General features: G+C 69.4%; 53 protein-coding genes and 2 pseudogenes (1 of these 55 cut by a window edge). 19 read left to right on the forward strand and 36 right to left on the reverse strand.

The genetic code is table 11. The annotated features are described in order from the left end of the window. Window positions 1-45: 45 nt before the first annotated feature. From ACRAWB_RS10795 to ACRAWB_RS10815, 5 genes are all read right to left on the reverse strand, one after another. Window positions 46-1059: a cyclase family protein gene (locus ACRAWB_RS10795; RefSeq protein ID WP_431353326.1), complete on the reverse strand. Its 1014-nt coding sequence runs from the start codon at window positions 1057-1059 to the stop codon at window positions 46-48. Then, window positions 1056-2021 carry a fumarylacetoacetate hydrolase family protein gene (locus tag ACRAWB_RS10800; protein ID WP_431353327.1) on the reverse strand — a complete coding sequence of 322 codons (966 nt, stop codon included), beginning with the start codon at window positions 2019-2021 and terminating at the stop codon, window positions 1056-1058. The genes ACRAWB_RS10795 and ACRAWB_RS10800 overlap by 4 nt, the downstream gene beginning before the upstream one ends. Before the next feature lie 84 nt (window positions 2022-2105). Further along, entirely contained in the window at window positions 2106-3122 is a 1017-nt protein-coding gene (locus tag ACRAWB_RS10805) for a VOC family protein (protein ID WP_431353328.1), read from the reverse strand. 65 nt (window positions 3123-3187) lie between these two features. Continuing rightward, window positions 3188-3976, reverse strand: a complete 789-nt coding sequence (locus tag ACRAWB_RS10810) for a hypothetical protein (protein ID WP_431353329.1) — start codon at window positions 3974-3976, stop codon at window positions 3188-3190. Continuing rightward, the gene (locus ACRAWB_RS10815; protein ID WP_431353330.1) at window positions 3973-5016 is read right to left on the reverse strand and encodes a Gfo/Idh/MocA family protein; all 1044 of its coding nucleotides are present in this window, start codon (window positions 5014-5016) and stop codon (window positions 3973-3975) included. Before ACRAWB_RS10815 ends, ACRAWB_RS10810 begins: the two co-directional genes overlap by 4 nt. A gap of 97 nt (window positions 5017-5113) precedes the next feature. Between ACRAWB_RS10815 and ACRAWB_RS10820 the strand changes: the two genes are divergently transcribed. Genes ACRAWB_RS10820 through ACRAWB_RS10830 form a run of 3 tightly spaced genes read left to right on the forward strand, consistent with a single transcriptional unit; the run spans window position 5114 to window position 7811 of the window. Next, complete coding sequence (locus tag ACRAWB_RS10820; RefSeq protein WP_431353331.1) at window positions 5114-6379, forward strand: ROK family protein; 1266 nt, start codon at window positions 5114-5116, stop codon at window positions 6377-6379. A gap of 44 nt (window positions 6380-6423) precedes the next feature. After that, window positions 6424-6798: a hypothetical protein gene (locus ACRAWB_RS10825; protein WP_431353332.1), complete on the forward strand. Its 375-nt coding sequence runs from the start codon at window positions 6424-6426 to the stop codon at window positions 6796-6798. After that, window positions 6795-7811, forward strand: coding sequence for a restriction endonuclease subunit R (locus ACRAWB_RS10830; RefSeq protein ID WP_431353333.1), 1017 nt, complete (start codon window positions 6795-6797; stop codon window positions 7809-7811). Before ACRAWB_RS10825 ends, ACRAWB_RS10830 begins: the two co-directional genes overlap by 4 nt. Before the next feature lie 63 nt (window positions 7812-7874). Here the strand turns inward: ACRAWB_RS10830 and ACRAWB_RS10835 are convergent, their stop codons facing one another. From ACRAWB_RS10835 to ACRAWB_RS10890, 12 genes and pseudogenes are all read right to left on the reverse strand, one after another. After that, window positions 7875-8876 carry a sugar phosphate isomerase/epimerase family protein gene (locus ACRAWB_RS10835; RefSeq protein WP_431353334.1) on the reverse strand — a complete coding sequence of 334 codons (1002 nt, stop codon included), beginning with the start codon at window positions 8874-8876 and terminating at the stop codon, window positions 7875-7877. 15 nt (window positions 8877-8891) lie between these two features. Continuing rightward, window positions 8892-10072: pseudogene (locus tag ACRAWB_RS10840) on the reverse strand (Gfo/Idh/MocA family protein). After that, the gene (locus tag ACRAWB_RS10845; protein WP_431353335.1) at window positions 10069-10485 is read right to left on the reverse strand and encodes a C-glycoside deglycosidase beta subunit domain-containing protein; all 417 of its coding nucleotides are present in this window, start codon (window positions 10483-10485) and stop codon (window positions 10069-10071) included. Before ACRAWB_RS10845 ends, ACRAWB_RS10840 begins: the two are co-directional and overlap by 4 nt. A gap of 10 nt (window positions 10486-10495) precedes the next feature. Next, window positions 10496-11278 (reverse strand): nuclear transport factor 2 family protein, encoded by a 783-nt coding sequence (locus tag ACRAWB_RS10850; protein WP_431353336.1) that lies wholly within the window; start codon window positions 11276-11278, stop codon window positions 10496-10498. Window positions 11279-11292: 14 nt separating this feature from the next. Continuing rightward, window positions 11293-12330 carry a sugar phosphate isomerase/epimerase family protein gene (locus ACRAWB_RS10855; RefSeq protein WP_431353337.1) on the reverse strand — a complete coding sequence of 346 codons (1038 nt, stop codon included), beginning with the start codon at window positions 12328-12330 and terminating at the stop codon, window positions 11293-11295. 13 nt (window positions 12331-12343) lie between these two features. After that, complete coding sequence (locus ACRAWB_RS10860; protein WP_431353338.1) at window positions 12344-13444, reverse strand: sugar phosphate isomerase/epimerase family protein; 1101 nt, start codon at window positions 13442-13444, stop codon at window positions 12344-12346. Further along, window positions 13441-13839, reverse strand: a complete 399-nt coding sequence (locus ACRAWB_RS10865; protein ID WP_431353339.1) for a C-glycoside deglycosidase beta subunit domain-containing protein — start codon at window positions 13837-13839, stop codon at window positions 13441-13443. The genes ACRAWB_RS10860 and ACRAWB_RS10865 overlap by 4 nt, the downstream gene beginning before the upstream one ends. Continuing rightward, the gene (locus ACRAWB_RS10870; RefSeq protein ID WP_431353340.1) at window positions 13836-15407 is read right to left on the reverse strand and encodes a GMC oxidoreductase; all 1572 of its coding nucleotides are present in this window, start codon (window positions 15405-15407) and stop codon (window positions 13836-13838) included. The genes ACRAWB_RS10865 and ACRAWB_RS10870 overlap by 4 nt, the downstream gene beginning before the upstream one ends. Further along, window positions 15404-16195 carry a TIM barrel protein gene (locus ACRAWB_RS10875; RefSeq protein ID WP_431353341.1) on the reverse strand — a complete coding sequence of 264 codons (792 nt, stop codon included), beginning with the start codon at window positions 16193-16195 and terminating at the stop codon, window positions 15404-15406. The genes ACRAWB_RS10870 and ACRAWB_RS10875 overlap by 4 nt, the downstream gene beginning before the upstream one ends. A 55-nt stretch (window positions 16196-16250) precedes the next feature. Then, window positions 16251-17087, reverse strand: a complete 837-nt coding sequence (locus ACRAWB_RS10880) for a carbohydrate ABC transporter permease (RefSeq protein WP_431353342.1) — start codon at window positions 17085-17087, stop codon at window positions 16251-16253. Between the two features lies 1 nt (window position 17088). Then, window positions 17089-18051 (reverse strand): carbohydrate ABC transporter permease, encoded by a 963-nt coding sequence (locus ACRAWB_RS10885; RefSeq protein WP_431353343.1) that lies wholly within the window; start codon window positions 18049-18051, stop codon window positions 17089-17091. An 85-nt stretch (window positions 18052-18136) separates the two neighbouring features. Next, complete coding sequence (locus ACRAWB_RS10890) at window positions 18137-19420, reverse strand: ABC transporter substrate-binding protein (protein ID WP_431353344.1); 1284 nt, start codon at window positions 19418-19420, stop codon at window positions 18137-18139. 216 nt (window positions 19421-19636) lie between these two features. Here ACRAWB_RS10890 and ACRAWB_RS10895 point away from each other — a divergent pair, with 216 nt between their 5' ends. Further along, window positions 19637-20593 carry a LysR family transcriptional regulator gene (locus ACRAWB_RS10895; RefSeq protein WP_431353345.1) on the forward strand — a complete coding sequence of 319 codons (957 nt, stop codon included), beginning with the start codon at window positions 19637-19639 and terminating at the stop codon, window positions 20591-20593. Here ACRAWB_RS10895 and ACRAWB_RS10900 read toward each other — a convergent pair. The 6 genes from ACRAWB_RS10900 to ACRAWB_RS10925 form a co-directional block, all read right to left on the reverse strand. Continuing rightward, window positions 20590-22068 (reverse strand): C-glycoside deglycosidase beta subunit domain-containing protein, encoded by a 1479-nt coding sequence (locus tag ACRAWB_RS10900; RefSeq protein ID WP_431353346.1) that lies wholly within the window; start codon window positions 22066-22068, stop codon window positions 20590-20592. The two genes, ACRAWB_RS10895 and ACRAWB_RS10900, sit on opposite strands and share 4 nt — an antisense overlap. Before the next feature lie 23 nt (window positions 22069-22091). Next, window positions 22092-23375, reverse strand: coding sequence for a C-glycoside deglycosidase beta subunit domain-containing protein (locus ACRAWB_RS10905; RefSeq protein WP_431354501.1), 1284 nt, complete (start codon window positions 23373-23375; stop codon window positions 22092-22094). Continuing rightward, window positions 23273-24613: an epoxide hydrolase N-terminal domain-containing protein gene (locus tag ACRAWB_RS10910; protein WP_431353347.1), complete on the reverse strand. Its 1341-nt coding sequence runs from the start codon at window positions 24611-24613 to the stop codon at window positions 23273-23275. The genes ACRAWB_RS10905 and ACRAWB_RS10910 overlap by 103 nt, the downstream gene beginning before the upstream one ends. Window positions 24614-24661: 48 nt before the next feature. Then, window positions 24662-26005 (reverse strand): L-serine ammonia-lyase, encoded by a 1344-nt coding sequence (locus ACRAWB_RS10915; RefSeq protein ID WP_431354502.1) that lies wholly within the window; start codon window positions 26003-26005, stop codon window positions 24662-24664. Between the two features lie 67 nt (window positions 26006-26072). Then, the gene (locus tag ACRAWB_RS10920) at window positions 26073-27317 is read right to left on the reverse strand and encodes a M20 family metallopeptidase (protein ID WP_431353348.1); all 1245 of its coding nucleotides are present in this window, start codon (window positions 27315-27317) and stop codon (window positions 26073-26075) included. Beyond that, window positions 27314-28825 (reverse strand): MFS transporter, encoded by a 1512-nt coding sequence (locus ACRAWB_RS10925; protein ID WP_431353349.1) that lies wholly within the window; start codon window positions 28823-28825, stop codon window positions 27314-27316. Before ACRAWB_RS10925 ends, ACRAWB_RS10920 begins: the two co-directional genes overlap by 4 nt. A gap of 99 nt (window positions 28826-28924) precedes the next feature. On the opposite strand from ACRAWB_RS10925, the gene ACRAWB_RS10930 reads away from it, so the two are divergent. After that, entirely contained in the window at window positions 28925-29923 is a 999-nt protein-coding gene (locus ACRAWB_RS10930; protein ID WP_431353350.1) for an Lrp/AsnC family transcriptional regulator, read from the forward strand. Between the two features lie 4 nt (window positions 29924-29927). On the opposite strand, the gene ACRAWB_RS10935 is transcribed toward ACRAWB_RS10930, so the two are convergent. Continuing rightward, complete coding sequence (locus ACRAWB_RS10935; protein ID WP_431353351.1) at window positions 29928-30551, reverse strand: TMEM175 family protein; 624 nt, start codon at window positions 30549-30551, stop codon at window positions 29928-29930. Between the two features lie 87 nt (window positions 30552-30638). Here ACRAWB_RS10935 and ACRAWB_RS10940 point away from each other — a divergent pair, with 87 nt between their 5' ends. The 3 genes from ACRAWB_RS10940 to ACRAWB_RS10950 are packed head-to-tail and all read left to right on the forward strand — an operon-like array spanning window position 30639 to window position 32137. Then, window positions 30639-30998, forward strand: a complete 360-nt coding sequence (locus ACRAWB_RS10940; RefSeq protein WP_431353352.1) for an ArsR/SmtB family transcription factor — start codon at window positions 30639-30641, stop codon at window positions 30996-30998. Beyond that, on the forward strand, window positions 30995-31645 hold the full coding sequence (locus ACRAWB_RS10945; RefSeq protein WP_431353353.1) for a dihydrofolate reductase family protein: 651 nt from the start codon (window positions 30995-30997) through the stop codon (window positions 31643-31645). The genes ACRAWB_RS10940 and ACRAWB_RS10945 overlap by 4 nt, the downstream gene beginning before the upstream one ends. Window positions 31646-31663: 18 nt before the next feature. Next, on the forward strand, window positions 31664-32137 hold the full coding sequence (locus ACRAWB_RS10950; protein WP_431353354.1) for an SRPBCC domain-containing protein: 474 nt from the start codon (window positions 31664-31666) through the stop codon (window positions 32135-32137). 21 nt (window positions 32138-32158) lie between these two features. Here ACRAWB_RS10950 and ACRAWB_RS10955 read toward each other — a convergent pair whose 3' ends face one another. Further along, window positions 32159-32401 carry a hypothetical protein gene (locus ACRAWB_RS10955; RefSeq protein ID WP_431353355.1) on the reverse strand — a complete coding sequence of 81 codons (243 nt, stop codon included), beginning with the start codon at window positions 32399-32401 and terminating at the stop codon, window positions 32159-32161. Between the two features lie 92 nt (window positions 32402-32493). On the opposite strand from ACRAWB_RS10955, the gene ACRAWB_RS10960 reads away from it, so the two are divergent. After that, window positions 32494-33561, forward strand: coding sequence for an NAD(P)/FAD-dependent oxidoreductase (locus ACRAWB_RS10960; protein WP_431353356.1), 1068 nt, complete (start codon window positions 32494-32496; stop codon window positions 33559-33561). Here ACRAWB_RS10960 and ACRAWB_RS10965 read toward each other — a convergent pair. From ACRAWB_RS10965 to ACRAWB_RS10980, 4 genes are all read right to left on the reverse strand, one after another. Continuing rightward, window positions 33558-33734 carry an excisionase family DNA-binding protein gene (locus ACRAWB_RS10965; RefSeq protein ID WP_431353357.1) on the reverse strand — a complete coding sequence of 59 codons (177 nt, stop codon included), beginning with the start codon at window positions 33732-33734 and terminating at the stop codon, window positions 33558-33560. The two genes, ACRAWB_RS10960 and ACRAWB_RS10965, sit on opposite strands and share 4 nt — an antisense overlap. A gap of 71 nt (window positions 33735-33805) precedes the next feature. Further along, window positions 33806-36442, reverse strand: a complete 2637-nt coding sequence (locus ACRAWB_RS10970) for an MGH1-like glycoside hydrolase domain-containing protein (protein ID WP_431353358.1) — start codon at window positions 36440-36442, stop codon at window positions 33806-33808. Window positions 36443-36467: 25 nt separating this feature from the next. Further along, window positions 36468-36701 (reverse strand): hypothetical protein, encoded by a 234-nt coding sequence (locus tag ACRAWB_RS10975; RefSeq protein ID WP_431353359.1) that lies wholly within the window; start codon window positions 36699-36701, stop codon window positions 36468-36470. A gap of 10 nt (window positions 36702-36711) precedes the next feature. Next, window positions 36712-37338, reverse strand: coding sequence for a TetR/AcrR family transcriptional regulator (locus ACRAWB_RS10980; protein ID WP_431354503.1), 627 nt, complete (start codon window positions 37336-37338; stop codon window positions 36712-36714). Between the two features lie 74 nt (window positions 37339-37412). Here ACRAWB_RS10980 and ACRAWB_RS10985 point away from each other — a divergent pair, with 74 nt between their 5' ends. Together ACRAWB_RS10985 and ACRAWB_RS10990 are read left to right on the forward strand one after the other, a co-directional pair. Further along, complete coding sequence (locus ACRAWB_RS10985) at window positions 37413-38942, forward strand: MFS transporter (RefSeq protein WP_431353360.1); 1530 nt, start codon at window positions 37413-37415, stop codon at window positions 38940-38942. 191 nt (window positions 38943-39133) lie between these two features. After that, window positions 39134-40117 (forward strand): hypothetical protein, encoded by a 984-nt coding sequence (locus ACRAWB_RS10990; protein ID WP_431353361.1) that lies wholly within the window; start codon window positions 39134-39136, stop codon window positions 40115-40117. Between the two features lie 640 nt (window positions 40118-40757). Here ACRAWB_RS10990 and ACRAWB_RS10995 read toward each other — a convergent pair. Together ACRAWB_RS10995 and ACRAWB_RS11000 are read right to left on the reverse strand one after the other, a co-directional pair. Continuing rightward, window positions 40758-41429, reverse strand: coding sequence for an IclR family transcriptional regulator (locus ACRAWB_RS10995; protein WP_431353362.1), 672 nt, complete (start codon window positions 41427-41429; stop codon window positions 40758-40760). Beyond that, a complete protein-coding gene (locus ACRAWB_RS11000) occupies window positions 41426-42922 on the reverse strand; it encodes an APC family permease (protein WP_431353363.1) in 1497 nt (498 codons plus the stop codon). The genes ACRAWB_RS10995 and ACRAWB_RS11000 overlap by 4 nt, the downstream gene beginning before the upstream one ends. A 194-nt stretch (window positions 42923-43116) precedes the next feature. Here ACRAWB_RS11000 and ACRAWB_RS11005 point away from each other — a divergent pair, with 194 nt between their 5' ends. The 5 genes from ACRAWB_RS11005 (at window position 43117) to ACRAWB_RS11025 (ending at window position 48261) form a co-directional block, all read left to right on the forward strand. After that, entirely contained in the window at window positions 43117-44619 is a 1503-nt protein-coding gene (locus ACRAWB_RS11005; protein ID WP_431353364.1) for an APC family permease, read from the forward strand. Between the two features lie 11 nt (window positions 44620-44630). Further along, window positions 44631-46643, forward strand: a complete 2013-nt coding sequence (locus tag ACRAWB_RS11010) for a primary-amine oxidase (protein ID WP_431353365.1) — start codon at window positions 44631-44633, stop codon at window positions 46641-46643. Further along, on the forward strand, window positions 46643-47200 hold the full coding sequence (locus tag ACRAWB_RS11015; protein ID WP_431353366.1) for a hypothetical protein: 558 nt from the start codon (window positions 46643-46645) through the stop codon (window positions 47198-47200). Before ACRAWB_RS11010 ends, ACRAWB_RS11015 begins: the two co-directional genes overlap by 1 nt. A gap of 49 nt (window positions 47201-47249) precedes the next feature. Continuing rightward, on the forward strand, window positions 47250-47756 hold the full coding sequence (locus tag ACRAWB_RS11020) for a hypothetical protein (RefSeq protein ID WP_431353367.1): 507 nt from the start codon (window positions 47250-47252) through the stop codon (window positions 47754-47756). A 79-nt stretch (window positions 47757-47835) separates the two neighbouring features. After that, window positions 47836-48261, forward strand: a complete 426-nt coding sequence (locus tag ACRAWB_RS11025; RefSeq protein ID WP_431353368.1) for an ester cyclase — start codon at window positions 47836-47838, stop codon at window positions 48259-48261. A 2-nt stretch (window positions 48262-48263) separates the two neighbouring features. On the opposite strand, the gene ACRAWB_RS11030 is transcribed toward ACRAWB_RS11025, so the two are convergent. From ACRAWB_RS11030 to ACRAWB_RS11045, 4 genes are all read right to left on the reverse strand, one after another. Next, window positions 48264-49775, reverse strand: coding sequence for an alpha-N-arabinofuranosidase (locus ACRAWB_RS11030; RefSeq protein ID WP_431353369.1), 1512 nt, complete (start codon window positions 49773-49775; stop codon window positions 48264-48266). A 51-nt stretch (window positions 49776-49826) separates the two neighbouring features. Next, window positions 49827-50708, reverse strand: a complete 882-nt coding sequence (locus ACRAWB_RS11035) for a carbohydrate ABC transporter permease (RefSeq protein ID WP_431353370.1) — start codon at window positions 50706-50708, stop codon at window positions 49827-49829. Further along, window positions 50705-51655 (reverse strand): carbohydrate ABC transporter permease, encoded by a 951-nt coding sequence (locus tag ACRAWB_RS11040; RefSeq protein WP_431353371.1) that lies wholly within the window; start codon window positions 51653-51655, stop codon window positions 50705-50707. Before ACRAWB_RS11040 ends, ACRAWB_RS11035 begins: the two co-directional genes overlap by 4 nt. 66 nt (window positions 51656-51721) lie before the next feature. Next, entirely contained in the window at window positions 51722-53086 is a 1365-nt protein-coding gene (locus tag ACRAWB_RS11045) for an ABC transporter substrate-binding protein (RefSeq protein ID WP_431353372.1), read from the reverse strand. A 221-nt stretch (window positions 53087-53307) separates the two neighbouring features. On the opposite strand from ACRAWB_RS11045, the gene ACRAWB_RS11050 reads away from it, so the two are divergent. Further along, complete coding sequence (locus ACRAWB_RS11050) at window positions 53308-54519, forward strand: LacI family DNA-binding transcriptional regulator (protein ID WP_431353373.1); 1212 nt, start codon at window positions 53308-53310, stop codon at window positions 54517-54519. Here the strand turns inward: ACRAWB_RS11050 and ACRAWB_RS11055 are convergent. After that, window positions 54440-54706 (reverse strand): annotated as a pseudogene (locus ACRAWB_RS11055) (nuclear transport factor 2 family protein); the annotation flags it as partial. The gene ACRAWB_RS11050 and the pseudogene ACRAWB_RS11055 sit on opposite strands and share 80 nt — an antisense overlap. A 101-nt stretch (window positions 54707-54807) precedes the next feature. Between ACRAWB_RS11055 and ACRAWB_RS11060 the strand changes: the two are divergent. Both ACRAWB_RS11060 and ACRAWB_RS11065 read left to right on the forward strand, forming a co-directional pair. Beyond that, window positions 54808-55338: a MarR family winged helix-turn-helix transcriptional regulator gene (locus tag ACRAWB_RS11060; protein ID WP_431353374.1), complete on the forward strand. Its 531-nt coding sequence runs from the start codon at window positions 54808-54810 to the stop codon at window positions 55336-55338. 85 nt (window positions 55339-55423) lie between these two features. After that, window positions 55424-55991: the 5' portion of an SDR family oxidoreductase gene (locus tag ACRAWB_RS11065; protein WP_431353375.1), read on the forward strand. It continues 218 nt past the right edge of the window; the window shows 568 of its 786 coding nt (coding positions 1-568); the start codon lies at window positions 55424-55426; its stop codon lies beyond the right edge, outside the window.

The raw sequence follows: 55991 nt of genomic DNA on the forward strand, positions 1-55991 counted from the left end.
TCAGAACCTCTCTGTTCTTCTTCTCTGTCCCGTGCTCTGCGGCGATCAGAGCACGGCGATGGGGTTGATCGGCGAGCCGACCGCCCCGGTGATCGGGAGGGGCGCCGCCGTGAGCAGGAACTCCCAGCGTCCGCGCTCGGCGCAGGCGGCGCTCAGCCGGTCCAGGTCCCAGAGCTCGCCGATGGTGAGCCCGATGTTCGGGATGGCGACCTGGTGCAGCGGCTGGAAGGCGGGCACATCGAACTCGTTCGGCCGCACCTCGAAGCCCCAGGTGTCCGTGGCGATGGCCGCGACCTCGGTCCGGTGGATCCAGCCGGCCGTCGTGAGCGACAGCCCGGGAGCCGCACCTCCGGCGTAGTCCCCCCAGCCGTCGCGGCGGGCGCGGGTGAGGTGGCCCGTCCGGATCAGGACGATGTCGCCCCGGCCGACGCGCGCGCTGTCGCCCTGGGCGCGGATGCACGACTCGAGGTCGGCGGCGGTGATCGCGTAGCCGTCCTCCAGCTCGCCGGTCGCGGGACGCAGGTGGCGTCCGAGGTCGAGCAGCACGCCGCGGGACACGATGACGTCCGCCGCGTGCTCGATCCCGGTGACCAGATCGCCGTCGCTGGTGACGACGTCACCAGCCCGGCGGCCGTTCCAGGCGTACCCGTGGTCGAAGATGTGGCCGAGGCCGTCCCACTGCGTCGAGCACTGGAGCGGCATCGCGATGACGTCGTCCGCTCCCCCGAGGCCGTGCGGGAAGCCCTGGTTGCCGCGTTCGGCGTCGGTGCCGGTGTCCAGCATGGTGTGGACGGGGTTGGTGCGGCGGCGCCATCCCTTCTGCGGTCCGTTCATGTCGAACGACTGGCTGAGGGAGATCGCGAGACCGTCGCGCACCAGACCCGCTGCCTCCACGCGCTTCGCCTCGTCGATGAAGTTCAGCGTGCCCAGCACGTCGTCGTCGCCCCAACGTCCCCAGTTCCGGAACGACTCGGCTCGCGCGTCGATCTCGCTCTCCGGGTCCTGCCTGTCGAGCAGCGCCGGGTCCTCCGTCGGCGCGCCGGTGCGTACGTCGGTCATCGTCCTTCTCCTTCCGCCACGCAGCGGACGACCTGGGTGCCCAGGCCCTCGATGCTGCCGGTCATCACGTCCCCGTCCTGCAGGAACCGCTTCCAGTGCTGGCCGTTGCCCGCGGGGCTGCCGGTGAGCAGCAGGTCGCCGGGGAGCAGCGGCATGGTCTGCGAGGCGCCCGAGATGAGCGCGGGGATGTCGAACAGCAGATCGCTCGTGGAGGCGTCCTGCTTGACCTCGCCGTTGAGCTCGAGCCGCAGGTTCAGGTCGCTGGGATCGACGAACGGCGCCGGGACGAGGAAGGGACCGGTCGGCAGGAATCCCGGCGCGCTCTTCGCCCGGTACCAGTCGGTGCCGATCTCCTTCATGTCCTTCCGGAAGACGAGATCCCTCGTCGTGATGTCGTTGGCGATGGTGTACCCGGCGACGTGCGAGAGCGCATCCTCCCGGCTCACCCGGAACGCCGGCGCACCGATCACGACGACCAGCTCCAGCTCCCAGTCGTGCACATCGCTGTAGCCGGGGAGCACCAGCGGGACGTCGTCACCGACCACGCAGGCCGGCAGCCCGATGAAGAAGTACGGTTCGCCGTTCGCCTTGCGCTTGTCCATCAGGTCGGCGGCGAAGGCGCGCGCCTCCTCCGGCGTGCGGGAGCCGTCCTGCGTCAGTCCCGCAGCCACGAGCTGGATGACGTGCTCGCGGTAGTTCGCCCCCGTCTGGAGCACCTGCTGCGGCTCCACGGGGGCGCCGAGGGTGACCTCGTCCAGCGGCCGCCACGGGCCGTCGGCGTCGGCGAGCGCGGCAAGCCGCTCCCAGTCGGGCGCCGCGAGGAAGTCGTTCAGCCCGGGCGCTCCCAGGTCGTCGGCGTCGAGCGGGCGGATGCGCTCGCCCGCGACCAGGCCGAGACGCAGCGAATCCCCGTCGCGGTAACGTGCCAGTGCGAACGGGGCGGTGAGTCGGTTCGTCGTCATTGAGGTCCTTCTCCGGTGGTGCAGGGGTGGTACGGGGACGGCCGTCTCGATGGATGGAAAGGGCCGCCCCCGGGTCGGGTCGGATCAGCCGCGTCCCTGCTGGGCGTAGGGGTTGAGCAGCGCATCCTTGATCTCGTCCGGCACGCCCTCCTCGGTCGCGCTGGGGCCGTCCGCGGGCGGGAACGACTCGGTCATGGACATCGGCATGGCGCCGTTGCGGTAGAAGTTGTTCGAGCCGAGCGAGGGCTTCCAGGTGTTCGGCTCCCAGTCCGGCACGTAGTTGCGGTATCCGCCGGTGTTGAGTTCGATGCGCAGCGTGGACGGCTCGCGGTAGTAGAGGAAGTTCTGCTCGCCGATGCCGTGGATGGAGGGGCCGTACTCGATCGGGATGCCGTTCTCCATGAGCACGTCGGCCGCGATCAGCAGCTCCTCGCGGGTGTCGACCCAGAAGGCGTAGTGGTTGACGCGGCCGGCGCGGCTGGAGCCGTCGAGCACGACGCCGAGGTCGTGCGACTTCTCGTTCGTGGTGAGGACGGAGAACACCGAGATCGGCGCCTCGTCGAGCACCGTGCGGGCCATGATCCGGAAGCCGAGCACGTCGTTGTACCACTGGGCGAACGCGTCCACGTCGCTGGTGGCGATCGTCACGTGGTCCAGCTGCCGCGGGGCGCCGGCCACCGGGCTGCGCTTCTCCGGCCGGTCCGGGTAGATGGAGGCGACCTGACCGGGGGCCTGGTGGCGGGTGACGTCCCAGTGGAGGGTCATGCTGTGGCCCCACGGACCGGTGAAGCGGTAGGCGCGCCCGATCTGGTGGACGTCGACCCATTCGCCCTCGATGCCGGCCGCCTCGATGCGGCGGGCCGCCTCGTCGAGCGCTTCGGCGCTGGAGGTGCGCCAGGCCATCGTCTCGAGCGACGGCTCGTCGCCCGGGACCACCACGACCGAGTAGGCGTAGTAGTCGCCCCAGCAGCGCAGGTAGACGCGGCCGTCGACGCGGTCCACGACCGTGAGGCCGACCTGCTTGACGTAGAACTCCACCGAGGCCTCGACGTCCGGCGACGTGATCGCGACGTACGAGAGATGGGAGAGAAGCTTGATCATCTTCGATCCTTTCCGAGAGGGCGACTGTTCAGCCCTGGATCTCAACTTTCGCGGCGCCGGAGGTATCAGGGAAGCGCATATTGCCTATCCTCCGAATCGGAGTGGTTTATGCGCTCGGCGAGTGCCGCGTCCTGCCGCAGGCTCTCGAGTTCGTCGGAGGCGACACCGGTGCCAAGGGCCCCGACGGCGCGACGGAGCGCCACCCGTTCGGCCCGCTCGAACCGCTCGGGGGCGCGGAGCCGGCCCCGGCGCGTGAAGGTGTCGACGGTGGTGCGACGGGCAGCGAGATCGATCCCGATCTCGGTCCGCACCACGCCGAGGACGTTGATGCGAAGCATCCCGCCGTCGGCCGCGCCGCGTTGCGCGACCCAGCCGATGCTGATCGGAGAATCGTCGGTGAGCGACCGGAGCGAGGCGGCCCCCGCACCGGTCGTCGCCGAGGCGTGGTCGAGAGCGATCCCGGCCGGACTGAGGGCGCGGGCCCATCCGACGGCGTCCGCCAGCATCGACGGCAGCTCGGTCGTCGCGGCGACGCACTCGACGACCACGGCGGTGTGCGGTGCGCCGTCGCGTGCGGCGAGGACGTCGTCCAGGACGTCGGGACGGAGCCACCGGCGCTGCACGAGCACGGCCTTCCCAGGGGCGGGCTCGGCGTTCCACGGCGCTCCCGCGGCGAGGATGACGGCGTCGGCCCGTGCGGCGGCGTCGAGGAAGGCAGGTCGCGTCCGGCGGCCCAGGACGACGATGCGGGCGTCCTCGTCCGCCGTCGCGTGCCGGGTCCGCGCGGGCAGCTCGGCGACGGCCGCGCGGTAGCCGCTGTCCGTCGCCAGCACGGGGATCCTCGGGTCGTTCATGCGTCTCCTCCGGTCCGCACGAGGTCGCTCGCGGCGTCGGCGAGCGCGATGGCGTAGTGGGCGTCGGCGCGGATGTCGTCGTACTCGACCGGATCCGACCCGTCGACCATCCGGGCGAACGCCTGCCATTCGGCGACGTAGCCGTCCTGGTCGTCGTGGCGGTACTCCGTGATCCGGCCGCGCTGATCGCGGACCGTCACCGTCGCGCTGCCCGCGTGCACGAACGCGGGCGGGAAGTCCACGTCCACCCGGTCGCCGTCGGTGGTGATGGTGAGGCGCCAGAGGGCGTCGTAGCCGTCCGGCAGCATCGTCAGCATGAGCTGCACCACGACGCCGCTCGCGACGAATCCGACCGAGTATCCGATCGGAGGCGCCAGTCGCGCATAGAGCACCCGTTCCAACTGCGGCGCGAGGTCGCGCACCGCGGGCATGTCGTGCACCGCGAGGCCGGTGAGCAGCTGGCGCAGGACCGCGGCCGCGATGCGCGGGTCGGTCAGGTCGGGGCGGCCTCGATCGGGCGACGGGAACGGCCCGGCGTCCGAGACCACCTCGTGGTAGCGGTAGTTCGGCGGAAGGGCCAGCGTGAGCGCGACGCTCTGCACCGTGCCGGCGCCGGCGGTCAGGTGGTGGGTCGCCCGTCCCCAGGCCGCGTCGTGCAGGTGGTTGGTGCCGACGAGCAGGGGGATGCGCGCCTTCCGGCAGGCGTCGACCACCGCATCCACAGCGGCGTGATCCGTGGCCAGCGGCTTCTCGCAGAAGATCCCGCGGACTCCGGCGTCGACCGCAGCCAGGATCTGGCGCGCGTGCTGGTCCGGCGGGGAGATCAGGGCGACCACATCCACCGAGGGATCGGTGAGGGCGGTGGCGATGTCCACCGAAGAGGCTGCGCCGAGGCGTGCGGCGAGCGCTGCGGCCTTGCCGCTGCCGCTGTCGGTGACGTGCGTCACCGTGAAGAGGTCGTCGAGCTCTCCGAGGGTGGGGATGTGCAGCGCTCCGGCGCCCGGTCCCGCACCGATGATGGCGACCCCGTATGGCATCATTGCCTCCTTTTGTCACAATTATGCCTAAGTCCGCACCAAGTCGTCCATAGTTGCGGCGTTCCCGCGTTCTGCCTCCGGCCTTGTGTCAGAATTAGCCATGGCCACTGGATCAGCGCTGCGGTTCGGCGCACAGACCGACGAGGTGACGAGCCTTCTGCGCATCGTCAACCTCGTCCGGACCGGCGAGGCGGACACGCGCCCCGAAATCGGCCGCGTCACCGGCCTCGGCCGTGGAGTGGTCACGCAGCGGGTCGAGGCCGCGATCGAGATGGGCTTCCTCGCCGAGGGCGACGTCGGCCCCTCCTCCGGCGGCCGCGCCCCTCGCACCCTGCGATTCCGCTCCGACCAGGCCGTCATCCTCGTCTGCGCCCTCGGCGCCCTGCACATCCGCGTCGGCCTCTCCGACCTCGACGGCACGATCCTGGCGTCCGACCACCGGCCCTGGGACATCGCCAAGGGCCCCGAGGCCACGCTCGCGGCGGCCACGGCGATGCTGGACACGCTGCTGACGAACGCCGGCGACCCCGACGTCTGGGCGGCGAGCGTCGGCGTGCCCGGGCCGGTCGACTTCGAGAGCGGCACCCCGGTGGCGCCGCCGATCATGCCGGGCTGGAACGGTTACGACCTGCGCGGCGCGTTCCAGGAGAAGTACTCCGTGCCGACCTGGGTCGACAACGACGTGAACCTGCTGGCGCTCACCGAGCGCCGCCACCGCAACGAGGTCGCGGTCGACCTCATCTACTGCAAGGTCGGCACGGGCATCGGCGCCGGCCTGGTGTCGAAGGGCCGCATCCACCGGGGAGCGAACGGCGCGGCGGGCGACATCGGCCACGTCCGCGTGCACGACTCCGTGACGGTGTGCCGCTGCGGCAAGATCGGCTGCCTCGAAGCGGAGGCGGGCGGCTGGGCCGTCGTCCGCGACGCGCAGCAGGCGATCGACGACGGCGCCACCGGCATCCTCGCCTCGCGCGTGCACGAGGGCGCGGACCTCACGCCGGAGGAGATCTCGATCGCGGCGATGGATGGCGACGCGCTCGCCATCTCGCTCGTGCAGAAGTCGGCTCGGCTGGTCGGGGAGTCGATCGCGGCGCTCGTGAACATGTTCAACCCGAGCGTGATCGTCATCGGCGGCGCGATGTCGTCGGCCGGTGAGGTGTTCCTCGCCGAGGTGCGCCAGCGCGTCTACGAGTTGTCGCTGCCGCTGGCCACGCGCGATCTCACCATCGCCCGCTCCATCGGCGACGAGAACGAGCCGTTGCTCGGCGGCGCCGAGCTGGCGATCGAGCAGCTGTTCGAGTCGACGTTCCCGCGCTGGTTCGCCGACGGTCGCCCGACCGTCGCGGGCATCCATCTCGCCGCCTGATTACTTCTTCCGGTTTTCTGCTTAAGTCGGTAGCTTAAGCGCTTATGACCCTTCACATCCTTCGGGATGATGCGCTCACCGTCGACGCTGACCGGTTCGAGCTCCGCATCTCGCTGCCCTGGATCCGCTCCCTCCCCGTGTCGAGCCTGCAGGACGTCGCCGTCACCATTGACGGCAAGGCCGCGTCGGCACTTCCCCGGCCGGCCGCCCCCGGCGCGTGGTGGTTCCTCCAGGACCGCGTCGTGATCGAGGGCCGGCAGGCGTTGGGCGACGGCCCGCACGACGTCGACGTCGCCTTCGGTCTCGTCATCCCCTACCTACCGGGTGGCCCGGATCGGCCTCTCACGCTGCCGTTCCATGAGCGGCGCGACCTCCGGCCGGGGACGCGCACCGACTCCGTCTCGCGGGACGTCGCATGAACGCCGCGCTCCCGTCCGGGTGGACCCTCAGTGCGAGCGTCTTCAACTGGACTCCGGACATCATCCGCGCCGAGCGGGAGGCGCCCGAGATCGCTCTCGACGTCGTCCGGGACGGCGTCGCGCAGACCATCGAGCTCGAGCTCGGACAGCTGTGGAGATCGTTCCCCGACCTGGCCGATGACGAGCTGCGCGCCTTCCGGTCGGAGCTCGACGGGGCGGGCGGGCGCGTGAGCATCGTCGGCGTGAACATCGACGACTGGGCCACTCCGACGCGCCGTCGCGACGACGAGGAGCGTTATGACTTCCTGGTCCCGCAGCTGCGCGCAGCGGCGACGCTCGGTGCGCACGGGGCGCGCCTCCCCATCGGCCAGGCCGGACCCGCCCTCCTGCGCCGCCTCCAGCCACTCCTCGCGGAGCTCGACCTCGTCCTCTACGAGGAGATCCAGGGCCAGCAGCACCCGGCCTCCGCGGCCGCACCTGCGATCGAGGACATCGCGGCGCTCGATGACCCGCGCGTGCGGCTGCTCATCGACGTCAGCCTGCTGATGCCGGCCCTGCCGCCGAGCTACCTGCAGCGACTGGAGGACGCGGGTCTGCCCCCGTCGCTCCTGAGCACCCTTGCGGACGACTGGCGCGACCCGGCGACGGGCGAGGAAGTGGTCGCCGTCCTCCGCTCGGGCGCGGTGCCGCCGCAGGTCCACACGCTGTACATGAACCTGCTGGTCCGGTTCGGGCGTTCCACCGTGGACGACCTGCGCCCCATCCTCCCGCTGACGGGCGCGTTCCACCTGAAGTTCTGGGACGTGGACGACAGCGAAGACCGCGTCTCTGCTCCCCTGCGCGACCTGGGCGCCGCCCTCGCCGACACGGACTTCACCGGCACCTTCTGCAGCGAGTGGGGCGGCCACGAGTGGCTGGACGACGAGACGGCGACCGACATCACCCGCCGGCAGCTGGAGCTGGCGCGCACCGCGCTGGCCGCCGGAGCCGCCGCCGGGGAGGCCGCCGCCTGACCGCGGGCACGAAGAAGGGCCGCACGATCCCCATCCCGGGTCATGCGGCCCTGCTCGTTCCGCCTACTTCGTCGAGAAGGCGGCGTCGAAGGCGGCGTCCGGCGGTGTGATCGCGTTCAGCTCGCGCACGAAGGCGATCGCCTCCGGGGCGCCCTGGAGACGGTCCATCCCGGCGTCCTCCCACTCCACGCTCGTCGGCCCGCTGTACCCGATGAAGTTGAGGGCGCGGAAGATCGGCTCCCACGGCACCTCGCCGTGCGCCGTGGAGACGAACGTCCATCCGCGCCGCGGGTTGGCCCACGGCAGATGCGATCCGAGCACGCCGTTGCGGCCGTCCAGATTGGTGATCGACTCCTTCACGTGCACGTGGAAGATGTGGTCGGCGAAATCGAGCACGAACGCCACCGGGTCGAGCTGCTGCCACATGAAGTGCGACGGGTCGAAGTTGATGCCGAAGCTCTCGCGATGGCCGATCGCCTCCAGCGTCGCCTTGGCCGTCCAGTAGTCGTAGGCGATCTCCGAAGGATGGACCTCCAGCGCGAACCGGACGCCGACCTCCTCGAACACGTCGAGGATCGGGTGGAACCGGTCGGCGAAGTCGCGGTAGCCGGCGGCGATCCACTCGTCGGAGGCCGGCGGGAACATGGCGACCGCCTTCCAGATCGACGATCCGGTGAAGCCCGTGACCGTCTTCACGCCGAGCGCCGCGGCCATCCGCGCGGTCAGCTTGAGCTCTTCGGCTGCGCGCTGCCGCACGCCTTCCGGGTCGCCGTCTCCCCACACCCGGTCGTTGAGGATGTCGCGGTGACGCTGGTCGATGGGGTCGTCGCAGACCGCCTGGCCAGCGAGGTGGTTGGAGATGGTCCACACCTTCAGGCCGTTGCGCTCCAGGATGTCCTTCCTGGACTGCACGTAGTCGGCGTCGTCCCAGCGCGAGACGTCGAGGTGGTCGCCCCAGCAGGCGATCTCGAGGCCGTCGTAGCCCCACTCGCCGGCGAGCCGGGCGACCTCCTCGAAGGGCAGGTCGGCCCACTGGCCGGTGAACAGTGTGATCGGTCGTGCCATCGAAAGTTCCTCTCCTTATGTCCGGGCCGGGACGGCCGCGTCCACGCGGACCCACGCCGAGTCGTTCGCCGCGCTCCGCTCCACAGCATCCAACACCCGCTGCACCCGCAGCCCCTCGGCGAAGCTCGGGTCCGGGTCGGTGCCCTGCACGATCGCGGTGACGAGGTCGACCACCTGATGCGAGAACCCGTGCTCGTAGCCGAGCATGTGCCCCGCAGGCCACCACGCCGAGACGTAGGGATGCTCCGGCTCGGTCACGAGGATGTCGGTGAAGCCCTGCAGTTCGGCCGGCGCCGTGCGGTCGTAGTTCCGCAGCTCGTTCAGCCGCTCGAGGTCGAACGCCAGCGCGCCCTTCTCCCCCGAGATCTCGATCGTGAGCGCGTTCTTCCGCCCGGTGGCGAAGCGCGTGGCCTCGAACGAGGTGAGCGCGCCGTTGGCGAGCCTGCCTGTGAAGACGGCTACGTCGTCCACGGTCACCTCGCCGTACTCTCCCGACGCCGTGCCGCCGAGTCCGGAGCGCGCGGCGAGGATGGGTCGCTGCTTCACGATGGTGTCGACGGTCCCCGAGATCGCGGTGACGTCGAGCCCGGTCACGAACTGCGTCATGTCGATGATGTGGGCGCCGATGTCCCCGAGAGCGCCGGAGCCGGCGTGCTCCTTCTGCAGCCGCCAGGCCAACGGCACCCCGGGGTCGACCAGCCAGTCCTGGCGGTAGGCGGCCCGCACCTGGCGGACTTCGCCGATCAGCCCACGCGCGATGAGGTCGTGCATGAGGGTGACGGCCGGGACGCGCCGGTAGGTGAAGCCGACCATCGAGCGCACGCCGTCGGCGGCGGCGCGGTCGGCGGCGTCGGCCATGGCCTCCGCCTCCTCGACGGTGTTCGCCAGCGGCTTCTCGCAGAGCACGTGCTTGCCTGCCTCGAGCGCCGCGATGGCGATCTCGGCGTGCGAATCGCCGGGTGTGACGATGTCGACGATGTCGATGTCCCCCGCGCGATCACCTCGCGCCAGTCGGTCGCCGACTCGGCCCAGCCCCAGTTCGCGGCGGCCTCGTGGACCGCGTCCGCGTTGCGGCCGACGACGACGGCCATCTCGACGTCGTCGGGCAGGTCGAACACGCGGGGCGCCTGACGCCAGCCCACCGAGTGCGCCGCGCCCATGAAGCCGTAGCCGATCATGGCGACGCGCAGCGTCATGCGAGCACGACCTCTCGCTCCACCGGCACGCGGTTCGTGACATAGCGGCCGGGGCCGCCGTCCGTGCCGGGCATGATCTGCATGTAGAGGAGGCGCATGGTGAGCACGACCTCGACCGTCAGCTTGTCGCCGGGAGCGGGCACCGGGTCGAGCGACACGACGATGTCGGGCCGGTCGGCGACGAACCACAGCGTCTCGGACTGCTCGGGCAGCTCCTCGACGCGGTAGCTCGTGCCGCCGAGCTCGAACCGGATGTCGTCCTTCGGGATCTCGACACCGTTCACCGTCACGGCCACATCGTCGACCGCGGAAAGCCAGAGGCTGCGGTACCAGGGGATCTGCACCGAGACGGCGATCCCGCCGTCGGTGCGCCGGACGTCCTTCTCCGAGAACAAAGAGTTGTGCGTTGCCATGATCGGTCCCTTACTTGAACGTGTCGGTGAAGTGGTCGTACGGCGCAGGGGGCTCCGGCTCGAGCTTCTGCACGGTGGAAGGACTGTACGGGTGGTTCTGGCTGGGCACCGGCTCGTCCGCGGGCGGCATGAACACCGGCTTGCCGTCGTCGCCGAAGTACATGAGGTCCAGGTCGAAGGCGGCCTGGTTCTTCTCGCCGAAGCTGACCCAGTTCTCCTCGAACGGCGCTCGGGCGAGCTCGTAGCAGCGGAACTTCCAGAACTTCCACTCGCCGTCCTGGCGGAGGAAGTCGATGGCGTACTTGCACCAGACCCAGTGGGCCCACACCTTCTTGCCCTGCACCTCCCGCGGCGAGTACATGTCGGGGAAGGCCGCGGCCACCTCCGGGTCGGTCAGCCCGGACTCGGTGCCCGCCATGATCCAGACGCCTTTGGCGGTCTCGCCATCGGCCGCGACCTCGATCACGGGGGTGGTGGTGGCGTGCAGGATGAGCTTGCCCTCGGGCGACGGACGCCCGCGGTGATACCGCGTGACGCTCTCCCACGTCGTGTACTGGCCGGCGTTGGTGTACCGGGCGCGGATCCCCTCGGTGCCCTCCTTGACCCAGAGCGGGATGATCCGCTCGTCCTGAAAGGCGTTGTGGAGGTACATGTAGCGGTTGAACAGGTTCTCGATCTCGCCGCGATCGGCGGCGTGCCGGGCGAGGCGCAGCGCGGCGGCGACCTCCTCGCGCAGCCGCCCGACCTCGGCGGCGAGCTCCTGTGCGGTGGACTCGGTGGCGGTCTCGGACATGGCTCGGGCCTCCCTCAGGCCGGGACGCCGACGACGGCGTCCTCGATCGTGCGGCGCATGAGCGCGTGCTGCTTCTTGACGAGGTCGACCGGGTCGGACTCCCCCAGGTCGGAGAAGGCGTGACCCTCCCACTCGCTGGAGAGGTAGCCGGTATAGCCGCCCTCCACGAACTGTCGGACGATGCGCGGGATGTCCATCGCCGGCTCCTGACCGTTCGCGTCGATGTCGTAGAACTTGGCGTGCACGTGGAAGATCTGCGGCATGATGTCGAGCCATTCCTCCGGCGGCACCAGGCCGTGCATGTTGAACGCGAGCCGGGTGAACGGCCCGAACCGCGTCGGGTCGACGCCCTCGCCGCGCAGGTAGTCCTCGAACTTCTGGTTGCGGACGTGCATCGGCGTCGGCTCGTGCCAGATCTCGTCCATCACCGGGAAGTGCTTCTCGTCGAGGCCCATCTGGCTGAGGGTGCGCAGCAGGGTCGGCGATAGGCTGTGCATGGTCGAGCTGAAGTCGGCGGTGAAGCCCAGCCGGTCGCTGCCCAACTCCTCGTAGACCTCCCGGATGCCGACGACCGTCGGGTCGTTCGGCCCGGAGGGCGCGTGGATCTCGTAGCCGAGCTTCTGGTCGTACTTCTCGGCGAGCGGCAGCAGGCGGCGCAGCAGCTCCTTGCCGGCCGAGCGGATGACGATCTTGCGGAAGCCGAGGGCGTTGGCCGTCGCGAGCTGGCGCGCGAGGAAGTCGTACTCCTCGTCGGGCGTCATGTCCCGATCCTTCCGGCGGCCCATGTCGAGGTTGGTGCCGACCGCGCTCGGCTCCAGGCCGTACTTCTCGGTGCTGTCGCGCCAGAGGCGGACGAACTCGTCGTCGACGTCCGGATAGGTCCGGAGCATCTGGGCGATGTTGAACTCGATGCCGGGTCCGAGGCCTTCGTCGTGGACGGCCTTGATCAGCGTCTCCGGCGTGTAGAGGCCGGCCGCGAACTCCGAGGTCAGCGAGTAGAGGGTGATGCCGAGCTTGATGCCCGTTCCGGCGATGCCGTTCTCTTCTGTCATGGTGATGCTCCTCTCAGGCCTGGACCGGCTGGGCCAGGTGGGCGGCGAGTTGTGCGCGGGCCTCGTCGGCGTCGACGACCATCCGCGAGCCGGCGGCCGCGGCGGCCGAGCGCTGCACGGCCTGCTCGCCGGCGATGATCTCGAACGGGCTCTGCCAGTAGTTCCAGTGCCAGCCCTCGTACTCGCTCGAGATGGCGCCGTCGTAGCCGTTCTCGACCAGCAGGCGGATGAGGTCGCGGACAGGGACCGAGGGCTCCTCGCCGTTCTCGTCGATGCCGAAGAACTTGCCGTGCACGTGACGGATCCACGGCATGATCTCGAGCCAGTCGTCCACGCGGGCCGGGCCGAACAGGCCGGTGCCGTTGATGGCCATGTCGACGCCGAGGTCGGGGCGGCCGTTCTCGCCGGCGAGGCCGATGAACGCGCCGAAGCGGCGGCCGTGGTCCGTCTGGTCCGCCGGCGGTCCGGCCTGGTAGAAGTCGTTCCACAGGTCGACGACGCGTGTGAGCAGTTCCTCGGAGGCTCCGCGGCGGCGGTACGCCTCGATGAGCGACGGCGCGAAGCCGGAGGTCGTCGCGCCCCAGTCGGCGGTGAAGCCGAGGTAGGGCGAGCCGACCTTCTCATAGCGGTCGCGGAGGGCGAGGATGCGCGGGTGCGACGCGTACTGGTCGGCGTGCACCTCCAGGGCGAGCGTCACACCGTACTTCTCGGCGATCGGCGCCAGGCGCTCCATCGAGTCCGGCTCGATCGAGATCTGCACGCGGGCGATCGGGAAGCCCAGCCGAGCCGCCGCCTCGATCTGCAGCGTCATGTAGTCGACCAGCTCGTCCTGGTTCATCAGCCGGTCGCGGCGGATGCCGATGTCGGCGTTCACCGCGAGGGATGTCTGGACCAGCCCGGTCTCGGCGATCAGGTCGCGGAACCATCCGACGTACGCGTCGTCCAGCGCCGGGAAGTTCCGGAAGCTGGAGAACCCGATGATCTCGAGTCCCGGCCCGTAGCCGTCGGCCGCCACCTTGCGGATCAGCTGCTCCAGGTCGTACTCGCGGGCATGGAATGCGCGCGTGAAGCTGTAGAGGGTGACCCCCTGGATCGGCTTGCCGAGCTCGGTCATGCTGCCACCGCCTTCATGGTCTTGCTGTCGTGCTCCTCGATCCGGAGCACCTGATCGTTGTCGATGATGATGTAGGGGATGTAGAGCTTCAGCTCCACGTCGACCGTGTGCTCGGCCTTCCCCTCGTCGACCGGCACGTCGCCGGAGACGACGGCGGAGTCGAGCGGGAACCACCAGTCCTCGGTGTCGCCGGCCAGGTCCTCCAGGCGGAAGGTACGGCCGTTCAGCTCCCAGCGGATGGAGTCCGCCGGCGCCGGGATGCCGTCGACCGCGAGAGACACCTCCGAGATGCAGGAGGCGGGCAGCGCCCGGTACCAGGGGATGCGCACCTCCACGGCGGCGCGGCCGCCCTGCGTGCGCAGGGTGCCCTGTTCGATGATGCGGTCGGGGATCATGCGGGGACCTCCTGGTCGTGGGTGCGCACGGGCGCACCGCTGTTCTGTGTGATCTCTTCGGCTATGCGCCGCGCGCCGCGGACGGCGAGGGCGACGCTGGTCAGCGTGGGGTTGCAGGCCATCGGAGTGGGGATGACGCCGTTGCCGGCGACGAAGACGCGGGGCGCGGTCCACACCTCGCTGTCCGGCCCGCAGACGCTCCGGCCGTCGTCCGTCGCGCCCATCCGGACGCTGCCCTGGTAGTGCAGCGACGAGCCGAGGGGCAGGGTGAACGGCTCGGAGCCGATGGGGTCGCCGACCGCCTCGGCCAGGCGCACGATCTCGGCGCGCGCCCCCGCGATGGCGTCGCGGTCGGCGTCGGTGAGGCGATAGTGGATGCGCATCGCGGGCATCCCGTACCAGTCGACCTCGTCGTCGGCGAACGCGACGCGGTCGTCCCACCGCAGGTCCTTCGCGCAGAACAGCCCGAGTCCGACGATCGAGCCGGGGACCACGGGGTCGTCCTCGGCCAGCGGGATGGGGGACGCGTCCAGCTGCATGATCTGGCCGTGGTACGGCACCTCGTCGGTGTACGGCACCCAGCTGACGCCGCTCTGCTCCTGCAGCGTCCCGGAAGCGGCGACCTGGTCGGACGCCGGTGCGAGGCCGCGCAGCCGCGAGGCGTACACGATCTGGGTCTGGTCGTTGAGCATCCGGCCGAGCGCGTCGGGGCGGATGCCCGACGCGTAGAGCACCTGCGGCGTGCGGAGGGCGTCGGCCGCCACCACGACGAACCGCGCGGTCACCCGATGCAACTCGCCCGTGCGGAGGTCCCTCACCTCGACGCCGGACGCTTCGCCGCCATCGTCGAGCAGAACACGCGTGACGAGCGATTCGTCGAACAGCGAGAAGTCCCGGTTGCTGCGGGTCGCCTCCCCGAACACGACATCCGAGCCCGACCACACAAGCCGGCCGTCCTCACGGCGGTGCACGGCGAGCGGCATCCGCTGTACGCGCTGCGCCTCCGTGCGACCCTCGTCCACGGCGGCCGCGAGTAGGTCGCGCACCAGCTGCGAGTAGGGCGCGCCCTCGAACGCGTCGGTGGTGACGCCGAGCAGCCGGCGCGCGTCGTCCAGCAGGCCGTCGAACCCGGGCACGAAGTCCGGGCGCTCCTTGCCGCCGGGGGTCGGGCAGGCGCCGGTCCAGTGGGCGCCCATCCCGCCGACGTTGCTGGAGAAGGCGGCGACGGGGAGGCCGTCCTCGCCCTCCGCCTGGTAGCCGTCCTGCAGCAGGTAGGTTCCGGGACGTCCGGCGCGCGTGCCGGCGGTGACGGCACCGGGCGAGTCCACCGTCGCGGCTCCCGCGCCCGGACCCTCCGAGCGCTCCTGCGCCTCGGCCCGCGCCTGGGCGTCTTCGATGTTCTTCACGTGCGAGCCGGGAGGGTTCGAGACCGTGGGCCCGACCTCGAACATCGCGATCGTCGCGCCGGGCGCCTCCTCCGAGAGGATGCGCGCGTAGGCTGCGCCGGTCGGGCCGCTGCCCACGATGGCGACGTCGACGGCCTCCGGATAGCGGCGCTCGGACGTCATGCCGACACCAGCTTCCGGATGTACTCCACCGAGGCGGTCGACTCGGTCGTCGGGTAGTACTCGAGCCCGATCGGGCCGTCGTACCCGGACTCGCGCAGGATGCCCAGCGATTCCTCCCAGTCGATGGACCCGGTGCCCGGCTCGCCGCGTCCCGGCGCATCCGCGATCTGCACGTAGCGCACGAGGTCGCCGGCGTTGGCGAGCTCGGCCCGCACGTCCTCTCCCTCGACGGTCGAGTGGTAGAGGTCGTACAGGATGCCGAAGTACGGCGAGTCGACGGCACGCGCGACATAGACCGACTCCGCGGTCCGGTCGAGGAGCGAACCCGGGTGGTCGACGCGAACGTTGACCGCCTCGAGCACGAGGGTGATGCCCGATCCTTCGATCTGTGCGATGGCCTTCTGGTAGATCTCGACCAGCTTGTCCAGCTGGACCTGCCGCTTCCACCCGCCGAACCCCGTGCCGCTGCCCACGACGATGCGCGGGCAGTCGAGCTCCTGCGCGATGGCGACGCCCTCGTCGAGCTTGCGGTAGAACTCCGAGTGGTCCCATGGCGGGATCATGAACTGGGTGCGCGGCTCGGCGAGCTGCGCGGTGAGGATCGTCCCGGTCTCCTGCAGCGCCGCCTTGAGCGCCGGGATGTCCTTGGGGCTCGCGGGCGCGTCGACGCCGGTCGGTCCCCACATCTCCACGGCGGTGAAGCCGGCCGCGGCGGCAGCGCGCACGCGGTCCTCGTAGGGGCCGGCCTCGGTGAACAGCAGCTCGATGTTGGGCGCGAGTTGGTACATGGTCTTCTCCATCGTCAGAACACGGGGTGGTCGGTGGTGGGCGCGTGCGGCGGGGTCATCCCTTGAGGCCGCCGGCGAAGCCCTGGATGAAGCGCTTCTGCGCGAACAGGTAGAACAGCAGGATCGGGACCATCGAGATGATCACGATCGCGAAGATCGAGTTCCACTTCGACACCAGTGCGCCGATGAAGAAGTACATCGACACCGGCAGCGTCTGGTTGGCCGAGCCGCCGAGGAAGATCAGCGCGGTGAAGAAGTCGTTCCAGACGATCAGGCCGGCGAGGATCGCGACGGTCCCGGTGGCGGGCGACATCAGCGGTAGTACGATCCGGAAGAAGATCTGCGTGCGGCTGGCGCCGTCGATCGCGGCCGCCTCCTCGTACTCGGTGCCGAGGCCGCGGAAGAAGCCCGCGTAGAGGAAGATCGCCAGCGGCAGCAGCATCCCCGAATAGAGGATGATCATGCCCCAGATCGTCCCCGTGAGGCCGATCGAGCGGGCGCCGATGTAGAGGGGAACGGTCCCGAGCTGCGTGGGCAGCACGATGGCGATCAGGAACAGGTAGTAGATCCCGCGGCTCCAGCGCCGGGTGCTGCGCGAAATGACGTACCCGGTGAGCGATCCGAGCAGAACCAGGATGAACACGGCACCGGCCGTCATGACGACGCTGTTCATCAGGCCGACCAGGATGTTCGAGGGACCCTGACCGGAGAGCGCGGTCGTGAAGCTGTCGAACGTCGGGTTGTTGGGCCAGGCCAGCGGCGACGTCGAGTAGAGCTCGGCGTCCGGCTTCAGAGAGGTGGCGACCAGGAAGTAGAAGGGCAGCAGGAAGACGATCGCGAGGATCCACAGGCCGATCTCGCGGAGCAGGGTGAGCTTGGTGTAACGGAACACGTCAGGACTCCTCGGGCCGGGCGTTCGTCAGACGCTGCTGGATGATGGCGAAGATCAGGATGATGACGGTCAGCAGCAGCGCGAGCGCTGCGCCGTAACCGAAGTTGCCGAGCGAGAAGGCCTGCTTGTAGACCTGAGTGGCCAGGGTCTCGGTCGCCCCGGAGGGACCGCCCGCGGTGAGCGCCATGATCTGGTCGAAGATCCTCAACCCGTTCACGAGCCCCAGCGTCGTGGCGATGGCGACCGATGGGCGGATGGCGGGGAGCACGATGCTGCGGAACCGCTGCCAGATCCCGGCGCCGTCGATGGCCGCCGCCTCCTCCACCTCGATCGGGACGGATGCGAGACCCGCGAGGTAGATGACCATCGCGAAGCCGGTCTGCTGCCAGACGATGACGATGAGGATGGCCCAGATGGCGAAGTTCGGATCACCGAGCCACGCCTTCGCCATCGAGCCGAGCCCGGCGGACTTCAGCACCGCGTTGATCGGCCCGTTGAAGTCGAAGATGAACTTCCATATGTAGGCCGTCGCCAACGGGCTCAGCACGACCGGCATGAAGAAGAGGACGCGGAGGGTGTAGCGGGTCTTGACCAGCCGGTTCACGCCGAGGGCCAGGACGAGGCCGGCGACGTTCGAGAGGATCACCGACGCGAAGGCGAGGAACAGCGTGTTCCAGAGAGCGCCGATCTTGCTCGGATCCTGGAAGATCTTGACGAAGTTGTCGAGCCCGATCCACTGGAAGGCGCCGATGCCCGTCCAGTTCGTGAAGGCGAAGAAGCCGCCGACGGTCGTCGCGACGTAGTGGATGGCGAGGACGAGGAGGACACCGGGGATCGCCCACCACCAGTAGCCGAAGCTGAGGTTGCCGCCCTTGCGCGGCTGGGCGTCGGTGCGACGCCCCCGCTTGGTGCGCTTGGGGACGATCAGCTCCTCGGATTCCGAGTAGAGGGTGGTGGTGCTCATGGTGTCCTCGTGTTCTCACATCGTCGTCATCGTCGTGCTGAGAGGGACGGTCGCCCGTGCCGCGCGGGCACGGGCGACCGGTCGATCAGTTGCCCCAGGCGGCGTCCATCGACTTCAGGACGTCGTCGACCGTCTTCTGACCGGTCAGCAGGCCCTGCACGCCCGAGCCGAGCGCGTCGTAGACGTTCGAGTTCGGCCAGGACGAGTTCGGCAGCGGGACGTAGCTCTTGTCCTTGACGATCTCGGAGACCGGCTCGAACGGCGTGCCCGCGAAGTCGCTGGTCGTCGGGGGCATCCCGCCTCCCGCCTTCGCGAAGGTCGACTGACCCTTCTCGGTGGCCGTCCACTCGACGAACTTCTTCGCCGCGTCGGCGTTCTTCGTGTTCTTCGCGATCGAGATGGCGTAGTCGGCGCCGGCGATGCCGAAGGCCTTGCCGCCCGATGCCGGGGGGATCGGCTGGATCAGGAAGTCCTGGTCCTTGGCGTTCTGCTTCAGGTCGGCTGCCGCGCCGCTCGGGATGAACGCGGCGAGGGAGGTGCCCTGGATGATGCCCTGGGTGATGGCGTCGAAGCCGCCGCCCTCGACACCCGGCTGGAAGCATCCGGCCTTGTTCATGTCCACGATGTCGTTCAGCGTGTCCTTCCAGCCGGCCGTGCCGGCGAAGGTCGTCTTGCCGTCGGAGCGGTCCTTGTTCCACTCGGGGTTGTCCGCGTAGACCCGCGTGGCCGAGATGCTGAGGGCCAGGAGTCCGGTGTTCGGCGGAGCGGCGCCGGCGAGCGCGTAGAGCGACTTGCCCTTGCTCTTGAGGTCCTTGCAGGTGGAGATCAGATCGTCCCAGGTCTTCGGGTACTCGGTGTCGGCCGCCTTGGAGGCCGTGTCATTGCTGACCGCTCCCACGAAGGTCATGCCGAGCGCCGAACCGTAGGTCTTGCCGTCGACGATGAACTGCGAGTCCGAGCCTTCGGGGATCACCTTGGTCGCGGAGTCGGAGAGCGGCATCAACAGGCCGGCCTTGGCCAGGGTGAGGATGCTGTAGGTCTGGCCTTCGCCGGGAGCGGCCTGGAAGACGTCGGACGAGTTGCCCGCGTTCAGCTGGGTCGTCAGCGTCTGGCCGTACGTGTCGTTCGGAACCTCGTTGTACGTGATCTTCACGCCAGGGTTCTCTTTCATGTACGCCTCGGCGAGCGCCTTGTACGGCGCGGTGACCGCGCTGTTGGTGACGGCATAGGAGAGGGAGAAGCTTTGCGAGCCGGACGTGCCGGATCCGCCGGAGCCGGAGCCGGAGCATCCGGCGAGGACGAGGGCTCCCGCTGTCGCGAAGGCCACCAGGCCCGCTCGGGCGACGCGGGAGCGACGGTGCTGTGTCATGTTGAGCCTTTCTGACTTCGTTGTCTGCGACTCGGGTAAGCGACGTCGCTGTGGGGACCAGTATCACGCAGTTATGTCGGAATCGCACATAACTGTTTCCAATGAGCGACATAAGCCGAGCTTCACATCACGGTCAGCTATGAGAGCAGCTGCGAACATCCGCGGGCCTGATACGGTGAAGCATCACCGGCTCCCCGCCCGAAAGGTCACACCGACGTGTCCGATCAGTCCCCGCTGTACCGCCTCGACCTCAACCTCCTGGTGTCGCTCGACGCGCTGCTCACCGAGCGCAGCGTCACGCGTGCCGCCGAGCGCCTGCACCTCAGCCAGCCCGCGCTGAGCGCATCCCTCGCGCGCCTCCGCACCCACTTCAACGACCCGATCCTGGCTCGCCGAGGCAACACCTACGAGCTGACGCCGTTCGCCATCCGGCTGACCGACCACACGACCACCGCTCTGGAGGCGGCCCGGCGCGTGTTCGAGAGCCAGGCGACCTGGGCACCGACGGAGTCGACCCGCGAGTTCGCGATCTACGGCTCCGACTACGGGTTCGTGACCATCGGCAAGATCGTCTCCGAGCTGGCTGCCGAGCGCGCACCGGGCGTCCGCTTCCGCTTCATGCTGCACAACCCGTCCATCGTCGAGGACGCGGCGACGCGGCTCCGTTCGGTGGACGGCATGGTCATCCCCCACGGTCACGTCACCGACCTGCCGTTCCAGGACCTCTGGCACGACGAGTGGATCGCGATCGTCTCGGACACCAACGACGCCGTGGGTGACGAGCTGACCATGGAGGCCATGTCCCAGCTGCCGTGGGTCATGACGTACCAGTCGCGGTCGGCCTATACCTCCGCCGCGCGCCAGGTGCAGCAGCTCGGGGTCGAGCCGCGCATCGAGGTCGTGGTCGAGAGCTTCCTGGCCGTCGCGCACTTCGTGGCGGGAAGCCGGCGGATCGGGCTCGTGCAGGCGTCGCTGGCGCCGGCCGTGCTGGCGGTCGGGGGCGTGCGGATCGTGCACTTCCCGTTCGAGCCGACGCCGCTCACCAACGCCCTGTGGTGGCATCCCGTACACACTCAGGACCCCGAGCACGCGTGGATGCGCGGCCTCTTCGAGGAGGCCGGCCGGGTGGTGGAGGACAGCGTCCACGCCACCACCCGGGACGACGCCGCCTAGACCGCGGCGAGCGCCGACCGCATGCTGTTCTGGATGAGGTCGTGCTGCTTGCGGACGAGCACCAAAGGATCGACCTCGCCGATCTCGGCGAAGGCGTGGCCCTCCCACTCGCTCGACCAGTAGCCGCGGTAGCCGCCCTCGACGAATACGCGGGTCAGCTCCGGGTAGTCGATCGCCGGCTCCTGGCCGTTCTCGTCGATGTCGTAGAACTTGGCGTGGACGTGCAGGATCTGCGGCATGATGTCGGCCCACTCGGTCGGCGCGACGTGGCCGTGCATGTTGAAGGCGAGGTGCGCGAACGAGCCGAGGCGGCCCGGGTCGAAGTCCCGCGCCTTGAGGTAGTCGAGGAATTCGGCCTGACGCTCACGCCCCGGCGCATCCTGGGCCCAGATCTCCTGCAGGCGCTGGATGGCGGCGTCGTCCAGGCCCCCGCGGCGCATCGCACGCAGCAGCGTGGGCGACATGCTGTGCATGGTCGACGAGAAGTCCGCGACGAAACCGAGCAGCGGGGAGTCGAGCTCCGCGTACACATCGCGCACCTTCAGGATCTCGGGCGAGTTCGGGCCCATCGGCGCGTGGATCTCGTACGCCAGCTTGAGCTCCAGGTCCTCGGCGATCGGCAGCAGGCGGCGCAGCAGCTCCGGCTTGGCGCTCTGGATGCGGACGAGCGGGAAGCCGAGCTTCTTGGCCCCGCGGAACAGCGTCTCGCTGAATTCGAACTCCTCGTCCGGGGTCATGTCGCGGTCGCGCCGGCGTCCCATGTCGAGGTTCGCGCCGAACGAGCTGGCGTCGAAACCGTGGCGGTCGAAGGCCTCCCGCCACGTCGTCACGAACTCGTCGGATACGACCGGGTAGGTCGGCAGCACCTGCGAGGCGACGATCTCGATGCCCGGACCGATGCCGAGCTCGGCAACCCGGTCGAGCAGGCCGTCGAAGTCGAACCAGCCGGCGCGGAACTCGGCGCTGGCCGAATAGAGCGTGAGGCCGAGCTTGAACGGGTCCTCCTCGGCCGTGGGCGGCGGCGGGACGATCCCGGTCTCGAGCACGGGCGGCTCGGCGTCCCGGTCGGTCGCCGTCAGCGTCAGCACCTGGTGCACGACGTTCGGGACGTAGAGACCCGGTCCGCCGTCGTCGCCCGGCTTGATCGGCATGTACGGCAGTCGCAGCTCGCCGAACAGGTCGATCTCGTGGGTCTCGCCGAGTTCCACCGCCGGGTCGCGCCGCACGATCAGCAGCGGATGCGCCTGGAGGTACCACAGGGTCTCGCTCTGCTCCTTCAGCTCCGGGAGGGCGTAGCGGACGCCGTCCAGCTCGAAGGCCAGGTCCTCCTCCGCCATCGGCACGCCGTCGACCGAGAGGCGGATCGTCGTGACGGACGAGAGCCAGAGGCTCCGGTACCAGGGGATGGTGAGGGCGAGCGCGAAGCCGTCCGGGTGCACCCGGAGGGCGGCGTCGTCGATGAGTCCGTTGGGCATGATTCTCCTGGGTCTTTCGTGAGTCAGCCGAGCGAGTCGGCGATGGTGCGGATGAGGGAGTGCTGGCGGCGGACGTGTTCGATCGAGCGCCACGGGTCGCGCTCCCCCTCGTATTCGCTGGACAGGTAGCCGGTGTAGCCGGACTCCTTCAGCGCCTTCAGGACGGGACGCCACGGGATCTGCTGATCCTCGAGGTTGTCGTCGATGTCATGGAACTTGGCCTGGATGAACACGACGTACTGGACGATGTCCTTGAAGTCCGCAGGGTCCACGCCGATGCCGTCGAGGAACGGCGGCCGGGTCTCGCGGGTCTCGCCCTCGCGGAGCGGGATCGGGCGGTCCTGGAAGATGCCGGTGTCGATCAGCAGACCGAAGTGCTTGGTCCCCGTCCGCTCGATCAGGCCGATGTAGTCGTCGACGACCGGGTGCTTGATCGGCGTCGGCGAGTGGATCTCGGGGCAGATCACGACGTCGAGCTCGGCCGCGAGGTCGAGCGAGCGTTCGACCGACTCGGTCCAGATCGGGTCCGGGATGAGGTCGCTCGACACGACGCCGATCTTCGGGCGCACGTAGCGGAAGCCGAGCCGGCTCGCGAGCCGGAGGTCGCTCTGGAGCTTGTCCGCACCCTCCTGAGCCGTCATCGGCCGGGCGTTCGGGCCGCGGGAGTGCAGCCGGGTGTCGATCCACGACCCGTAGTTCGTCGGCTCGAGCGAGTACTTCTCCAGCAGAGCGAACCAGGAGTCGATCCACTGCGTTGAGGGCTCGGGGTAGTTCTCGATGTGCCCTTCGCCGAGGATTTCGACGCCCGTCGCGCCGACGTCGGCGACCGCGCGCAGGGACGTCTCCAGATCGAGCACCGTGCCGTAATCGGTCATGAAGCTGTAGAGCGAGACGCCGTACTTGAACGGCTCCCCGCCGCCGTCGGGCGCGAGCGTGACGTGCTTGGTGACGCGGTAGACCGACGGCTGGTGCTCCTCCGGGATGTACGACATCCGCAGCCGCAGCTCGATGGACACCTCGTGGACGCCCTGCGGCAGTCCGCCCTCGAAGGGCACCGTGACCACGGCCGCCTCGTCGAGCTGCCACCGCACGCCGTCGCTGTCCCACAGCTCCTGCAGCGTGTAGGTGCGACCGCCGAAGGTCCACAGCGGAACGTCGGCCGGCACATCCACGAGATTGCCGACGCGCACGGCGACGCCGTCGATCAGGGAGGCGGCCATCCCGCGGTAGGAGGGCATCCGCAGGCGGAGCTGGAACCCCGTGACACGGTCGCCCTCGCGGACGTTGCGGAAGCCGACGGACTGGATGAGGTCTCTTTCGAGAAGCATCGTTGCTCACTCTCTGCTGGATGTGGCGAATGCCGAACCCTGCCATTCTGTCTCTTTTCGACATAAGAATGCAAGGTGTCGACATAACTGCCCACCCTCAGAGCGTCACGACTGCGACATGAGCCTGATCGCCGCGCGCACCCCCAGGCATAGTCATGCGGCTGCTCCCAAGCGGCGAAATGGCCGCCGCACGAAAACGTACGGAATTCACGAATATCGAAGAACCGCTCCGCGAACGAGCGCGGCGCGTTCACGAGATCCTTCGGGAAGACGGTGAAGACGGTCGGCAGGTCGACGCGCCGCGGCTGCTTCGGGCTCGGCACGGCGTACGGGGTGAAGGAGGTCCCGATGCTGCGGGTGTGCCAGTAGGCGGCGATCCAGGTGACCAGTTCGTCCCGGTCGAGGACGGACGAGACGTCTCCGTCGCAGTCCGTCCAGGACCGCAGCTTCTCGCCGATCCAGGCCACGAGGCCGGCCGGGGAGTCGCCGAGCGCCGCGGCGATGGTCGCCGGTTTCGTCCCCTGCTCGTGCATGTAGCCTCCCTCGGCGGCCTGCCAGGCCCGGCCGTGCTCCACGTAGGCGGCCTCTTCCGCGGTCAGATCCTTCGGGAGGTCATGGAGGAAGTGGTACTGCGAGACATCGGTGAAGTGCAGCGCCCGGACCGACCCTCCGGCACGCTCGAGCAGGCCTTCGGTGACATCGGTCCCCACATCGCCCGCCGAGACGACGTAATCGCTGTAGCCCAGCGCCGCGAGGGCACCGCCCAGGGCCTCCCCCGCGTCGAGCGCACGCCTGCCGTTTCCGGGCACCGGCGCCGCGAACGGGAATCCGGGCAGAGCGGGGATGACGAGGTTGCAGTCCGCGAGCAGCGGGACGAGCCGGTCGAAGCGGAGCACGGAGTCCGGCCAGCCGTGGACCAGCACGACGGTCGGAGCATCGGGACCCACACGGTGATGGAGCAGGCGCATCGGCGTCTCGCCCTCGACCAGCACCCACGGCCGGTGCCGTAGCTCTGCTTCGTGGCTGCGCCAGTCGTACGTGCGCGACCACCAGTCGACCACCTCGGCCAGCCACCGGCTGTCGGCACCGAGCTCCCAGGGTTCGGCGTCCACGGTGTCGACGGGACGGAACAGCCGCAGTCGCGCATGCAGGTCGGCGAGATCGGCATCGCTGACGGGATCGGGCGCGGCGTCGACTCCTTCGCGAATGTCAGCCATGGCGTCAGGATAGGGCGCACCTCCGACGCCGCTCGGCGCTGCCCCGAGTCAGCACTCCACCACGTTGACGGCGAGGCCGCCGCGACTGGTCTCCTTGTACTTGTCGCTCATGTCGGCCCCCGTCTGGCGCATCGTCTCCACGACCGCGTCGAGGGAGACGATGTGGCTTCCGTCGCCGTGGAGCGCCAGCCGCGCCGCGGTCACCGCCGTGCTGGCGGCGATCGCGTTGCGCTCGATGCAGGGGATCTGCACCAGACCGGCGATCGGGTCGCACGTGAGGCCGAGGTGGTGCTCCATGGCGATCTCCGCGGCGTTCTCCACCTGTTCCGGCGTGCCGCCGAGAACCGCGCAGAACCCGGCCGCCGCCATCGCGCATGCCGATCCGACCTCCGCCTGGCACCCGCCTTCGGCGCCGGAGATCGACGCGTTGGCCTTGATGATCGATCCGATGGCCGCGGCGGTGAGCAGGAAGGTGCGGACACCGTCGAGGCTCGGATCCGGGGCGGTGTTCCACCAGTACTGCAGCACCGCGGGCAGGATCCCGGCCGCACCATTGGTCGGCGCGGTCACGACTCGCCCACCCGCGGCGTTCTCCTCGTTGACGGCGAGCGCGTATGCCTGCAACCAGCCCGCCGCCGACGGGTCGCCGTCGGCGTCGAGCCGGGCGCGCATCCCCGCCGCCCGCCGCGGCACGTTCAGTCCTCCGGGGAGGGTGCCCTCGGCGTGGAGGCCGGCAGCCACGCACGAGCGCATCGCCGCCCAGACGGCGTCGAGCCCGGCGTCCAGGGCCTGCGGGGTCCTCTGCTCCAGCTCCGCCTGGCGTGCCACGTCCGCGATCGAGCGGCCGTCGCGGCAGAGCGCGAGCAGAGATGCGGCGTCGTGGAAGACGGTGCCCGTGCTCGAGGCGCGTCGTGTCGATCCGGTCTCGCCGAGGCGCTGGATGAAACCGCCTCCGATCGAGAAGTAGGTCTCGTCGAGCGCAGGCGCCTCGACGTTCCCCGTCCACGCGCGCAGCCGGAGGGTGTTGGGGTGCCCGAGACCGCGACGGAAGGGCTCGAAAATGACATCCGACCGCGAGAACGCGACCGGCTGGACGCCGCCGAGCAGCAGCAGCGCGCCGTCGGGATGCCCGGACCATGCGCCGCGCACCGCCGCCGGATCGCAGGTCTCCGGCTCCAGCCGCGCCAGGCCCGCCACCAGCGCGTCCGGCGTGCCGTGGCCGAGCCCCGTCGCCGCGAGGGACCCGTACAGCGTGGCCTCCACCCGCGTGACGCCGTCGGAGGCGTCGAGCGCCCGCCGGGCGAAGTGCAGCCCGGCGCGCATCGGCCCGACGGTGTGCGACGAGGACGGCCCGATCCCGATCGAGAACAGCTCCAACGCGGAGGTGTACACGCCGGGACGACCCGGGCCGCCGCTGACGGCCCGGCTCGCCTCGACGGCGAGATCGCTCACTGCGCGCTCACTCTTGGCCGGCCGGCGCCCGCGTCGCACCCTCGGGGCGCGCCGCCTGCCGCGCGAGCAGGTCCTCCCGCGACGCAGGGTCCAGGGCGACGGTCGCCGCCGCCCACGCGAGGCCGATGGCGGCGTCGACGATCGCCCGGTCGGCCGCGGGCGTCGCGGCGTCGGCGGCGAACTCCACCGTGTGCGGCGGCGCGACCGAGCCGTGCACCGCGATGCCCGGATGGATGGACGGAACGACCTGCGACACGTTGCCCATGTCGGTCGACCCTCCCGTGCCGCCCTCGTACGGCACCGGCGGACGGCCGAGCTCTGTCAGGGCGTCGTTCCAAGCGGCGGCGAGCAGCGGCTCCTGCAGCAGGTTCGCATAGCGCGGCTGGGTGCGGACGTACTCCCAGGTGCATCCCGCTGCGAGCGCGCCGGCCTCGAAGCAGGCGAGCACCCGGCGCCGGGCATCGGTCAGCTCGTCCAGCTCGAACGCCCGGATCTCCAGGTCGACGACCGTGCGCGCCGGGATGACGTTGGTCACGTCGCCGCCCTCGGCGATGATCGCCGCGACCCGCACCCCGCGGCCCAGCTGCTGGCGCAGAAGGCCGACGGCGGTCAGTGCGACCGTGGCGGCGTCGAGGGCGTTCACCCCGTTCTCCGGTGCGGCCGCCGCGTGCGCCGGCCTGCCCTGGTAGGTCACCCGGAAGCGGTCGACGGCCTGACTGGTGAAGCTGTCGCACCGGATGTCGATGCCGGGGGCGCCGTGCACCATCAGCGACACGGTGGCGTCCTCCCACGCTCCGGCCTCCAGCAGGAGGACCTTGCCGCCGCCGTGCTCCTCCGCCGGCGTGCCGAGCAGCTTCACCGTGATGCCGAGCTCGTCCGCGACCGCCGCGAGACCGATCGCGGCGCCGAGGCCGGCGGTCGCGATGATGTTGTGCCCGCAGCCGTGCCCGATGACCGGCAGGGCGTCGTACTCGGCGCAGACCGTCGCGACGAACGGGCCGCTCCCGTAGGTCGCCTCGATCGCCGTGTCCAGTCCGTACACGCCCGTCGTGACGGCGAATCCGGCCTCCCGCAGCGCAGCCGACACGGCCTCCGCGGCGTAGTGCTCCTGGAACGCCGTCTCCGGGTGCTCGTGGATGTCATGGCTGAGCTCGACCAGGCCGGGCCCCGCCGTGCGGATGGCCGCCTCGATGGCGCTCTTGACCTCCTCCAGCGTCGGGGTGGTCGTCGATTCGGTGACGGTGATGGTCATGCGGTCTCTCCTGTCGCGAGGGTGGCGGGGGCTGCGGGCGCGGCGGTGACGATGGCCGGCTCATCGGCGCTGCTCGCCGAACGTGGCTCGCGGACGAACAGTGCGAGGACCACGACCGCCAGGCCGACCGCCGCGCAGATCGCCCAGACGGCGACGTAACCCGCGTAGGAGGTCGTGGTCACGGCCGTCGCACCCGAGCCGATGGTCGTGAGGAAGCTGGCCATGACGAGCGCGAACAGCGCACCCGCCACCGCCCCGGCGGCTGTCCGCGAGGTGTTGTAGAGGGCGGACGCGATGCCGACCGAGTCGGCCGGTGCGCGCTTCACCACGATGGTCGGAAGCACGGAGATGAGCACGCCGTTCCCGAGTCCGCCGAGGATCAGCGCCACGACCACGATCCCGAGAGACGCGGACCCCGCGATCAGCGTGACGTAGCTGGCCATGACGAGGACGCCTCCGATGACCAGCGCGAGGCGCGTCCCGACACGGGTCGCGAGGCGGTCGCCGAGGCTGGCCGCGACGAAGGCGGCGAGCGCGGTGACGAGGGTGACGATCCCGACCGTCGCCGACGTCACGCCGAGCCCGAAGCCCACCGTCGCCGGGTCGGAGAGCAGGTACACCGTGGTCGCCGTCTGGCTGCCGAACAGCTGCGCGCCGAAGAGGAAGGCGATGAGGATCGGCAGGCCGACGCCTCCCTTCGTCAGCACGCGCAGATCGATGAGCGGATGGGCTACGCGACGTTCGACAGCGACCCAGCCGGCCACGAGCGCGACTCCGGCCAGGATGACGACCCAGGTGATGGGGTTGGCCCAGCCCCAGGTCGCCGCGTTGGCGATGCCGCCGAGGGCGAGCAGCAGCCCGACGCCGAGCAGCGCCGCCCCCAGCCAGTCGATGCGCCCGCTCGCGCGGGTCTTCGACTCGGGGACGAGGAACGCGACGACCGGCACGCAGAGTGTGAGGAAGATCGCCGGGATCCAGAGCACCAGACGGAGATCGGCGGTCGCGTTGAAGAGCAAGCCGGCTCCGAGGGCGCCGAGCGCCGCGCCGAACGTGAGCGCACCGACGAGCTTGCCGATCGAGCGCCCGGAGGAATTCTCGTCCCGGTCGCGCACGATGGCGAACTCCAGCGGGAGGAACGCAGCCAGCGGCGCCTGCAGCGCCCGGCCGAGGAGCAGCAGCCCGAAGTTCGGCGCGATGGCCACGACGATGGACCCGAGGGCCACCAGCGCGGCGGAGATGGTGAGCATGCGCTTGTGGCCGTACCGGTCGCCGAGCTTGGCGATGATCGGGACGCAGACGACGGTCGCGAGCATGTATCCCGCGCTGACCCAGTTGAGGGCGGCCGGGGTGACCCGGAACTCCGCTCCGATGGCGGACAGCAGCACGGGGTACCAGCCCTGGAGCATGCCACTGCCGAGTTCCATGACGACGAGGAAGCCGACCACTCCGCCGAAGGCGGCGCGAGCCGGCGTGGACGGGGAGGTGACGGATGGTGCCCGATGGTTCACAAGAGGCTCCTTGCTGTGGGGGAAGTGTTCGGGCGAGAATATGAAAGCAACGATTCCCCGAGCGATGGATGCAGGAAAATGCCCGAAACATCCTCCTGGATGCAGGATTCAGCACTGACCGATCTCGATCAGCGGCTCATCCACGCCGTCCAGATCGCCCCGAGGGCGCCGTGGTCGGCGCTGGCCCCGATCGTCGGCGCCGATCCCGTGACCCTGGCCAGGCGCTGGAACCGGCTGACCGAGGAGGGACTGGTCTACGTCACCGGATACGGCGCGACGCCGACCTCCCTCCTCTCGCTGATCGAGTTCGAGTGCATCCCGGGCGAGACGCTGAATGTGGCGACCGCCCTGGCGGCCGACCGCGAGGCGTTCACCATCGACCTGACCGCCGGAGGCCGCGACATCGTGGTCAGCCTCATCACCGACGGCCCGGGGGCGCTGAGCAGCTGGACCCTCGAGCGCATCCGGACGATCGCCGGCGTGCGGTCGATGCGCACGCACCTCGTCTCCCAGCCGATCGCAGACGCCCGCAACTGGAGGCTGCGCGCGCTGTCCCGGAGCGAGATCGCCGCCGTCGAGTCGGCCGATCGCCGCCCTGGCGTGCCCCTGCCGCGGCTCACTCCCGAACAGCTCGCCTCCCTCACGGAGCAGCTGGCGATCGACGGGCGCACGCCGATCGCCGACATCGCCGAGCGCGCCGGCATCGCGCCCCGGAAGGTCCGGGACGCGATCACGGCCCTGCGCTCGTCCGGACGGCTCGTCATCCGCGTCGACATCGCCCGCGCCCAGACGCCGTGGCCGGTCTACGCCTGGTACTTCCTCCGGGTCCCCGCGTCGATGGTGGCCGCCGTCGGGCCGCAGCTCGGGCGGATGGAGGAGGTGCGGCTCGTCGTCACCACCGTGGGCGAATACAACGTCATCATGGCCGTCTGGCTGCGGACGCTGCAGGACGTCAACCGCCTCGAGGCCGTCATCGAGGAGCGCCTTCCCGGCGTGTCCATCGCCGACCGCTCCGTCGTGCTGCGCACGGTGAAGCACCTCGGTCACTTCCTCGACGAGCGCGGGCAGGCGAGCGGCGAGACGGTGGCGATGGGATAAGTCCCTATCCGCCGGTACGCACCCGCACCCGCTGCGGCGGCAGCCAGTAGAACAGGATCAGGAACGCGAACACCACGATCCCGCCGATCGGCAGGAAGATCCCGATCACGGTTCCGGCGAGATAGAGCACCGGACCCGCAAGGAAGCGCCGGGCCAGCGCCTTCGCCTCCGCCTCCGCCGGGGTGATGGCGTCGCTCAGGAGGCGGTGACCCCTGGTGGCGTGGAGCCAGACGGCGTTGAAGAACACGCCTCCGACCGTCAGCGTCCCGCCGTACAGCGCCACGGCGACGTTCTCACCCTCCCCGTTCCGGAGCGCGGAAGCGAGCACCGCCGCCACGAACGGCAACGACGCTACATTCATCAGCAGGAGCGTGTTGACGAACAGCAGGAGCCGGTCCGACCGCTCGATGTAGTCGAACATCACGTGGTGGTTGGCCCAGACCAGGCCGATCAGCAGGAACGTGACGACGTAGGCCAGGTACGACGGCCACAGCTGCAGCAGCTCGTCGAGCAGGTGCGCAGTGTCCGACGGCACGTGGATCTCGAGGATGAGCAGCGTGATCGCGATGGCGAAGACCCCGTCGCTGAACGCCTCGACACGGCCGGTTCCCGGCAGACGGACCTCCACGACCACATTCTGGTGGCGGCCTTCAGCCGGACGCAACATCCTGTCGGGCTCTTGCTTTCCGGGTCTCAGACCTCCATAGTTAGGTATGTGCCTAACTATTCCGCCGAAGTCGACACCGTGCTCCGGGCCCTCGCCGACCCGACGCGGCGCGCCGTCGTCGAGCGGCTGGCGAAGGCGCCCGCCGTCGTCTCGGAGCTCGCGGAACCGTTCCTCATGTCACTCCCCTCGTTCCTGCAGCACCTGGGCATCCTCGAGCGCGCCGGCATCGTCGTCTCCGAGAAGCACGGTCGCGTCCGCACCGTCAGCCTGCGGCCCGGGGCGCTCGACATCCTGCACGTCTGGCTCGGGGAGCAGCGCACGCCCGCCGAGCGTCAAGCCGACCAGCTCGGCATCCACCTCATCCGCACCGCACCTGATCCGCACCGCACCGAAGGAGAACTGACATGACCCGCGTCCGCATGGACCTCTTCGCCTCACTCGACGGCTACACGCCCGAACCCGACGCCGCCTCACCCGAGAACCCCATGGGGCCCGACTGGGGACGCCTCACCGCGGCCTGGGCGGGCACCCGCACCTTCCGCGAGAAGATCTTCGGCGACACCTCGGGCGCCGGCACGACCGGCGTCGACGACGCGTACGGAAGGGCCTTCTTCGAGAACATCGGCGCCGAGATCATGGGCGCCGGGATGTTCGGCTTCCACTCGTTCCCCGACGACCCGGAGTGGAAGGGCTGGTGGGGCGACCGCCCGCCCTTCGGGACGCCCGTGTACGTGCTCACCCACAGCGCCGATCGGCCCCCGATCGAGATGGAGGGCGGCACCACCTTCCACTTCCGCGACACGACGGTCGAGGAGGTGCTGGCCGAGGCGACGGAGGCCGCGGCCGGAAAGGACGTGCGCATCGGCGGCGGCTACAGCACCGCCCGCGACTTCCTCCGGGCAGGGCTGGTCGACGACCTCCATCTCGTGGTCGCGCCGATCTTCCTCGGCCGCGGACACCGGATCTTCGACGACCTCGCCGGGTTCGACTCCACCTACGCCGTGACGTCCGAGGTCGCCGAGAGCGGCGTCATCCACGTCACCCTCACCCGCTAGAGACAGGACGAACGTATGATGACCGAACGCCGCCTCGCCCGTTCCGGGTTCACGCTGAGCCGGGACTACCCCGCCCCGATCGAGCGCGTCTGGGACGCGTTCGCCGACGAGGACCAGAAGCTCGGCTGGTGGGGCGCCGGCGACGCGATGGAGGAGGCCCGCGAGTGGGCCTTCGACTTCCGCATCGGCGGCACCGACATCGCCGAGGCGAAGTTCCACAACGGACCGGTCTCCCGGTACGTGGCCACGTACACCGACATCGTCGACTACAACCGCATCGTCACCACCTACGACATGTGGCTGGACGGCGACCACATGTCGACCTCGGTCGCCTCCCTGGAGTTCGACCCGATCGACGGCGGAACGCGCTACACCCACACGGAGCACGGCGTCTTCTTCGACCGCTTCTGGGAGGACGGCGTCGGCCGCGAGCAGGGCACGAAGGGCCTCATCGAGGCGCTGGGCCGCTACCTCGCGACGGGTTCGCGCTGACGTCTTCCACGCTGTCGGCCCTCACGGGGTGAGCTTGCGCCGCATCGTGGCGGTGGATTCGTGCCACACCTCGGCGTCCGCTCGCACGACGACGAGGGCGTCGCCCACGATGCCGGTGCGGATGCGCACGCCCCGCTCGCGCGCGAGCCGGCGCACCTCGGCCCGGACCGCGGGGACGTCGTCCCCCGGCGCGATCCGATGCGCGGCCTGCTGCTCGGCGACCGCGGTCTCGAGCATCGTGCCGGCCAGCCGCTTCGCATCCATCGCCCACCTCGCTCCCGCCACAAGGATGCGCCCGTCGCGGGTCGCGCGCCAGCCCGCGCGAGAATGGAGAGTCCATCCCGGAGAGGCAGCCCATGAGCACGCGCAGCGCCATCGTCATCGGAACCGGAGTCGCGGGAGCGTCGACGGCGTTCGCGCTGAGCCGGCGCGGCGTCGCCGTCACCCTGGTCGACGCCGAACTCACCGGTCAGGCCACCGCCGCGGGCGCCGGGATCATCCAGCCGTGGAGCTCCGTCGCAGAGGGCGCGTTCTACGACCTCTACGCCGCCGGCGCGGACTTCTATCCCGAGCTCATCGCGCAGCTGGCCGCCGTGGGCGTGGACGACATCGGATACCGGCGCGCGGGGGCACTGGTCGTCAACCGCGACTCTTCGGTGCTCGACGGCGTCGAGGAGCGGCTGGCCGCACGTCGCCCGCAGGCCGCCTCCATGGGCGAGGTCGCGCGCGTCTCGGCCGAGCGCGCCCGCGAGCTGTTTCCTCCGCTCGGCGACGGCTTCGCGGGCATCCACATCTCCGGCGGCGCACGGGTCGATGGACGGGTGCTGCGGGCCGGTCTGCTCGCGGGCGCGCAGGGGCTGGGGGCGACCGTGATCCCGGGAACAGCGACTCTCGACGCGACGGACGCCGGCGGCTGGGCGGCTCAGGTCGACGGCCGGACCCTCGAGGCGGACACGCTCGTCGTCGCCGCGGGCGCCTGGACCAACGGCCTGCTCGAGCCGTTCGGCCGCCGCGTCGGTGTGGAGCCGCAGCGCGGCCAGATCAGCCACCTCCGGGTCGGGACCGCGGACACCCGCTTCTGGCCGTCCGTCCACCCCGTCGCCAGCCACTACCTGGTCGCCTTCGACGACTCGCGTGTCGCTGTCGGGGCCACCCGCGAGACCGGCAGCGGCTTCGATCCGCGCGTCACCGCCGAGGGGCAGCGCCAGGTACTGGAGAACGCGCTCTCGGTCGCGCCGGGCCTCGCCGACGCGACGCTGATCGAGACCCGGGTCGGTCTGCGCCCGCTCCCCGACGGCGAGCTGCCGACGGTCGGCGCCCTCGAGGGCATCGACGGCGTCTACGTCAACGCCGGCTTCGGCGCGGCGGGCCTCACGATGGGCCCACTCGTCGGCGACAGGCTCGCCGCGGAGATCGTCGGTTAGTCGGCCGACTCGCTCTCCCGGTACTTGTCGAGTTCGTAGACCGGGAGCCGGACGACCCCGCGGAAGAAGACCGTGCGGATCTTCCCGTCGGCGATCAGCCGGTGGACGGCCAGCTCGGAGATCCCCAGGTAAGCGGCCGCCTTCTGCGGCAAGAGGAGAACCGGTTCGTCCATCCCGGGAAGCTAACCGGCGTATCTGTGGAGGCGCGAGCCCGGTCGTGTGAACCGTACCCCTACCGTCACCCCTAGCGTCCGCGCTTCCGCGTCAGGATGAGGTGCGCCACCATCGCCGTCCATCCGGTCTGGTGCGAGGCGCCCAACCCCTGGCCGGTGTCGCCGTCGAAGTACTCGTAGAAGAAGATGTTGTCGCGCCACCGCGGGTCCGTCGAGAGCAGCGGATAGCGCGCATCCGACGGGCGGACCCCGTCGGCGCCCGGCAGGAACAGCGCGATCAGGCGCTGCGAGAGGTCGGCGGCCGCCTGTCCGGGCGTGAGCGAAGTCCCCGAGCCGAGCGGGTCCTCGATCCGCACGCCGGTCTCGCCGTGCGAGTCGTACTGGCGGAGGGATGCGATCAGGAGGGCGTTGAGGGGGAACCACACCGGGCCTCGCCAATTCGAGTTGCCGCCGAACAGCGCGGACGTGGACTCGGCGGGCTCGTAGTCGACGGAGGTCTCGACTCCCCCGACCTCCACCACGAACGGGTGCTCCCGGTGGTACGCGGAGACGCCCCGGATGCCGTGGTCGCTCAGCAGCGCGGCCGGGTCGAAGACCTCCTTCAGAACTTTCGTCAGCCGCTCCGGCGACACCAGCGCGAGCAGGTAGGTCGCTCGCCCTCCGAACCGCCGGGCGTGGAAGGCCGCGCCCATCTCCGGGTGCCGGTCGAGGTACCGGCGCAGGATGGTTCGGAACTCCGGCAGGGTGCGGATGCCGGGGTCGTCGAAGGCCAACGACGCGACCACCGGGACCAGCCCCACCAACGAGCGCACCTTCAGCGGGACGTCGCGCCCGTCCGCCAGGTGCAGGACGTCGTAGAAGAACGCGTCGTCCTCGTCCCACATCCCGGAGTTGTTGGCGGACGCCGCGATCCGCAGGAACTGCTCGGCGAACTTCACCGCGATGTCCTCGTACACGTCGTCCGAGCGGGCCAGCCGCAGAGCGATCTCCAGGAGGTCGAGCGCGTACGCCGCCATCCACCCGGTCGCATCCGCCTGCTCCAGCGTGCCGACGCTCGGCGAGAGCGTCGAGCGGTTCAGGGGCGCGATGTTGTCGAGCCCCATGAAGCCTCCCTCGAACAGGTCGTCGTCGTCGGCGTCCTTGCTGTTCGTCCACCAGGTGTAGTTCATCAGCAGCTTGTGGAGCACGCGGGCGAGGAACCGCGTGTCGGTCCCGCCGTCGATGAGGAACACCTGCAGGGCCGCCCAGGCGTGTGTCGGCGGGTTCACGTCCGAGAAGTTCCACTCGTAGGCGGGCAGCTGACCATCGGGGTGCATGTACCACTCGCGGAGCAGCAGGATGAGCTGCGCCTTGGCGAAGGCGGGGTCGATGTGCGCCATGGTGACGCAGTGGAAGGCGAGGTCCCACGAGGCGAACCACGGGTACTCCCACGGGTCGGGCATGAGGATGACGTCGTCGGCGTCGAAGTGACGCCAGTCGCCGTTGCGGACGGCGCCCCGGCCGCTGGGTGGGGGCGGACCGGCGGGGTCGCCGTCGAGCCACTTGCTCACGTTGAAGTGGAAGTACTGCTTCGACCACAGCAGGCCGGCGAACGCCTGGCGCATGACGCGGGCCTCGTCTGCGTCCGACGGGCTCCCCGGGATGGCGGCGTAGAACGCGTCGGCCTCGGCCTCCCGGCGGCGCATGATCGCATCGAACTCTTCACCCAGGCCCGACGTTTCGGGCACGGCGGCCTCCGGAGTCTCGCCCTCCGGCGCCCTCAGCCGCACCCGGATCTCGCGCGTCTCGCCCGGTCCCAGAGTGAGTTCGTAGTGCAGAGCGCTCTTCGTCCCCGACCGATCCGGGTTCACCGTCGCGGCGCCGTTCACGACGTGGTCGTTGATCCCGTCCTTCGGGTACGGAGGCGAGTCCGCAGCGCCGAAGAGCCGGCCGGTGTTCGTCTCGTTCTCGCAGAACAGCGCATCCGGGCTGCCGTCGCCGACGAGGGTCACGGCTCCGCCGGGTCCGGTGCCCACGATCGTCCCGGCGTCCCACCGCAGCTCCGGCTTGACCACGTCGTATCCCCACGACCACGTGTTGCGGTACCAGAGGGTGGGCAGCACGTGGAGGGACGCGGTGTCCGGGCCCGCGTTCTCGAGGGTGATGCGCATGAGCAGGTCGTGCGGGCCGGCCTTCGCGTAGTCGACCGTCACCACCCAGTACCGTCCGTCGTCGAAGATCCCGGTGTCGACGAGTTCGTATTCGGGTTCGAGCCGCCCGCGAGCCGCGTTCGTCGCGATCAGGTCCTCGTAGGGGAAGGCCGCCTGCGGGTAGTGGTAGCGCCAGGTGTTCCACGAGTGGGTCGGCGTGCCGTCGAGGTACCACCAGTAGTCCTTGACGTCTTCGCCGTGGTTGCCCTGCGGACCGGTCAGCCCGAACATCCGCTCCTTCAGGATGGGGTCGGTCCCGTTCCAGAGGGAGAGCCCCAGGCACCAGTTCTGCCGGAGGTCGCAGAAGGCGGCCATGCCGTCCTCGTTCCAGCGGTAGGCGCGGCTGCGGGCGTGGTCGTGGGGGAAGAACTCCCAGGCATCCCCGTCGGCGCTGTAGTCCTCGCGCACCGTTCCCCAGCCTCGCTCCGACACGTATGGGCCCCAGTCCCGCCACGCCGCTGTGCCGTCCTCGGCCTGCTGGATGCGCTCGGCCTCGGCTCCCTGGATGGTGTCCGTCATGGGCACAGTGTGGCGGACGCGACGCTCAGCCGTCAGACTCTGCAGCGGCCGCGTGCTCCGGCAGCACGCTCCACCCGTCCGAGGGCAGCACGATCACTTCGCCGTCGAATCCCGGTGCATGGGCGAAGAACGTCGCACCGGCGCCATCCTCAGCCGGGCCGCCGTAGACCGCGAGCAGTTCCTCCCCGGCCGGCGAGCGCAGCACGTACGCGCGCTTCGGGGTCAGGCTGGTCAGGTCGGACACCGGCTGGATGCTCATGTCGGTCAGGCTACCGACCTACCGCCCGCTGCTCCCGCACCCCCGCCGCGGGCAGCAGGATGTCGTCGAGCACGCTGATCAGGAACGCCCGATCGACGGGCTTGCGCAGCACCAGCACCCGGTACGACGCCATGGACGGGCCGAGCAGCGCCAGTTGCTCGATGTCGGCGTCCGCCCGGATCTCGCCGCGGTCGGCGGCCCGCTGGAGCAGCTGCCGGTTGATCGCGGCGCGCGGCTCGACGATGGCGGCGTTCACAGCCTCGCTGAACTCGGGATTCTCGGCGAGCATCGAGACCAGGCCCGCCATGACCCGCAGCTTCTTCTCGGCGTCGACGACGTTGTGCGGCTTCATGATGGCGATGAGGTCGCCGCGGAGCGTTCCGGTGTCGGGAAGGTCCGCCGGATCGACGTCCGACTTCTTCATGCACGCGACCGCCTCGACGACGAGATCGGCCTTCGACGGCCAGCGCCGGTAGACGGTCGCCTTGCCGGCTTTCGCGCGGGCGGCCACCATGTCCATGGTCATGCGGTCGTACCCGACCTCGGCCAGCACGTCGAGGGCGGCGTCCAGGATCTCAGGGTCGCGGGTGTGGTCCCGCTTGCGCCCGAGCTTCGTCGCGGGGGCTGAAGTGTCCATCACGGGATAAAGTCTAGATGAATTTCTGAACAAAAGAGATCCGGAACTTGACAGTTTCGTATATGCTGGCGCCCATGTCCCAGACTTCTCCCTCTTCCGCGACGGCTGCGCCGGACGCGCCCGCGCCTTCGACACGGCGCTGGTGGACGCTCGTCACCGTCGCCCTGGCCCAGCTGATGGTCGTGCTCGACTCGACCGTCGTCAACATCGCCCTGCCTTCCGCGCAGGCCGACCTCGGCTTCTCGAACGCCGACCGGCAGTGGGTCGTCACCGCCTACTCCCTCGCGTTCGGCAGCCTCCTCCTCTTCGGCGGCCGCCTTTCCGACCTCATCGGCCGGAAGCGGGCCTTCATCATCGGCCTCATCGGCTTCGCGGGCGCCTCGGCGCTCGGCGGCGCCGCCGGCACGTTCGGGATGCTCGTCGGAGCGCGGGCCCTCCAGGGCGCGTTCGGCGCGCTGCTGGCCCCGACCGCGCTGGCCGTGCTGACCACGACCTTCACCGTCCCGAAGGAGCGCGCCCGCGCGTTCGGGATCTTCGGCGCCATCGCGGGTGCGGGCGGCGCCGTCGGCCTCCTCCTCGGTGGCGTGCTCACCGAACAGCTCGACTGGCGCTGGAACCTGTACATCAACGTCGTCATCGCCATCGTGGCGATCGCCGGCGCCGCCGTCTTCGTCACCACCGTCCCGCGGAGCGGCCCCCGGCCGAAGCTGGACGTCCCCGGCACGCTGCTCGTCTCCGGCGCGCTGTTCTCGCTGGTCTACGGCTTCTCGAACGCCGAGTCGGACGGCTGGGACTCGCCGCTGTCGTGGGCGTTCCTCGCCGCATCGGGTGTGCTGCTGATCGCCTTCGTGCTGTGGCAGCGCCGGGCCGAGCACCCGCTCCTGCCGCTGCCCATCGTCCTCGACCGCAACCGCGGCGCGTCGTACAGCGCCATCCTCATCGCCGGCGCCGGGATGTTCGGGATCTTCCTGTTCGTCACGTACTACCTGCAGCAGACGCTGCGCTTCACGCCCATCCAGACCGGCCTCGGCTTCCTCCCGATGATCGTGATGCTGGTGCTCGCCGCCCAGCTGTCGACGAACATCTTCGTGCCGCGCTTCGGCCCCAAGGTCATGGTCCCGATCGGCATGACGATCGCCGCGAGCGGCATGGTCTACCTGACGCACCTCGGCGTCACCGCGAACTACGCGGTCGACCTCCTGCCCCCGCTCATGATCCTGGGCTTCGGCATGGGCTCCACGATGCCCGCGGCCATCCAGACCGCGACGCTCGGCGTGGACCGCCGCTACGCGGGCGTGGCCTCGGCGATGGTCAACACGAGCCAGCAGGTCGGAGGCTCGATCGGCACGGCACTCCTGAACACGCTCGCCGCGACCGCCGCCGCCGACTACCTCGCCGCGCACCTGCCCCCGACCCCGTCGGTCATGGCCGAGGCTGCGGTGCACAGCTACGCCACGGCGTACTGGTGGGGTGCGGGCTTCTTCGCCTTCGGGGCGGTGCTGACCGCCTTCCTGTACCGGCGCCGGGCGACCGCGCCTGCGTCGATCGACCGAGGGGAGGCGGGCGAGCCGGCGGGCGCGCCGGAGCCGGTGGTGGCGCACTGAGGGCGGCGCGGCTGTCCCGAGCCGTCCTAATACCTGCATTCCGCACCCTCATGCGTCACATTCACCACCCACCCGCGTCTTCACCAGTGGAGGGCGACCTGCCCGCCCGGTAGTGGACTACGACCGTTCCGGCGCCGTCGGGTGATGGGCATTAGTCCACTTCGCTTGCTTCAAGCGAAAGGGAGACCTCGGTGAAGAAGTCTCGTTTATTCACATCAGCCGCCACGCTGGCAACGGCGTGCATTCTCGGAGCCGGCCTCACGGGTTTCGCCGCGGCAGACGCGGCAGAAACAAATGCGGTGGATGTGGTTGCCGTACTCCAGGACATCGCCCCGGATGCAGTTGCGAATGTAGCCGCCTCAGCCCAGACGGACGCTGACACCGCGGTGAAGGTGACCGTGCCAGCGGGTGGATCCGTGGAGGTGCCGAAGGACCCAAGTGACGGCCTTCACGTAACGACGCCGGGCGATGCCCCGAACGTGACCATCGGACTGCCGTTCGCGGACCAGGCCGACGACGCGGCCGCGTCGCAGAAGGCTGGCGTGGTCGTCTATGACAACAACAACGGTTCATCAACTGTCCCGGTGACCCGCCCCGACGGCGGTGTGCAGATCACCACGGTGATCGACGACGCGAATGCGCCCAAGCGTTACGCATACCCGATCACCGTGCCAGGTGAGCAGGCGGTCCACCTTCTCGACGACGGCGCAGCCTACATCGGCAGCGAGGATGGGGTCGCCATCTCGGCATACATCCCAGCGCCGTGGGCCAAGGATGCCAACGGGGACCCGGTGGCCACCCACTTTGAAGTCAACGGCGATGTGTTGACGCAGGTTGTCGAGTTCGCGCCTCAGACCGCGTTCCCGGTGGTCGCCGACCCTCAGTTCGCGTGGTACTGGGGGCTGCCGGGGGTCAAGACCACTCGCGCCGAGACCCGCCAGCTGATGGGGATCGGGGCGGGGCCAACAGGTCCCGGTGGGGCCGCGAAAGCCTGTGGCGCACTGCTCAAGATGGCAGGCCCCGTAGGCGTCGCCGCGGCCGTTCTTTGTGGAATCAACGCTGTCTCCATCATGTACAACGCAACCAAGGCCTATAACGCCGGCCAGTGCGCTCACCTGTTGATCAGCCCGGGGGTTATCGGGACGGTTCCCTACAAGGACAGCTATTGCCGATGAACCTGAGGCAGCTCTTTAGCAATCAGACCAGGGTCGCTCTAGGAGCCACGCCAGTCCGCAATCTGGTGTCTTGGGGGATCATTGTTGGGTTGATCGCCGTGAGCTGGATCTGGCCCTGGCTCCTGCCGGGGTGGGGTTGGACTGCTGCCTACGTTGCCGTCTTCGTCGGATTGGCTGTGCTAGGGCGATGGTGGGCAGACCGGGACATCGCAGCCGCTGAAGCTAACGAAGAAAAGTCTCGATGAGTCCGGCGATGAACTCGCCAACGCCTGCCAGCGTCCGTTGCAACCGGAGCCGAATCCTCGACGGGAGAGTAGGCATCTGAACATCCTTGGGTCGGCTCGGCAAACGTGTCGATCGTACGGTGCGCAACCCTAACGTCGCCCCCGCACCTCCCACCCCGATCCGGGAGGCGCGGGGGCGATTTCGTGTGTCCCGTCACGATTCTGCTTCCGCGCGGCCTCAATCAGTAGGGTCGTCGTGGGCTCTCTAGCAAGAGCGGTCGTGGTCCTCGCCGGAGTTGCGATGGCCTGCGGGCCGAACAACGTGCTTCGAGGTCAGGGCGATTATGCGCGCCGGCCTGATCACACCCTAGATGCGACGCGTTCCCCGGAGCACACGACCGAGCGCTAGTGCCCTGTCACTCCCCGATCAACACCCCGATCCGCGCCGCCGACTCCCCCACCAACGCCAGCAGCCCATCCCGGTCCGCCAGGCGCGCGGCCGGCATCGCCAGCGCCAGCCCGCCCACCAGCCGCTCGTCCCTTCCGCGCACCGGGATGGCCAGGCAGCCGAACCCCGGGGTCAGCTCCCCCTCCTGCGTGGTGTACCGCGTCGGCGACGGGACCGTCCGCGAGGCCCGCTCCGCCAGGAGGAGCCTGCCGAGCGCCGACACGGACAGGTCCGTCGAGATGCGGCGCGGGTCGGACAGCGGGAAGTCGGGGTCCACGTCGACCGGGACCACGCGGCCGTCCCGGAACACCGCCAGGTGGACGCCGCCGCGGATGCGCCCGCGCAGCTCCGCCAGCGTCTCCCGCACCGACAAGGCCGCATCCTGCGCGTGGGCGACGCCGGCGAGCTCGGCCACCTTGCGCCCGAGCGCGAAGCCTCGCAGGTCGGGCATGCGGATCAGGTACTCGTCCTGGACCAGCAGGTTGATGAGCCGGTAGGTCGTGGCCCGCGGGAGACCCAACTGGTCCGAGAGCTGCTGCGCGGTGACCCCGGGGCCGGCGTGGGCGACGGCCTCCAAGACGGCGAGCGCGCTGTGGATTGCACCCGGCTGCCGACCGCTGAGCTCGCCCACCGCCGTCATGGTGCGCCGCCGAGCACATCCTTCGGCGTGGGTTCGTCGTACAGACCGATCCTTGTCAGCGCGTGCGTGCGGGTGCGGCGGCAGACCGCGTACGCCAGAAAGGCCGCCACGGCGGTCGCGGCCAGGATGAGGACCGCCAGCCAGCGTGGCCCGGACGCCTCCAGCCAGATGTCGAGGGCGAGGGCCGCCACGAGACCGGACGCCGCCACCCCCGCCGCGAAGGCCGGCGCCACGGTGAACTCCCCGATCCGCCGCAGGAAGAACGGCGTCGCCACGCAGACGAGCGTGTAGGCGGTCATGTAACCGGCCGCCGCGCACACGACGACGACCCCCATCGCCTGCCACGGGTCCAGCCTGCACAGCACGAGCACCGCCGGCACGACGACCTCGACCGCGATGCCCCACGCGAGCGCGATGTGCGGCGTGCGGAAGCGGCGGTGGGCGCGGCCCAGGGCGCTGGGCGCGATCCCCTCCCGCCCGAGCGAGAACAGGACGCGAGCGAGCGCGGTCGTCGAGGCCAGCGCGCACGCGATGAAGGAGCACGCGAGTGCCCCGTCGAGCAGCAGACCGATCCATGCGACGCCGGCACGGGACGCGAGGTCGTTCACCGGACTCGAACTGCTCGCCAGCGAGCCGCCGAGCGCGTCGAAGCCCGCGAGCTGCGTGTACGCCGACAGGAGGTAGAGCCCGCCGGCGGCGATCACGGTCCAGCGGATGGTCCGCGGCACCGTGGCGAAGGGCTTGCGGGCCTCCACCCCGAGCGTCGCCGCGCTCTCGAAGCCGACGAAGGCGGTGATGGCGACCGTCGTGCCCGCGGCCAGCTCCGGCCCGCTCACACCGCGAGGAACCGCGACGGCCGAGAACGAGGTGGGCGGAACCGTGGCCAGGAGCACGCCGATGAGGACCAGGATGGCCGCGATGGATGCCAGCTCGATCACCAGGGTGACCCGCGCGGAGATCCGGATGCCGCGCCAGAGCACGAGCAGGCACACGCCCCCGAACACCAGCAGCAGCACGACCACCAGCGGCTCGGATCCCGCGACTCCCGGCTCCGTCCGCCGGAGGAGCGTCAGCGTGTAGTAGGCCGCACCCAGCAGCGCGAACATCGCCACGAATCCGTACCCGACCAGCATCGCGGCGGCGGTGGCGAAGCCGGCCCGGACGCCGAGGCCCCTCGCGGCGAACGTGTACAACGATCCCGTCGCTGCCATCCGGCGGGTGAACTGGTTGACCGCGTATGCGACGAGGGCCATGAGCACCCCGGCGAGCAGGAACGCCAGGAGGGTCCCCGATCCAGCCCGCGCGGCGACGAGCGCCGGGCAGGTGGCCGCCGCGGCGGACGGTGCGACGGCCCCGACGGACTGGGCGAGCACGTCGACGAAGCCGAGGCTGCGGCGGTCCAGCCCGGCCATCGGCGAGCGCGACGGGAGACCGTCGACCGGCCGCGGGTCGGAGATCGCTCGGCTGAGGGCCGTCCTGTTGAGTGCGGTCACGTGTTGCTCCTGCCCGCGAGGCTATGCAGCGCGTGTTGCGGGCGCGTTTCACCGTCGTCACGATCGGGTGACCGTCGAATGCGACGCGGGCGTCTCATTCGGCGAGCGCCGACTCTTCACGGGAGCGGAATCCGGGTGCAACACCGGCCATCGAGACTGGCCGCACCCATCCCACCACCCTGGAGGAGATTCCCATGACGGCAGCACAGGAGCCACAGGCTCTGCTGGGCGCCCCCACCGCGGTCCGGGGGCCGGGCGCGGCGCGCCAGCTCTCCGGCCGGCTCGGCGTCGGCTCGATCGTGTTCATGGTGGTCGCTGCGGCGGCCCCGCTCACCGTGATCGGCGGCGGTTTCCCCGTCGCCGTGCTGCTCGGGAACGGCGCCGGCGTTCCGAGCATGTTCGCGATCGGCGCGGTCATCCTGCTGTTCTTCTCGGTCGGGCTCAGCGCCATGAGCCGGTTCATCCCTCGCCCCGGCGCGTTCTTCACCTACGTCGGGTACGGGATGGGACGCCCGCTCGGCCTCGCCGCCGCCTACCTCGCGCTCCTGACGTACACGACCGTCCAGGTCGCCGTGTACGGGTACCTCGGCGCGACCCTGGAGTCGTCGGTCGTCGCCCTGCACGGCCCCGACCTCCCCTGGTACGTGTACTCGCTCGCGATGATCGCCCTGGTGGGGATCCTCGGCTACCGCCACATCGAGCTGAGCTCCCGGGTGCTCGGCGTCCTGCTGATCGCCGAGGTCGGCATCGTCATCGTGCTCTCGCTGGTCATCATCGCCACCGGCGGCGCCTCCGGGCTGTCGCTCGCGCCGTTCGAACCGGCCACGGTGCTCTCCGGCTCGCCGGGCATCGGCCTCATGTTCGCGCTGGCCGGCTTCATCGGCTTCGAGTCGACGGCGATCTTCCGCGACGAGGCCAAGGAGCCGGAGAAGACCATCCCGCGCGCGACCTACATCGCGGTCATCGCGATCGGCCTCTTCTACACCTTCACGTCCTGGGCGCTCGTCATGGGCTGGGGTCCCGCGAACATCGTGGACGTCGTCGCCACGGACACCGGCGGATTCATCGTCAACACCGCGGTGCACTACCTGGGGACCGTCGGAGGCGTCATCGTCAACGTCCTGCTGGTCACCAGCCTGTTCGCCTGCGTGCTGTCGTTCCACAACGTCGTCACCCGCTACCAGCACTCGATGTCCAACGCCTCCGTCTTCCCGGCGCGGCTCGGGCGGGTTCACGGCCGTCACTCCTCTCCGTACGTGTCGTCGCTCGTCCAGACGGTCACGGCCGCCTTGCTGATCGCCGCGTTCGCCGTGTTCCGGCTGGACCCGGTGCTGCAGGTCTTCACCTGGTTCAGCGGCATCGCGACCCTCGCCATCGTCGTGCTGATGGCCCTGACCTGCCTCGCGGTGATCGTCTACTTCGCCCGCAAGCGGACCGGCGCCGGACTCTGGCGGACGGTGATCGCCCCGGTCATCGGTCTCCTCGGCCTCGTCGGCGTGACGCTCATCATCGTCGACAACTTCCCGCTCCTGATCGGCGACGTCGACGCGAAGGGCACGCCCGTGGTCGGACCGCTCTCGATCGGCTTCTTCCTGGCCATGCTCGCCTTCCCGGTCATCGGGATCGTGCAGGCCGCCATCCTCCGACGCCGCAACCGCGCCGCGTACGAGAACATCATCGACACCATCAGCGCCTAGGAGACCCCGCAATGACAACCGAACTGCCCCTCACCCTGTCCTCCGGCCCCGGCACGCCCGCGGGTGTGCTGTCCAGCCTCACCGCGGCCGAGATCGAGGACGTCACCCGCATCCTCGGCATCGCCGGCCTCGTCTCCCAGGCCACGCGCTTCGTCTACGTCGGACTGCTCGAGCCGGACAAGGCCGACGTGCTCGCCGCGCTCGACGGCGGTCCCGTCCCCGACCGGGAGGCGCGCGCTCTGCTGCTCGACGTGTCCACCGGCGCCAGCTGGGATGCGACCGTCTCGCTCACGAAGGACGACGTGGTCACCCTCGTCCCCATCGACGGCTCCCGCGGGCAGGTGCCGATCCTCGAGGAGGAGTTCGAGGCGATCGGCGGGATCCTCGAAGCCGATGCCGGCTGGCTCGCCGCGCTTGCGGCCCGGGGCCTCGACCCCGAGCGCGTCGTCTACGCACCGCTCTCCCCGGGCTCCTATCCGATCGCCGGCGAGGAGGGCCGGCGCATCATCCGCGTCTTCGCGTTCCGGATGGACCACGCCGACGACCACCCGTGGGCGCACCCGGTCGACGGCCTCTGCGCCTACGTCGACGTCATCGCCAAGGAGGTCACCCAGGTCGTCGACGCCGCTCCCCTGCCCGTCCCGGAGGAGCCGGGCAACTTCCAGCTGGAGTCGGAGCGCCCCGCGCTCCTCACCAGCCTGAAGCCGATCTCCATCACCCAGCCGGAGGGCCCCAGCTTCTCGGTCGACGGCGACACCGTCAGCTGGGCCAACTGGTCCTTCTCGCTCGGATTCGACGCTCGCGAGGGCCTGATCCTGCGCAACCTGGCCTTCGCAGACCCCGACCAGGACGGTGCCGTGCGGCCCGTCATCTACCGCGCGTCCATCGCCGAGATGGTCGTGCCATACGCCGACCCGTCGCCGACGCGCTACTGGCAGAACTACTTCGACACCGGCGAGTACCTGTTCGGACGCTTCGCCAACTCCCTCACCCTCGGCTGCGACTGCCTCGGCGAGATCCGCTACTTCGACGCGGTCCTCTCCGACGAGTTCGGCCGGCCGCGCACCATCGAGAACGCGATCTGCATGCACGAGGAGGACTACGGGACGCTCTGGAAGCACACCGACCTCTTCACCGGCGCGAACGAGGTCCGCCGCAGCCGCCGGCTCGTGATCAGCTTCTTCACCACCGTCGGCAACTACGACTACGGCTTCTACTGGTACCTCTACCTCGACGGCACCATCGAGTGCGAGGCGAAGCTCACCGGCATCCTGTTCACCTCCTCCTACATCGAGGGTTCGCCCACCGCGAGCGAGGTCGCGCCGGGACTCGGCGCGCCCTACCACCAGCACCTGTTCTCGGCGCGGCTCGACATGATGGTGGACGGGCTCGCCAATGCGGTCGAGGAGGTGGATGCGGTGCGCCTCCCCATCGGCGAGGGCAACCCGTACGGCAACGCCTTCACGAGCCGGACCACGCGGATCCTCAGCGAGGCCGACGGCGCGCGTGACGCCGACGCCTCCGTCGGCCGCACCTGGCACATCGTGAACACCGAGAAGACGAACCGCCTGGGCCGCCCGACCGGCTACGTGCTCCACGCCGAGCAGAATCCGACCCTGATGGCCGACCCATCCGCCTCCGTCACCGCGCGTGCCGCCTTCACCACCAAGCAGGTGTGGGTGACCCAGTACGCCTCGGACGAGCGCTACCCCGCGGGCGAGTTCGTCAACCAGAACCCGGGAGGCGACGGACTGCCGGCCTACATGGCCGCCGACCGCCCGCTCGACGGCGAGGACATCGTGCTGTGGCACACGTTCGGACCCACGCACTTCCCCCGGGTCGAGGACTGGCCGGTGATGCCCGTCGACTACGCCAAGTTCACGCTGAAGCCCTACGGCTTCTTCGGCCGCAACCCCGCCCTCAACGTCCCGGCAGAGGCACCGGACCACTGCGCACCCGGCCACAGCGGCCACTTCGGTCACGGGCACGACTCCCACGACGGCCACGGCGGACACCACCACTGATGGTCGAGGCCCTTCACCTGGGCAGCATGCTCCCGGCGACGCTGGGAGCATGCTGCCTCGCCGGCGGCCGCGACCGGCGATCGGCCACCGCGTGGCTCGGGATGCTGGCCATGCTCGCGGCGATGACGGACACGATGGTCCTCCCGTCGCCGCTCCTGCCCGCCGTCGCGTGGGCGGCCCTGCTGGTCGCGCTGGCCATCGCGACGGCGGCCCGGACGAGGCGCCCGACCGGTCCCATCGACGGCGCCGCGCGCAACGCCCATCGGACCATGGGTCTGCATCGCGCCCTGCAGGGCCTGCTGATGGCAGGGCTCCTCGTCATCATGTCCGCCCACCGGCACGCCGACAGTGCGATCACGGCGGCGGCCACCCCGGCACACGCCGCCCACACCCCAGGAGGAGCCTGGCTCCCCCTGGTCCTGGCCGCCGCAGCGTTGGCGTTCGCCGCCTACTCCGCCCGGCTGCTGTTGCGCCCCGGCGCGCGCCGGCTCGATCGGGCGGAGGCCGCACTCGGCGGGTTCGCGGTCGCCGCGATGACGGTCGCGGCGGTGCTCTGATCCATCACATCGGGCGCCATGTGACCACGTCCTATGGGACGATGCCGAGGTGGCGACCGACGAACTGGACATCGTCAGCGGCCCGGCGCTGGAGTTCCGGCCGGAGCTGAAGACGCTGGGCATCCGCGAGACCGTGCCGTTCAGAACCATGCTGTCGAACCGGGATCGGCTCCTATCGGAGTTGATCAACTGGCTGGAGACCCATGGGGTGGAGACCGCAGGGCCCTTCTTCCTGCGACTCCACGTGGTGAACATGTCCGACCTGATGGACATCGAGGTCGGGGTCGTGGCCGAGTCCGACGTCGTCGACGATCGGGTCGTCTCCGGCTCGATCCCCGCGGGCGACTATGCGGTCCTGGCCTACCGCGCACGGTCCCTCGCGGCGAACCGGGCCCTGCACCGATGGATCGAGGAGCAGGGGCTCCGGCTGGACACGCAGCCGCACCCGCGCGGTGAGGCCTTCGCCTCCCGCTGCGAGATCTACCGGACCGATCCGCGCACGGAGAAGCGCAAGACCCGGTGGATCGTGGAACTCGCGTTCCTCACCCGAGCGTGAGCCGCCCCATCGAGGCTTTTCCTCCGGCCGCGGAGCGGTCAACCTGGATTCAACAACACGCGCTCATCGAGGAGAGGCCATGGACAGTGCGGCCACCCTGCGTCAGGCCTATTCACGCCTGATCACGGCGATCGAAGCCGACGATCCGGACGCCCTGGCCGCATGCATCAGCCCGAGCATCCGGGACCACGGCGCACTGCCCGGCCAGCCGCCCGGAGCCGCCGGGATCATCGAGTGGATGCACGGGATGCACTCGAGCCTGTCGGGCTTGACGTGCGTGGTCGAGAACACGGTCGTCGAGGGCGATGAGCTCGCCGGACGGGTCACCTGGTCCGGAACGCACACCGGATCGTTCGCCGGGCTGCCGGCGACCGGCCGCTCGGTGACCTTCGCCGCGATGCACATCCTCCGCTTCGAGAACGGCCTGGCCGTCGAGTGGTGGGGTGTGCCCGATCTCTACGGTGCGCTCGTCGGCCTCGGCGCCACCCTGCAACCGCCGGCCTGACCTCAGCGCAGCGTAAGCGCCGTCCAGGAGACCGGCGGAAGCGAGACGCGCACTTCGTTCTCGAGCACGCGGGCGCTGTCGTTGGGCTTCAGGCCCACCCGCTCGGGGTCCGCCAGCGTGTTGGCCGCGTGGATGTCGTCGTCGTGGAGGCTCTGGATCCCGTCGACCGAGACGTCGCCGAGCAGGCTGGTGTCGATGCCGACCTCGACGGTGTCGGTCATGCTGCGGTTGACCAGAAAGACGGCCGTGTCGCCGGTCTCCGGATCGTGCGTCGCCACCGCATCCACCACCGGCACCTCGCCGTAGCGCTCCGTCTGATACGTGGGGCAGTCGAGCTTGAGTTCCAGTGTGGAGCCGCGCGCGAGACGCGACATCACGGCGAACGGGAAGAACGTCGTCTGCCGCCAGGCGGCTCCCCCGGGCTCGGTCATGATCGGCGCGATGACGTTCACCAGCTGGGCCAGGCTCGCGGCGGTCACCCGGTCGGCGTGCCGCACGAGCGAGATGAGGAGGTTGCCGAAGACGACGGCGTCCAGGACCGAGTAGGTGTCCTCGAGGATCCGTGGGGCGACCGGCCAGTCGTCGATGTCGGTGATCCGGTCCACCTCCGCGTACCGGGATTGGTACCAGACGTTCCATTCGTCGAAGGAGATGTTGATCGTCTTGTCGCTGCGGCGCGCGGCTTTCACATGATCGGCGGTGGCGACGACCGAGTCGATGAAGCGGTCCATGTCGACGGCGGAGGCGAGGAAGCTCTCCAGGTCGCCGCCGACGGGCTCGTAGTAGGCGTGGCACGAGATGAAGTCGACCTCGTCGTAGGTCTCCTCAAGCACGATTCGCTCCCACTTGCCGAAGAGCGGCATCCCCGCGCCGGAGCTGCCGCAGACCACGAGCTCCAGCGTCGGGTCGTACTGCCGCATCGCCCGCGCGGTCTTCACCGCGAGCCGCCCATACTCGCGCGGCGTCCCGTGGCCCACCTGCCACGGCCCGTCCATCTCGTTGCCGAGACACCACATGCGGATGTCGTGCGGCTCGGGTGAACCGTTCGCGATCCGGCGGTCCGACAGTTCCGTGCCGCCGCGGTGGTTGGCGTACTCCAGCACGTCGAGGGCGTTCTCGATGCCGCGCGTGCCGAGGTTCACGGCGTACATGAGCTCGCCGTCGACCTTGCGCAGCCAGCGCGCGAACTCGTCGAGTCCGACCTCGTTGGTCTCGGTCGAGTGCCAGGCGAGGTCCAGCCGTCGCGGACGCTGGTCCACCGGCCCGACCCCGTCCTCCCACCGGTAGTCGGAGACGAAATTGCCGCCGGGGTAGCGCACGGTGGTCACTCCGAGCTCCCGCACGAGCGCGGCGACGTCGTTGCGGAAGCCGTCCTGATCGGCATCCGGATGACCGGGCTCGTAGATGCCGTCGTAGACGCACCGCCCGAGGTGTTCCACGAACGAGCCGAAGAGTCGACGGTTGATCGGACCGACCACGAAATGCGGGTCGATGGTGAGATGTGCTGAAGTCACGGTTCCTCGAGGGGTCGATGCGGCTGAACGGATCGCGGGTGGCGGGTCACTTCAGGCTGCCGATGGCCAGCCCCCTCGCCAGTATCGCTGGAGGGTCAGGAAGGCGATGATGAGCGGGATCACCGAGACGAGCGATCCGAGGACGATGATGCTCCACAGGCTCGTCCCGCCGGCCGCGCCGTAGGTGGATGCCGTGGACTGCCACAGGCCGATGCCGACCGTCACCGGGAAGAGGCGGTTGTCGGAGAGCATTGCGAGCGGGAGGAAGTAGTTGTTCCAGCAGGCGACCACCGACAGCAGCAGCACCGTGACGATCGCGGGACGCAGGAGCGGCAGCGCCACCCGGAAGAAGGCCCGGAACTCCCCTGCGCCGTCGACGCGCGCGGCGTCCAGCAGCTCATCCGGAACGGCGTCCCTGGTGTACACGGCCATGAGATAGACCCCGAACGGATTCAGGAGGCTCGGGATGATGACGGCCCAGATGGTGTTGGTCAGCCCGGCGACCGAGAACAGCACGAAGGTCGGGATCACCAGCGCGGTCATCGGCACCATCACCGCGCCGAGCAGGATCGAGAACGACGCACGGCGCCCGGCGAACCGGTACTTGGCGAAGCCGTAGCCGGCGAGCACGCAGAGCGCGGTCGCGCCGACTCCGCCGACCACGGCGTAGAGGGCCGAGTTCGCCAGCCAGCGCCCGTAGATGCCGCCGTCATAGGTGAAGAGGGCGACCAGGTTGCCGAGGTAGTCGATGTTCGAGCCGAACCAGAGCGCCGGACCTCCGCCGAAGAGCTCGGCCGTGCTCTTGGAGCTGTTGACGACGACCCACCAGAAGGGGATGAGGAAGTAGACGACGAGCACACCGAGCACGATCTGGATGGGGACGCCTCCCGGTGTCCGCGTCGCGCGCTTGCGCTCCATGTTCGTGGTGGTCATGACAGGATGTTTCCCCTCTTGCGGGTCGCGAACATGAAGATGTAGACGCAGATGAACACGACGGCCCCGAGCGCGAACGAGATCGCCGAACCGTAGTTCGAGTTCGCGAGCGAGAACGCCTGCTGGTACGCGTACATGTTCGGCGTGAAGTCGTTCGGGATGGCACCGGCCGCGAGCGGTTGCAGGATCTTCGGTTCGTTGAAGAACTGGAGGGTGCCGATGAGAGCGAAGACGAGGATCAGCACGAGGGCGGGTGCGACCAGGGGGATCTTGATCCGGAAGATGATCTGCCATTGCGACGCGCCGTCGATCCGTGCCGCCTCATAGAGCGTCGGGTCGATGCCCTGCAGTGCGGCGTAGATGATGATCATGTAGTAGCCGGCCCACTGCCAGGTCACGACGTTGAGCAGTCCGTAGAAGATCAGGCTCGTGCTGAGGAAGTCCGGAGCCGGCTTGCCGAAGGCCCCGAAGATGTCCGCGAGCGGTCCGAAGTTCTCGCTGTACAGGAACCCCCACATCAACGCGCCGATGACCGTGGGGATCGCATACGGCAGGAAGATCATGAGCCGTGAGAACCGCGCGAACCGGCTGACGACGATGTCGAGCATGAGGGCGATGGCGAGCGAGACCGCCATCTGCAGCGGGATGAGGACGAGCGAGAACGTGATGACGAACTGGACCCCGCTCAGGAACGACGGGTCGCTGAACGCTTTGAGGTAGTTCTCGAAGCCGACGAACCTCGTCCCGCCGATGAGCGACTTCTGGAACAGGCTCAGGTAGAGCGCGTAGCCGATCGGCAGCACCAGGAGGCCGAGGAAGATGACCGCGAACGGTCCCACGAAGAGCCAGCCGATGGAATTCCTTCGGGCGGTGATGGTGCGGCGACGTCCCGGTGGCTTGGCGGTGTCGTCGCGGGCTTCGACGCTGTCTGCGGTTGCTGCGGTCATGATTCCTCCGGATCGGGAAGGGATCGTGGAGGGCCGGCCCTCGGCGGGCCGACCCTCCACGTCGGGTCACTTGACGGTGAACCCTTGTTCCTTCGCGTACTTGACGACGTCGGCCTGCAGCGCATCGGCTGCCTGCGAGCCCGACTTGGAGCCGTCGTTGATCGCGGCGATCTGCTTGGTGAACGCGGAGTAGTAGTACTGCCCGATCGGGGTGTACACCATGCCCTTGTAGGCGTTGGCCGCCGGGACGTAGACCTCCTTGTTCGCCTGCTGCCCGTTGAAGAACTTCACCTCGGCGTTCACGAACGCGGGGTCCTTCAGCACGCTGAGGTTGAGCGGGAAGATGATCTGGTTCTCCCACCCGTCCTTGAGCGACGCGTCGTCGGCGTAGACGCCGAACGCGACCTTGGCGGCGAGCTTGGGATCCTTGGCCTGCTTGGTGACCGAGAACGCCGAGCCTCCCCAGTTCACCGAGATCGGGTTGCTCGGGTCCCACTGCGGCAGCGGAGCAGTCGCCCAGACGCCCGCGTCCGCGCCCTTGCCGACACCGGCGCCCTGCAGGTAGCCGGGCGCCCACGCGGCGGACAGGTAGGTGGCGTACTTGCCGCCGATCACGCCCGAGATGTACTCCGGGGTGAATTGGTCCTGCTTGCCGACCAGCCCCTTCGAGACGAGCCCGGCCCAGTAGTCGAGCACCTGCTTGGACTTGTCATCGTTCAGCTTGATGCCGATCGTGCCCTTGTTGGACGTGTTGTACGTGAACGGAGTGGCCCCGTTGTTGTACAGCAGGGCGGTCACGTAGGCGGGCTGGTTCGCCGGGAAGTCGCCGAACAGTGGACCGCCGGCATCCTTCACCTTCTGAGCCGCCGCGGCGTACTCGTCCCAGGTCTTCGGGGGCGTCGTGATGCCGTACTTCTGGAAGACGTCCGTGCGGTAGATCATGCCCATCGGGCCGCCGTCGATCGGAGCGCCGTAGACCCCGCCTCCGACGGACACGTCCTTCCACGCTCCGTCGCTGAAGTTGTCCTTCACGTCGCTGTAGCCGAGTCCCTTCAGGTCGACGAGCGCGTCCTGCACCTGGAAGGTCGGGATGCGGTCGGCCTCGAGCATGACGACGTCCGGAGCGCCCTTGCCCGCGCTGACGGCGGTCTGGAACTTGTCGTACTCCGCGCCACCGGCGCCGGCGTTCGTCCAGCAGACCTGGACGTCGTCGTGGGCGTTGTTGAAGTTGTCGACGACCTTCTGCGTGTTCGGGTACCACGCCCAGAGCGTGACGACCGGGGCGTCCTTCTTCACGATCTTGTTCGTGCAGTTGGACGTGTTCGCGTTGGCACCATTGGTGCTCGTACCCCCACCGCCGCCGGTACACCCGGCCAGTACTCCCGCGACCACGAGACTCGCCATGACGGCGATCACTCTTCTTCTGTTCACTGCTCGATTCCCTTCGGATGCTGAACCTCGTTGTTGGTGCACCGCAATGCCGCGAAAACGGCATGTCGTCGACATCGACGGCAACGCATCCGCTTTCCAGCGGGTGCGGAATCGCTATTTACAACGTTGCATTTCCACGTTGTAAATACGACTATGGCTACTGAGCGCATGTGTGTCAAGCAGTTTTCGGTACTGTGAGTGGGCCTCGCGAAGGAGCGTCAATGACAACCACCCTGCACGACGTCGCCCGGGCCGCTGGCGTGTCGACCAAGACCGTTTCCAACGTGATCAACGACTATCCGTACGTCCGCCCCTTGACGCGCGCGAAGGTCCAGGCCGCGATCGCCGAGCTCGGCTATCGCCCGAATCTGTCGGCGCGCGGGCTTCGATCGGGCAGGACGGGTGTGATCGGGCTGAGCGTGCCGAAGCTCCGAGAGAACTACTTCGCCGAGCTCGCGGACGCGGTCATCCAGGCCGCGCAGGAGCGCGGGCTCGGTGTGGTCGTCGAGCAGACCAACGAGGCTCGCGAGACCGAGATCCAGTCGCTCACTGGGGGACGGCTGCGCTTCATCGACGGGATGCTGTTCAGCCCGGTGAGCCTCGGCCAAGACGACGTCGCGCTGCTCGACGTCGACTTCCCGCTGGTCCTCCTCGGCGAGCGGATCTTCGGCGGCCCGACCGATCACGTCACCATGCACAACAGCTCGTCCGCCGAGGCGGCCGTCGAGCATCTGCTCGGGATCGGTCGGCGTCGGATCGCCGTCGTCGGCGAGGTCGACGAGCGGCCCGATGTCGCTAGCTCGGCCAACCTCCGGCTCCAGGGCTACCGCCAGGCCCTCGAGCGCGCCGGGATCCCGTTCGAACCTCTGCTCGTCCGCCGCGTCGAGGGCTGGACCCGGCAGTCCGGCGCCGCCGCCACGAGGGCGCTGCTCGCCGACCGTGTGGACTTCGACGCTGTCTTCGCGCTCAACGACACGCTGGGCCTCGGCGTCCTCCGCGCGCTGGGAGAGGCGGGGGTGCACATTCCCGACGACGTCGCGGTCATCGGCTTCGACAACATCGATGAATCGCAGTACTCGCTGCCGTCGATGTCCACGGTCGACCCGGGCCGAATGGAGATCGCTCGGCTCGCCGTCGACCTGCTGATCGAGCGCATCAACGAGAAGGGCGAGCGGCAGCCGCCCCGCACGGTGCGGCCCGACTTCCGTATCGTGGGGCGCGAATCGACCGGGTTCCCCGACAAGGGGGACGCGGCGCCGGAGACTAATCGGCTGCGTCCGCGAAATCCAGCTGGACGATCCGCCCCTCCTCGTCGAGGCGGAACTGGTACTCGAGCTCGACGACTCCACCGGGGAAGTCGCCCTCGAGCCGGTACGACGCTCCCACCATCCCGTCGGCCTCGCGCGCCCCGAGGAAGGTCACGGTCGTCGTGAACAGGTGGATCGAGTCGTCGATCCACCTGCGGATCTCGGCGAGGCCGTGGAAGGTCTCGCCCTGGTCTGAGGCGACCGCGTTCTCGGCGAACAGCGCCGCGACCCCGTCCGCATCGCCGGCCTGCCACCCGTCGACGAAGCCGTGCACCGCGGCCGGCAGTTCGTCGTTCTTCAGCTCGCTGGTCATGATCTTCTCCCTCGTTCGCGATTTGCTGTCCACCGGGACAGTATCACACTACTGTCGTATAGGACAGTAGTAACTGTCCCGTGGGACACTAGACTGACGACGTGAACGACAGCTCGAAGGCCGACAGTCGACGTTCGCTGCAGCCCAGCGACTTCCCGTATCGCTCGACACTGCTCGCGAACCTGAGCGCACTGATCCTCCTGTGGGACTCGCCAGCCATCCAGGGGGAGATCCTGGCTAAGAGCGGCGAGACCATCGACCAACAGTCCCATGCCGCTCTTCGCCACCTTCTCGCGTGGGGCCCCATGCGTCCGACCGCCCTCTCGGAGGTGCTGGGCACCGGCGCGTCGCATGTCAGCAAGATCGTGCGCCGACTCGAGGGTGACGGGCTCGTCGCGCGGACGACCGATCCTGCCGACCGTCGCGCGACGCTGATCACCCTCACCGAGGAGGGCGAGGAGGCCGCCCGCGGCGTCTATGCCCTCGGTGATCGCATGATCTCCGAGGTGCTGGACGGGTGGTCCCCCGCCGACATACGCCAGTACACCGAACTCACCGAGCGCTTCGTGACCGACGCGATCGAGTCGGCCGGTCGTCAGCTGGAAAGAGGGCTGCTCCCGCCGAAATCGTGATCACCCTTCCCATTCGTGTCCTGAAGGACAGCATTTATGTTACTGTCCCATTGGACAGTAATTTCGGATGATGGGAAGTGCAGCCATGTCGCACAGGGACCGCGATCGCCTGGATGGTCGTCGGGCGTTGGTCACAGGAGGAACGAAGGGCGCGGGCGCTGCCGCCGTCGAGCGGCTGCGCGAGCTCGGCGCGGATGTCTACGTCTCGGCGCGGTCGATGCCCGAGGGGTACGAACATCCCGACCGATTCATCGCCGCGGACACCTCCACGGAGGAGGGCACCGACCTCGTCGCCGCCGCGATGAAGAGGGCGGGTGGCGCCGACATCATCGTGCACGTGGTCGGCGGATCATCGACACCAGCGGGCGGCTTCGCGGCCGCTTCGGACGACCAGTGGATCGCCGAACTGCAGCTCAACCTCCTCGGCGCCGTGCGCCTCGACCGCGCACTGATCCCCGGAATGATCGCCAGGGGCTCGGGAGTCGTGCTGCACGTCACCTCGATCCAGCGCCAACTTCCCCAGTGGGAGTCGACGCTCCCCTATGCGGCCGCGAAGGCGGCGCTCCGCACGTACAGCAAGGGTCTCGCCACCGAAGTCGCGCCGAAGGGCGTGCGCGTCAACGCCATCAGCCCCGGCGGCATCAAGACCGATG

This window comes from Leifsonia poae (assembly GCF_050632865.1).
Classification (GTDB): domain Bacteria; phylum Actinomycetota; class Actinomycetes; order Actinomycetales; family Microbacteriaceae; genus Leifsonia; species Leifsonia poae_B.

Excerpts from the sequence above, each read along its gene's own strand:
- ACRAWB_RS10795 (WP_431353326.1), bottom strand. The coding sequence starts at position 1,059 with ATGACCGACGTACGCACCGGCGCGCCGACGGAGGACCCGGCGCTGCTC.
- ACRAWB_RS10800 (WP_431353327.1), bottom strand. The coding sequence starts at position 2,021 with ATGACGACGAACCGACTCACCGCCCCGTTCGCACTGGCACGTTACCGC.
- ACRAWB_RS10805 (WP_431353328.1), bottom strand. The coding sequence starts at position 3,122 with ATGATCAAGCTTCTCTCCCATCTCTCGTACGTCGCGATCACGTCGCCG.
- ACRAWB_RS10810 (WP_431353329.1), bottom strand. The coding sequence starts at position 3,976 with ATGAACGACCCGAGGATCCCCGTGCTGGCGACGGACAGCGGCTACCGC.
- ACRAWB_RS10815 (WP_431353330.1), bottom strand. The coding sequence starts at position 5,016 with ATGATGCCATACGGGGTCGCCATCATCGGTGCGGGACCGGGCGCCGGA.
- ACRAWB_RS10820 (WP_431353331.1), top strand. The coding sequence starts at position 5,114 with ATGGCCACTGGATCAGCGCTGCGGTTCGGCGCACAGACCGACGAGGTG.
- ACRAWB_RS10825 (WP_431353332.1), top strand. The coding sequence starts at position 6,424 with ATGACCCTTCACATCCTTCGGGATGATGCGCTCACCGTCGACGCTGAC.
- ACRAWB_RS10830 (WP_431353333.1), top strand. The coding sequence starts at position 6,795 with ATGAACGCCGCGCTCCCGTCCGGGTGGACCCTCAGTGCGAGCGTCTTC.
- ACRAWB_RS10835 (WP_431353334.1), bottom strand. The coding sequence starts at position 8,876 with ATGGCACGACCGATCACACTGTTCACCGGCCAGTGGGCCGACCTGCCC.
- ACRAWB_RS10845 (WP_431353335.1), bottom strand. The coding sequence starts at position 10,485 with ATGGCAACGCACAACTCTTTGTTCTCGGAGAAGGACGTCCGGCGCACC.
- ACRAWB_RS10850 (WP_431353336.1), bottom strand. The coding sequence starts at position 11,278 with ATGTCCGAGACCGCCACCGAGTCCACCGCACAGGAGCTCGCCGCCGAG.
- ACRAWB_RS10855 (WP_431353337.1), bottom strand. The coding sequence starts at position 12,330 with ATGACAGAAGAGAACGGCATCGCCGGAACGGGCATCAAGCTCGGCATC.
- ACRAWB_RS10860 (WP_431353338.1), bottom strand. The coding sequence starts at position 13,444 with ATGACCGAGCTCGGCAAGCCGATCCAGGGGGTCACCCTCTACAGCTTC.
- ACRAWB_RS10865 (WP_431353339.1), bottom strand. The coding sequence starts at position 13,839 with ATGATCCCCGACCGCATCATCGAACAGGGCACCCTGCGCACGCAGGGC.
- ACRAWB_RS10870 (WP_431353340.1), bottom strand. The coding sequence starts at position 15,407 with ATGACGTCCGAGCGCCGCTATCCGGAGGCCGTCGACGTCGCCATCGTG.
- ACRAWB_RS10875 (WP_431353341.1), bottom strand. The coding sequence starts at position 16,195 with ATGTACCAACTCGCGCCCAACATCGAGCTGCTGTTCACCGAGGCCGGC.
- ACRAWB_RS10885 (WP_431353343.1), bottom strand. The coding sequence starts at position 18,051 with ATGAGCACCACCACCCTCTACTCGGAATCCGAGGAGCTGATCGTCCCC.
- ACRAWB_RS10890 (WP_431353344.1), bottom strand. The coding sequence starts at position 19,420 with ATGACACAGCACCGTCGCTCCCGCGTCGCCCGAGCGGGCCTGGTGGCC.
- ACRAWB_RS10900 (WP_431353346.1), bottom strand. The coding sequence starts at position 22,068 with ATGCCCAACGGACTCATCGACGACGCCGCCCTCCGGGTGCACCCGGAC.
- ACRAWB_RS10910 (WP_431353347.1), bottom strand. The coding sequence starts at position 24,613 with ATGGCTGACATTCGCGAAGGAGTCGACGCCGCGCCCGATCCCGTCAGC.
- ACRAWB_RS10920 (WP_431353348.1), bottom strand. The coding sequence starts at position 27,317 with ATGACCATCACCGTCACCGAATCGACGACCACCCCGACGCTGGAGGAG.
- ACRAWB_RS10930 (WP_431353350.1), top strand. The coding sequence starts at position 28,925 with ATGCAGGATTCAGCACTGACCGATCTCGATCAGCGGCTCATCCACGCC.
- ACRAWB_RS10945 (WP_431353353.1), top strand. The coding sequence starts at position 30,995 with ATGACCCGCGTCCGCATGGACCTCTTCGCCTCACTCGACGGCTACACG.
- ACRAWB_RS10950 (WP_431353354.1), top strand. The coding sequence starts at position 31,664 with ATGACCGAACGCCGCCTCGCCCGTTCCGGGTTCACGCTGAGCCGGGAC.
- ACRAWB_RS10955 (WP_431353355.1), bottom strand. The coding sequence starts at position 32,401 with ATGGATGCGAAGCGGCTGGCCGGCACGATGCTCGAGACCGCGGTCGCC.
- ACRAWB_RS10960 (WP_431353356.1), top strand. The coding sequence starts at position 32,494 with ATGAGCACGCGCAGCGCCATCGTCATCGGAACCGGAGTCGCGGGAGCG.
- ACRAWB_RS10965 (WP_431353357.1), bottom strand. The coding sequence starts at position 33,734 with ATGGACGAACCGGTTCTCCTCTTGCCGCAGAAGGCGGCCGCTTACCTG.
- ACRAWB_RS10970 (WP_431353358.1), bottom strand. The coding sequence starts at position 36,442 with ATGACGGACACCATCCAGGGAGCCGAGGCCGAGCGCATCCAGCAGGCC.
- ACRAWB_RS10975 (WP_431353359.1), bottom strand. The coding sequence starts at position 36,701 with ATGAGCATCCAGCCGGTGTCCGACCTGACCAGCCTGACCCCGAAGCGC.
- ACRAWB_RS10980 (WP_431354503.1), bottom strand. The coding sequence starts at position 37,338 with ATGGACACTTCAGCCCCCGCGACGAAGCTCGGGCGCAAGCGGGACCAC.
- ACRAWB_RS10985 (WP_431353360.1), top strand. The coding sequence starts at position 37,413 with ATGTCCCAGACTTCTCCCTCTTCCGCGACGGCTGCGCCGGACGCGCCC.
- ACRAWB_RS10995 (WP_431353362.1), bottom strand. The coding sequence starts at position 41,429 with ATGACGGCGGTGGGCGAGCTCAGCGGTCGGCAGCCGGGTGCAATCCAC.
- ACRAWB_RS11005 (WP_431353364.1), top strand. The coding sequence starts at position 43,117 with ATGACGGCAGCACAGGAGCCACAGGCTCTGCTGGGCGCCCCCACCGCG.
- ACRAWB_RS11010 (WP_431353365.1), top strand. The coding sequence starts at position 44,631 with ATGACAACCGAACTGCCCCTCACCCTGTCCTCCGGCCCCGGCACGCCC.
- ACRAWB_RS11015 (WP_431353366.1), top strand. The coding sequence starts at position 46,643 with ATGGTCGAGGCCCTTCACCTGGGCAGCATGCTCCCGGCGACGCTGGGA.
- ACRAWB_RS11025 (WP_431353368.1), top strand. The coding sequence starts at position 47,836 with ATGGACAGTGCGGCCACCCTGCGTCAGGCCTATTCACGCCTGATCACG.
- ACRAWB_RS11035 (WP_431353370.1), bottom strand. The coding sequence starts at position 50,708 with ATGACCACCACGAACATGGAGCGCAAGCGCGCGACGCGGACACCGGGA.
- ACRAWB_RS11040 (WP_431353371.1), bottom strand. The coding sequence starts at position 51,655 with ATGACCGCAGCAACCGCAGACAGCGTCGAAGCCCGCGACGACACCGCC.
- ACRAWB_RS11050 (WP_431353373.1), top strand. The coding sequence starts at position 53,308 with ATGACAACCACCCTGCACGACGTCGCCCGGGCCGCTGGCGTGTCGACC.